This is a genomic window from Rhodanobacter fulvus Jip2 (assembly GCF_000264315.1).
Lineage (GTDB): Bacteria > Pseudomonadota > Gammaproteobacteria > Xanthomonadales > Rhodanobacteraceae > Rhodanobacter > Rhodanobacter fulvus.
In genome coordinates this window covers 57,672-100,242 of sequence record NZ_AJXU01000059.1, presented here as the reverse complement: position 1 = coordinate 100,242, position 42,571 = coordinate 57,672, and the positions used below count along the sequence as shown (strand labels likewise).

The 42,571-nt window shown below is 65.3% G+C and carries 41 protein-coding genes; 19 read left to right on the top strand and 22 right to left on the bottom strand.

Annotated elements, in window-relative coordinates:
* Window positions 1-253 precede the first annotated feature (253 nt).
* The 3 genes from kduD (at window position 254) to UU9_RS13860 (ending at window position 2,969) form a co-directional block, all read left to right on the top strand.
* Complete coding sequence (gene kduD / locus UU9_RS13870) at window positions 254-1,009, top strand: 2-dehydro-3-deoxy-D-gluconate 5-dehydrogenase KduD (protein ID WP_007082392.1); 756 nt, start codon at window positions 254-256, stop codon at window positions 1,007-1,009.
* Window positions 1,010-1,214: 205 nt separating this feature from the next.
* Window positions 1,215-1,853: an RpiB/LacA/LacB family sugar-phosphate isomerase gene (locus UU9_RS13865; RefSeq protein WP_007082391.1), complete on the top strand. Its 639-nt coding sequence runs from the start codon at window positions 1,215-1,217 to the stop codon at window positions 1,851-1,853.
* A 96-nt stretch (window positions 1,854-1,949) separates the two neighbouring features.
* Entirely contained in the window at window positions 1,950-2,969 is a 1,020-nt protein-coding gene (locus UU9_RS13860) for a D-hexose-6-phosphate mutarotase (protein ID WP_007082390.1), read from the top strand.
* A 174-nt stretch (window positions 2,970-3,143) separates the two neighbouring features.
* Here UU9_RS13860 and UU9_RS13855 read toward each other — a convergent pair whose 3' ends face one another.
* Complete coding sequence (locus UU9_RS13855; protein WP_007082389.1) at window positions 3,144-6,950, bottom strand: LamG-like jellyroll fold domain-containing protein; 3,807 nt, start codon at window positions 6,948-6,950, stop codon at window positions 3,144-3,146.
* A gap of 130 nt (window positions 6,951-7,080) precedes the next feature.
* On the bottom strand, window positions 7,081-9,897 hold the full coding sequence (locus UU9_RS13850) for a TonB-dependent receptor (RefSeq protein WP_007082388.1): 2,817 nt from the start codon (window positions 9,895-9,897) through the stop codon (window positions 7,081-7,083).
* Window positions 9,898-10,179: 282 nt separating this feature from the next.
* Between UU9_RS13850 and UU9_RS13845 the strand changes: the two genes are divergently transcribed.
* The gene (locus UU9_RS13845; RefSeq protein ID WP_007082387.1) at window positions 10,180-11,199 is read left to right on the top strand and encodes a sugar kinase; all 1,020 of its coding nucleotides are present in this window, start codon (window positions 10,180-10,182) and stop codon (window positions 11,197-11,199) included.
* A 97-nt stretch (window positions 11,200-11,296) separates the two neighbouring features.
* Here UU9_RS13845 and UU9_RS13840 read toward each other — a convergent pair whose 3' ends face one another.
* Window positions 11,297-11,794 (bottom strand): GNAT family N-acetyltransferase, encoded by a 498-nt coding sequence (locus UU9_RS13840; RefSeq protein ID WP_007082386.1) that lies wholly within the window; start codon window positions 11,792-11,794, stop codon window positions 11,297-11,299.
* 329 nt (window positions 11,795-12,123) lie between these two features.
* Here UU9_RS13840 and UU9_RS13835 point away from each other — a divergent pair, with 329 nt between their 5' ends.
* Window positions 12,124-13,608 carry a RimK family alpha-L-glutamate ligase gene (locus UU9_RS13835; protein WP_007082385.1) on the top strand — a complete coding sequence of 495 codons (1,485 nt, stop codon included), beginning with the start codon at window positions 12,124-12,126 and terminating at the stop codon, window positions 13,606-13,608.
* Between the two features lie 24 nt (window positions 13,609-13,632).
* Here UU9_RS13835 and UU9_RS13830 read toward each other — a convergent pair whose 3' ends face one another.
* Window positions 13,633-13,878 carry a hypothetical protein gene (locus UU9_RS13830; protein ID WP_007082384.1) on the bottom strand — a complete coding sequence of 82 codons (246 nt, stop codon included), beginning with the start codon at window positions 13,876-13,878 and terminating at the stop codon, window positions 13,633-13,635.
* A 193-nt stretch (window positions 13,879-14,071) separates the two neighbouring features.
* On the opposite strand from UU9_RS13830, the gene aroE reads away from it, so the two are divergent.
* From aroE to UU9_RS13815, 3 genes are all read left to right on the top strand, one after another.
* The gene (gene aroE / locus UU9_RS13825) at window positions 14,072-14,902 is read left to right on the top strand and encodes a shikimate dehydrogenase (protein ID WP_007082383.1); all 831 of its coding nucleotides are present in this window, start codon (window positions 14,072-14,074) and stop codon (window positions 14,900-14,902) included.
* On the top strand, window positions 14,902-15,168 hold the full coding sequence (locus UU9_RS13820; protein WP_007082382.1) for a YkgJ family cysteine cluster protein: 267 nt from the start codon (window positions 14,902-14,904) through the stop codon (window positions 15,166-15,168). The genes aroE and UU9_RS13820 overlap by 1 nt, the downstream gene beginning before the upstream one ends.
* 199 nt (window positions 15,169-15,367) lie before the next feature.
* Window positions 15,368-15,910, top strand: a complete 543-nt coding sequence (locus UU9_RS13815) for a hypothetical protein (protein WP_007082381.1) — start codon at window positions 15,368-15,370, stop codon at window positions 15,908-15,910.
* 104 nt (window positions 15,911-16,014) lie between these two features.
* Here the strand turns inward: UU9_RS13815 and UU9_RS13810 are convergent, their stop codons facing one another.
* On the bottom strand, window positions 16,015-16,548 hold the full coding sequence (locus tag UU9_RS13810) for a gamma carbonic anhydrase family protein (protein WP_007082380.1): 534 nt from the start codon (window positions 16,546-16,548) through the stop codon (window positions 16,015-16,017).
* Between the two features lie 102 nt (window positions 16,549-16,650).
* Between UU9_RS13810 and UU9_RS13805 the strand changes: the two genes are divergently transcribed.
* Complete coding sequence (locus tag UU9_RS13805) at window positions 16,651-18,708, top strand: M3 family metallopeptidase (RefSeq protein WP_007082379.1); 2,058 nt, start codon at window positions 16,651-16,653, stop codon at window positions 18,706-18,708.
* 49 nt (window positions 18,709-18,757) lie between these two features.
* Here the strand turns inward: UU9_RS13805 and UU9_RS13800 are convergent, their stop codons facing one another.
* Window positions 18,758-19,381 carry an NAD(P)-dependent oxidoreductase gene (locus tag UU9_RS13800; protein ID WP_007082378.1) on the bottom strand — a complete coding sequence of 208 codons (624 nt, stop codon included), beginning with the start codon at window positions 19,379-19,381 and terminating at the stop codon, window positions 18,758-18,760.
* Between the two features lie 101 nt (window positions 19,382-19,482).
* On the opposite strand from UU9_RS13800, the gene UU9_RS13795 reads away from it, so the two are divergent.
* Window positions 19,483-19,854 (top strand): winged helix-turn-helix transcriptional regulator, encoded by a 372-nt coding sequence (locus UU9_RS13795; RefSeq protein ID WP_007082377.1) that lies wholly within the window; start codon window positions 19,483-19,485, stop codon window positions 19,852-19,854.
* 77 nt (window positions 19,855-19,931) lie between these two features.
* On the opposite strand, the gene UU9_RS13790 is transcribed toward UU9_RS13795, so the two are convergent.
* Entirely contained in the window at window positions 19,932-20,141 is a 210-nt protein-coding gene (locus UU9_RS13790) for a cold-shock protein (RefSeq protein ID WP_007082376.1), read from the bottom strand.
* Window positions 20,142-20,436: 295 nt separating this feature from the next.
* Between UU9_RS13790 and xth the strand changes: the two genes are divergently transcribed.
* The 4 genes from xth (at window position 20,437) to UU9_RS13770 (ending at window position 23,844) form a co-directional block, all read left to right on the top strand.
* Entirely contained in the window at window positions 20,437-21,216 is a 780-nt protein-coding gene (gene xth / locus UU9_RS13785; RefSeq protein WP_007082375.1) for an exodeoxyribonuclease III, read from the top strand.
* Between the two features lie 113 nt (window positions 21,217-21,329).
* The gene (locus tag UU9_RS13780; RefSeq protein ID WP_007082374.1) at window positions 21,330-22,010 is read left to right on the top strand and encodes a YecA/YgfB family protein; all 681 of its coding nucleotides are present in this window, start codon (window positions 21,330-21,332) and stop codon (window positions 22,008-22,010) included.
* A gap of 61 nt (window positions 22,011-22,071) precedes the next feature.
* Window positions 22,072-22,818 (top strand): DUF4336 domain-containing protein, encoded by a 747-nt coding sequence (locus UU9_RS13775; RefSeq protein WP_007082373.1) that lies wholly within the window; start codon window positions 22,072-22,074, stop codon window positions 22,816-22,818.
* 192 nt (window positions 22,819-23,010) lie between these two features.
* On the top strand, window positions 23,011-23,844 hold the full coding sequence (locus UU9_RS13770) for a pirin family protein (protein ID WP_007082372.1): 834 nt from the start codon (window positions 23,011-23,013) through the stop codon (window positions 23,842-23,844).
* A gap of 55 nt (window positions 23,845-23,899) precedes the next feature.
* On the opposite strand, the gene UU9_RS13765 is transcribed toward UU9_RS13770, so the two are convergent.
* Window positions 23,900-24,460, bottom strand: coding sequence for a gluconokinase (locus UU9_RS13765; RefSeq protein WP_237710290.1), 561 nt, complete (start codon window positions 24,458-24,460; stop codon window positions 23,900-23,902).
* Between the two features lie 391 nt (window positions 24,461-24,851).
* Here UU9_RS13765 and UU9_RS13760 point away from each other — a divergent pair, with 391 nt between their 5' ends.
* The 4 genes from UU9_RS13760 to UU9_RS13745 all read left to right on the top strand — a co-directional run bounded on the left by UU9_RS13760 (window position 24,852) and on the right by UU9_RS13745 (window position 27,932).
* Window positions 24,852-25,319 carry an SPFH domain-containing protein gene (locus UU9_RS13760; protein WP_040671060.1) on the top strand — a complete coding sequence of 156 codons (468 nt, stop codon included), beginning with the start codon at window positions 24,852-24,854 and terminating at the stop codon, window positions 25,317-25,319.
* 183 nt (window positions 25,320-25,502) lie between these two features.
* A complete protein-coding gene (gene rsmG / locus UU9_RS13755; protein WP_007082369.1) occupies window positions 25,503-26,177 on the top strand; it encodes a 16S rRNA (guanine(527)-N(7))-methyltransferase RsmG in 675 nt (224 codons plus the stop codon).
* A 28-nt stretch (window positions 26,178-26,205) separates the two neighbouring features.
* Window positions 26,206-27,060: a ParA family protein gene (locus UU9_RS13750; RefSeq protein ID WP_007082368.1), complete on the top strand. Its 855-nt coding sequence runs from the start codon at window positions 26,206-26,208 to the stop codon at window positions 27,058-27,060.
* Window positions 27,061-27,062: 2 nt separating this feature from the next.
* On the top strand, window positions 27,063-27,932 hold the full coding sequence (locus UU9_RS13745) for a ParB/RepB/Spo0J family partition protein (protein WP_007082367.1): 870 nt from the start codon (window positions 27,063-27,065) through the stop codon (window positions 27,930-27,932).
* Between the two features lie 120 nt (window positions 27,933-28,052).
* Here the strand turns inward: UU9_RS13745 and UU9_RS13740 are convergent, their stop codons facing one another.
* The 13 genes from UU9_RS13740 to UU9_RS13680 all read right to left on the bottom strand — a co-directional run bounded on the left by UU9_RS13740 (window position 28,053) and on the right by UU9_RS13680 (window position 40,508).
* Window positions 28,053-28,586, bottom strand: a complete 534-nt coding sequence (locus tag UU9_RS13740) for a hypothetical protein (protein ID WP_237710289.1) — start codon at window positions 28,584-28,586, stop codon at window positions 28,053-28,055.
* Window positions 28,587-28,683: 97 nt separating this feature from the next.
* Window positions 28,684-29,109 carry a F0F1 ATP synthase subunit epsilon gene (locus tag UU9_RS13735; protein ID WP_007082365.1) on the bottom strand — a complete coding sequence of 142 codons (426 nt, stop codon included), beginning with the start codon at window positions 29,107-29,109 and terminating at the stop codon, window positions 28,684-28,686.
* Window positions 29,110-29,232: 123 nt separating this feature from the next.
* A complete protein-coding gene (gene atpD, locus UU9_RS13730; protein WP_007082364.1) occupies window positions 29,233-30,666 on the bottom strand; it encodes a F0F1 ATP synthase subunit beta in 1,434 nt (477 codons plus the stop codon).
* A 126-nt stretch (window positions 30,667-30,792) separates the two neighbouring features.
* Window positions 30,793-31,710, bottom strand: a complete 918-nt coding sequence (gene atpG, locus UU9_RS13725) for a F0F1 ATP synthase subunit gamma (protein WP_007082363.1) — start codon at window positions 31,708-31,710, stop codon at window positions 30,793-30,795.
* Between the two features lie 118 nt (window positions 31,711-31,828).
* Window positions 31,829-33,379, bottom strand: a complete 1,551-nt coding sequence (gene atpA, locus UU9_RS13720; RefSeq protein ID WP_007082362.1) for a F0F1 ATP synthase subunit alpha — start codon at window positions 33,377-33,379, stop codon at window positions 31,829-31,831.
* 151 nt (window positions 33,380-33,530) lie between these two features.
* The gene (locus UU9_RS13715) at window positions 33,531-34,061 is read right to left on the bottom strand and encodes a F0F1 ATP synthase subunit delta (RefSeq protein WP_007082361.1); all 531 of its coding nucleotides are present in this window, start codon (window positions 34,059-34,061) and stop codon (window positions 33,531-33,533) included.
* A 2-nt stretch (window positions 34,062-34,063) separates the two neighbouring features.
* On the bottom strand, window positions 34,064-34,534 hold the full coding sequence (locus tag UU9_RS13710) for a F0F1 ATP synthase subunit B (RefSeq protein WP_007082360.1): 471 nt from the start codon (window positions 34,532-34,534) through the stop codon (window positions 34,064-34,066).
* Between the two features lie 101 nt (window positions 34,535-34,635).
* A complete protein-coding gene (gene atpE, locus UU9_RS13705) occupies window positions 34,636-34,929 on the bottom strand; it encodes a F0F1 ATP synthase subunit C (protein WP_007082359.1) in 294 nt (97 codons plus the stop codon).
* A gap of 67 nt (window positions 34,930-34,996) precedes the next feature.
* Entirely contained in the window at window positions 34,997-35,815 is an 819-nt protein-coding gene (gene atpB, locus UU9_RS13700; RefSeq protein WP_007082358.1) for a F0F1 ATP synthase subunit A, read from the bottom strand.
* A 3-nt stretch (window positions 35,816-35,818) separates the two neighbouring features.
* Window positions 35,819-36,184 (bottom strand): hypothetical protein, encoded by a 366-nt coding sequence (locus UU9_RS13695; protein ID WP_040671059.1) that lies wholly within the window; start codon window positions 36,182-36,184, stop codon window positions 35,819-35,821.
* Window positions 36,185-36,427: 243 nt separating this feature from the next.
* The gene (locus UU9_RS13690; RefSeq protein WP_007082356.1) at window positions 36,428-36,805 is read right to left on the bottom strand and encodes a phasin family protein; all 378 of its coding nucleotides are present in this window, start codon (window positions 36,803-36,805) and stop codon (window positions 36,428-36,430) included.
* Window positions 36,806-37,044: 239 nt separating this feature from the next.
* Window positions 37,045-37,413, bottom strand: coding sequence for a 6-carboxytetrahydropterin synthase QueD (gene queD, locus UU9_RS13685; protein ID WP_040671057.1), 369 nt, complete (start codon window positions 37,411-37,413; stop codon window positions 37,045-37,047).
* Window positions 37,414-37,655: 242 nt separating this feature from the next.
* Window positions 37,656-40,508 (bottom strand): TonB-dependent receptor, encoded by a 2,853-nt coding sequence (locus UU9_RS13680; RefSeq protein ID WP_007082354.1) that lies wholly within the window; start codon window positions 40,506-40,508, stop codon window positions 37,656-37,658.
* Window positions 40,509-40,645: 137 nt separating this feature from the next.
* Between UU9_RS13680 and UU9_RS13675 the strand changes: the two genes are divergently transcribed.
* Window positions 40,646-41,425, top strand: a complete 780-nt coding sequence (locus UU9_RS13675; protein WP_007082353.1) for a DeoR/GlpR family DNA-binding transcription regulator — start codon at window positions 40,646-40,648, stop codon at window positions 41,423-41,425.
* Window positions 41,426-41,441: 16 nt separating this feature from the next.
* Here UU9_RS13675 and UU9_RS13670 read toward each other — a convergent pair whose 3' ends face one another.
* On the bottom strand, window positions 41,442-42,563 hold the full coding sequence (locus tag UU9_RS13670; protein ID WP_007082352.1) for an amidohydrolase family protein: 1,122 nt from the start codon (window positions 42,561-42,563) through the stop codon (window positions 41,442-41,444).
* Window positions 42,564-42,571: the final 8 nt, after the last annotated feature.

The following is a 42,571-nucleotide window of genomic DNA, read 5'->3' as shown; positions in this document are numbered from 1 at the left end:
CCGCAGGCGGGGGAAGGAAGCAGCCCGCGCTTTCATTCTTGGTCTGGATGGTTCACAGGCACTGGCTTTCCGCACCCAGAGCACCCGAATGACCGGCCTTTTCCATTAAAATGACACCGGTTACCAAAATAGGCATAATGATGCCCAGCCGCCTCATGACGGAAGCCAAACCGTCGCGTGCGCACCCGGCCGCGTCAACCACGAATACGGCCGTCTTCCCAACCCACGTACACCGTTCGGAGAGAAGAACACCATGACGAATCCATTCAGTCTCGAAGGCAAGGTCGCCTTGGTAACCGGTGCCAATACCGGCCTGGGCCAGGGTATCGCGGTGGCGCTCGCTGCCGCTGGCGCCGATATTGCCGGCGCCGGCATCGTGCCGGCCGACGAGACCGCCGAGAAGGTGCGGGCGCTGGGCCGCCGCTTCGTCAACATCGACGCCAACCTGATCAGCGTGGAACCGGTGGCACGAGTGGTTGCCGAAGCCATCGAGGGCCTGGGCCGGCTGGACATTCTGGTCAACAACGCCGGCCTGATCCGCCGCGCCGACGCGGTGGACTTCAGCGAGAAGGACTGGGACGACGTGATGAACGTCAACATCAAGTCCGCCTTCTTCATGAGCCAGGCCGCGGGCAAGCACTTCATCGCCCAGGGCTACGGCAAGATCATCAACATCGCCTCGATGCTGTCGTTCCAGGGCGGCGTGCGGGTGCCGTCCTATACCGCCTCCAAGAGCGGCATCGCGGGCATCACCCGCCTGTTGGCCAATGAATGGGCCGACAAGGGCGTCAACATCAACGCCATCGCGCCGGGTTACATGGCCACCGACAACACCGCCCAGTTGCGCGCCGACGAGGACCGCAGCAAGGCCATCCTCGATCGCATCCCCGCCGCACGCTGGGGCAAGCCGGAGGATCTGGGCGGCACCGCCGTGTTCCTGGCCTCCCGCGCGGCCGACTACGTCAACGGCGCGGTGATCCCGGTCGATGGCGGCTGGCTCGCGCGCTGAGACAGCGCTGAAGGCTCGCTTTTGCCGTCGTTCCCGCGAGGCGCTTTTTAACGGCCGAAGGGCCGGTCAAGCGGGAACCCAGTGTCTTTTCGGCCCAACGGCACTGGATCCCCGCTTTCGCGGGGATGACGACATTTCAGCGCTAGTCCTGAACGTCATTTCCCGCGTCACCACACATCCCCTTTTCGAACCAAAGGAGTCACCCATGAAAATCGCCTTGATGATGGAGTTCAGCCAGGCTCCCAAGAACCCGATCGTGCTCGAGCAGTTGCAGGGTGTGGCTGCGGCCCAGGGCCATGAGGTGTTCAACGTGGGCATGGATGGCGAGAACGACCATCGCCTCACCTACATCCACCTGGGCATCTGCGGCGCGCTGATGCTGAACTCCGGCGCCGCCGATTTCGTGGTCAGCGGCTGCGGCACCGGCCAGGGCGCGATGATGTCGCTCAATGCCTGGCCGGGCGTGTACTGCGGCTACTGCATCGAGCCCACCGACGCGTTCCTTTTTGCCCAGGTCAACAACGGCAACGCGCTGGCCCTGCCCTACGCCAAGGGCTTTGGCTGGGGCGGCGAGATCAACGTGCGCTACATCTTCGAGAAGGCGTTCGACGGCGAGCGCGGCCAGGGCTATCCGGCCTCGGGACGCCAGTCGCAGCAGACCAATGCCGGCATCCTGGCGGCGGTGAAGCGCGGCGCGGCGAAGGATCTGGTCGAAGGACTGAAGTCGATCGATCCGGAGCTGGTGAAACACGCGGTCAGCGGCGAGCGTTTCCAGAAGGCGTTCTTCGACAACGCCAAGGACGAGAAGCTGCGCGCCTACGTCAGCAGCGTGCTGGGCAAGTAAACGCGAGCTTTCCGCCGCAGGGAGCACAGCGGCTCTCACGTCCGATCAGGCGTGGGGGCCGTTTTCTTTTCATCGGCGTCATCGGAGGTGGCTTGCATGAAACTGCTTTGTGTCTGGGTCGCGCTAGGTTTGGCGTTTGCCTCGCCCGCGATCGCCTTGCCGGCTGCCGAAACCCCAACCACGCCGCTGACCGCGTTCCACCTGCCCGATGACTACGCCAAGCTGACCGACGCCCCGTTGCAGGCAAGTCTCGATCCGGGAGTTCGGATGGCCGGCCTGAGCAGCGGCGAATTTCACGGCTTCCCCGCGTGGTTGGTGGAAACGCCCTACGCCACGGCGGCCATCAGCGTGTTCGGTGGCCAGTTGCTCTCGTTCGTGCCCAAAGGCGGTCAGGACGTGCTGTGGCTGTCGCCGCTGACCAAGCGGCAGCCGGAGCCGATCCGTGGCGGCACGCCGGTGTGCTGGCCGTATTTCGGCAAGATGGGCCAGGCCAAAGGCATGCCGTCACACGGCTTGGTGCGCACCCTGCCGTGGCATTTGCGCGAGGCACGCCGCGAGGCCGATGGCAGCGTGGTGCTGCAGCTGGCGCCGCCAACCCTTGCCGGGCTGCCCTTGCGCCTCGGCATGATGCTGCGCATTGGCCGCACCCTGACGCAGACGCTGGTGACCGAAAACACCGGCAGCCAGCCGGTGGTATTCACCGAGGCGCTGCACAACTATTTTCGCGTCGGCGACGTGCGCCAGGTCAGCGTGTCGGGGCTGGATGGCCTGACTTACCTGGACAAGAAGGACGAAGGTCGCGCCCATCGACAGCACGGCGACTGGCAGCTGCTGCCGGACGGCCACAGCGACCGCATCTACACCCACGCCACCGGACCCTACGTGCTGCACGACCCCGGCCTTGGCCGCCACATCCGCATCACCACCCGCGGCAGTCGCTCGGCCGTGGTGTGGAATGCCGGCGAAAAGGCGGCGCGCGGGATAGACGATATCGGCGCCGGCTGGAGCCATTACCTCGCCGTGGAAACCGCCAACGTGGCTCCCGATGCAATTGAGCTGCAACCGGGTGAGCGGCATGAGCTTCAGCAGTTGATCGAGGTTGGTGGCCTCAAGTAAGCCACGCGAACCACCCTGCAGCACCGTCATCCCAGCGAAAGCTGGGATCCAGCGCCTTTGGCGCCTCGGACAAATCGAGGCGCTGGATTCCAGCTTTCGCTGGAATGACGGGGTTGGGATCCGCGGCTGGTTGGCGCGAGGCGCGGCTACTGCTCGATCACCGCGCCCGGACAACTACTCCAGCGACAGGCGGTTGTTGAGCCGGGTGACTTCCGCCGCATCGCCTTGTTGCGACACCTGCACGCTGGCGCCGTCACGCTTGAAACCCTGCGGCAGATTCAATTCGAGTTGCACGGTCTTTGGCAGCAGATCCAGCGGCGGCGGCAGGGCCGGAATGGCCACGCGCGCGACCTCGCGCCCGCTGGCGTCCGTGACCACCGCCTGGCCCGGCAAGGTCGCGATGTGGCCCAGGCTGTGTACGGTCAGTTTCAGCGTTTGGCCGTCCATCCGCAGGTCACCGCGGCCAATACCCAGGTCGGCGCGCGTTTCCACGGGCGTACCAGCCTTGATCCGCTCGAACGCGAACACCTGCGTTTGCCGTGGCGGGAAGCGCAGCGTGGTGCTGGCGCTGGTTTCCAGTGGCACGTCGTGCTGCGCGGGTTTGCCGTCGATCTTGCCGTCGCCGTCGCGATCGATGCCGCTGCGGATGCGCCAGGTGCCCGGGTCGATGTTCCAGCCGGTCATTTGCGCATCCAGCGGCTGCTTGCCGAGGTTGTAGGCGGTCACCGTGAAACGGTCGCGCGACGGTGCGTTGACCAGCAGCGCCACCTGCTCGGCGGCGTGGGGCTGGTCGAAGCGCCAGCTCACCGTGTTGCCGGGGTAGCTCTGGTTGCGCTTCAGCGCGATGCCGCCCAGACGCACGCGCTGCAGCAATTCGCTGGGCGCCTCGACGCGGTCGCTCCACCAGTGGCCCTCGGTCATCATGTATTCGTGCTGGGCCTTGTCCTGGATACCCTGGCCAAACAGCTGCTCCAGGTAGCGCTTGTCGCCAGTGAGCTGCCACGCCACCACACTGGGGAAACCGATCTTGCCGGCCTGCGCCTCATCGACGAGACGCTTGCCCCAGTCGCCCTGGCGAGCCAGCACGTCGATGAAGTTTTCGCCCAGGTTGGCGATGGCGTCCGGGCCACCGCGCGCCACGCGATAGTCCAGTGCCTTGAGGTAGTTGGCGTCACCGCTCCAGCGCCACGCCGCCCAGAACAGATGCATGAGGTCGCCTGCGCCCGAGCCTTTGTTGAGCTCGCCACCACGGGTCTTGTCGGTGGACCACTGGATCTCGTTGGGTAGCGCCCAGCGGCCCTGGTCGTCGGTATAGGCGTGAGCCAGATAGCCGTCCGCCAGCCCGGTGACCAACCCGCGCCCGGTGGGATCGGCGTTGTACACGCCCAGCAGGAAGGCCGGGTGCAGGATCGGGAACGAGTACGGTTTCTGCCACTGCCAGTTCGGATCGCGGTAGATCTTGTTGCCGCCGAACCAGTCGCTGGAGAAATGCAGGTGACCTTGCGGATTGCGCAGAATGATGCGCTCGTTGAGCGCCTTCACCGTGGCCATCAGCCGTTCGACGGTCAGCGGATCGCCCCAGTTGAGGTAGAGCATTTCCGAGTCGGCGTTGATGCCTTCCTCGTAGGAGTGCAGCTCGTCGGTCTCGATGGTGCTGAGGCCGTTGGCGAACATGCCGTTCTTGTAGACCGCATCGGACAACGCGGTCAGCGAGGCGTTGAGGCGATCGGGTTGCACGCCCATCAGGGCGAGCCCGGGCCACTGCTGGGTGAGGTCAGTATCGTCGGAGATGCCGCCGCCGAAGTCGCCATAGGCGATCTGGCGGTGGTCAATCCACCAGTCGACGAAGCGGCGCACGTATTTCAGATCCTCCACCTGGCGGAACGCCCACAGCGGCACGCCGGCCGGCGCCTGCGGCTGCACGAACGGCGGCAGGCCCTGGCTGTTGTAGCTGATGTCGTTCCAGTACATGCGGCCCTGCTCATGCTCCGGGTCCACCCGCAGCAGGTCGCTGATGTCAGCGTACAAGCGGTCGTACAGGCGCTGGCGGCGCGAGGTGGTGTGCTCCTCGACCATGAAGCCCCAGTTGTCGCGCACCTGGTTGAAGCGGTCGGCAACGTGCTCCTTGATCGCTTGTTGGCGATCCTTGAACACCAGCCGGATCTCCGCGCCATCAAGCGACTTCGCGTTGAAGCCGGGCGCGGCCGAGGCAATGGAAATCCACAGGCTGTCGGCGGTGAGGATGCGGTCGCGCAGATCCAGCCACAGCGTGCGCTTCTGGCCCGGCTTCACCGACACCGATACATCGATCATGTCGCGGCCCGGCCAGATCGGGTCCTTGATGCGGATGTCGAGCGGGATCACCTTGCCGTCGGGGCCGGTGTGCGTGGCCGGCAGGTTCAGCGCGGGAATATCGATGGCGACGCCGTCGAGCCCGTCATGCATGTTTTCCCAGCTGTAGGCCCAACTGCGGATCAGCGGCTGCGCGGCCGGCGCGCTGCCGATGCCCGAGGGAATCAGCACCTGCACGATCGGCAGCGGATGCGCGGGCAAGCTGTCGGCGCCGCGCGGACGCGAGCCGGCACCCTTGGGCAGCGCCATCACCGTGCTGCGCTCGTCCGGCGCGAAACGGCCGTCGATGTAATGACGCAGGCGGTCGAGGTTGGTGTAATCCGGCAGCGCGTTGCTGTCGATGAGGTAGCGCTGCTTGACCGTACCCGCCGGCTCGGCCGCATTGCTGACGTCGTAGCCCCAGATCTCCTGGATCGGGGTTTCCTGGGCGACGTTGGTGAAGCGCAACTTGCCGCCGGTTTGCGCGGGGAAGGCATTGACGCTGCGTACCACGCCCTCGGGCCGGGTGAACAAGGTGCCGGCGTTGCCCGACAGCGTGCCGTAGGCGGCGCCGCGGATATCGATGCGGTTGATGGCTTCGCCGGCGGGCACGGTGAGGTCCAGCGTCTTGCCGCCGTCGACGTAGGTGTTCCAGTCCGGCAGGGTGAAGTAGTCGTGGCGACCGGCCAGGCGCGAGCGGTTGTACACGCCGGGCCAGGTGGTTTCGGCGATGCCGTCGGTGCCCTTCCACATCCACTGCTTGTGGTCGCGCACGTCGGCGAACTCGACTTTGCGGATGCTGGTTGTCGGCGCGGTCAACGCGGGTGGCGGCGTGCCCTCCCAGCCGTAGCGATGCCACCAGGCGTGTGGCGAGGTGGTGGCGTCAGCCGTGGTTTTCGGCTCGCCGTGATGGGCCAGCGCGGAAACATCGCGGGCGTCGAGCATGCGGTCATACACGCGGATGTCGTCGACATCGCTGCCGCGCAGGAAGTTGTAGCGGCTCTGCACCTGGTAGGGCGCCATCACCCGTCCGGCCAGGCCGAGCTGGTCCAGCGCCGCGTCGTAGTCGCCCGTGGTGTCGGCGCGCGCCACCTGCTTGCCGTCGACGAACAGGGTGACGCCCTTGTCCTCATCCCAGCCGAAGGCTAGGTGCATCCACTGTTTCGGGTCGGGGTTCTTGTCCAGCTTGAACGAGACGCGGGTGCGCGCCAGGTTGGCATCGGTAACGAAGGCGTCGAAGCCGTGGCCGTTCCAGTCGATGCGCAGCCAGACCATGTCCCAGCTGCTGTGGTCGGCATAGCCGACGCGGAAGATCACGAACGGCGCTTCGCCTACCGGATAGCGCGAGCGCCAGAAGAAGGAAAGTGTGCCGCGCTCGGCGCGGATGTTGCCCGGCGCATTCCATGCCAGCACGCCGTCGTCCTGCCACTGGATCGCCTTGCCCATGGCGCCATCGGCGACCAGGCTGACCTTGTCCTTGAAATTGGGGACGGCATCGCCTTCGGCATGATCGGCGGTGAAACCGTGGTCGGCCGAAACGTGGAACAGCAGTTGCGGCGAGGTGCCCTGCGCGGCGGCAGGGAGGGCGGCGGCGAAGGCGCCGGCCAGTGTGAGGAGGTAACGCGAACAGCGGTTGAAACGTGGTGACATCGTGCATCCCCCGGCAACATGCGCGGAATGCCGTCTCGCACACGGTGGAAAGTGAGCGACACCCGCGCGGTACGCGGGTGCCGCTCCTTGCGACAACGTCCCGGCCTTGCGACCGGGACGTCAGACGGCGTCAGAGCTTGTAACGGAAGCCCACAAGATACACGCGACCCGTTTCGCTGTAGTCCAGCGGCAGCTGCGAGCCGGCGCCGACCCAGGTCTGCGACGGTTCGTTGGTCAGGTTGGTGCCTTCCAGGCTCAACTCCATCTTGTCGTTGAGCTTGTAGCGCAGCGAGGCATCCACGAAGGTGTTGCCGCTCTGGCCATGGACATCGTCGGTGAAGCCCTGCTCGGTGCCCGGCACCTGGATCAGGTAATCGTCGCGGTTGGTGGCCGAGACGCGGCCGGAGAAGCGGTCGCCCTGGTAGAACAGGGTGGCGCTCCAGGAGTGCCGCGACAGGCCGGTCAGATCCGTTTTCAGCGAGTTGTCGCCCTTGCTGGTCATGTACTGGATCTTCGAATCGACGAAGGTGTAGTTCAGCTGCGCGCCGAAGTTGCTGAACTTGCCGGGCAGGAAGGTGAACGTCTGCACGTAGTTCGCTTCCGCGCCCTTGAGTGCGCCTCCGGGCGTGTTGATCGGCACCGAGAACGAGAAATCGTCATCGGGGCTGGCGCCCAGATCGATGGCCACACTGTCGGGCAGGCCGCTGGTGTTGAACGCGCGGCGCTCGTTGGTGTTCTGCGCGAAGCTGTCGATGTCCTTGTAGAACAGGCCGACGCTGAGCAGCGACGCTTCGTTGAAGTACCACTCGGCAGCGAAGTCGTAGGTCTTGGCGCGGATCGGGTCGAGGTTCGGGTTCCCGCCCTTGACCGTGCGCGCACCGCCGCTGACGCTGACCGTCACGCCCGGGGTGAGGCTGCCCAGGCCTGGACGCGCCATCACCTTGGCGGCGCCGAAGCGCAGCAGGAAGTCCGGCGTCAGCTCGGCCACGAGGTTCAACGACGGCAGCGTGTCGTTGTAGTCGCGCTTGGCTTCGACCGGGGTGTTTTCGCCATTGATGACGGCGACGCCGTGCGAGCTCTGGCTGGTCTTGACGTAACGCACGCCGAGGTTGCCCGACACGGGAATCGAGCCGACGTTGAAGCTGAATTCACCCATCAGCCAGCCGCCGCGGTCCTTCTCGGTAACGCTGCGCTCGCTGGCCGCGTACGGGCTCAGCGCGAAAGTGCCCTGGCCGTTGAAGATGTTGAACTGGTCGGCGATGCCGCCGAAGTCCGGCACCACCCAGGTGCCCGGCGAGCCGGACACGCCTTTCAGGCCGACCTGGTCGATCAGGTCGGTGGGAACCACCGTGGTGCCATCGGCAAAGTCGGGCACGATTGACTCGTTGGCGGTGCGGCGCGCTTCCGTCGATGCGAACTTGTAGTTCTTGGCCAGCACGCCACCACGCAAGGTGAAGCTGTTCGCCAGACGCCAGTTGAAGTTGAGCTCGCCGGTGTGGAAGTCGTTGTCCACGCTGGACTGGCGCATGCGGATGGTGGAGAGATTCCAGCCGGTCGGGTCGGTCGGGCTGATGCCGTAGTCGATCACCGGCGCCCACTTGTTGCCGCGGTAGTCGTAGCTGTAGTTGTCGACGTTGCGCTTGTCCATCATCACCGTGGTCTGCACCGGGTTGTCATGATTGGACGCGGAGGTGCCGACCTTGCCGTCGATCGAGAAGTCGTCGGAGAAGCTGTGCTTGCCGGTCAGGGAGAGCTGCTTGAACACCGTGGACCATTCGTCGTGGCGGTTTTCCGCGCGCACGTCCACGTTGTCGAAGCTGCCGTACAGCAGGCCGCCGGAGGCGGGATCGACGTAGCCGTCCTTGACGATGGTCTCGGGCTTGCCGGTGAAGGAGCTGCCATCGGGCAGCTTGGTCACGTTGCGGCTGAAGGAGATGGCTTCGATGTAGTGCTCGTCGCGCTGGGCGTCGATCTTGGAATACATCGCATCCAGGGTGAACAAGGTGTCGGCGCTGGGCTTCCACTGCAGCGAACCGGTGACGCCCAGGCGCTTCTGGTCATGCAGCATCTGCGTGTAGCGCGGGAAGCGCGGCGTGTAGACGTCCTCGCCCAGCGCCTCGGTGAACGGCGAACTCTCGTCGAACCCGCCATTGCTGGGGCCATTGGCCCAGCGACCGCTGCCGGTGCCTTCTTCCAGCGTGTGCTTCTCGGAATAAGCCACCGAGAGCAAGGCGCCAAAGGTGCCGTCGGCCCAGGTGTTGGCGATCAGGCCGGACACGCGGGGGTCGGTCTTGTTGGACATGCTGCCGTAGCTGGCCTCGGTGTTGGCCGCCAGGGTGAAGCCGTCATAGTCGAACGGGTGCGCGGTGTTCAGATCCACCGTGGCGCCCAGCGAGCCCTCTTCCACGTCGGCCGACGCGGTCTTGTGCACGATCATGCTGGAGAACAGGTCGGCGGCGAAAACGTTGAAGTCGAAACCGCGGCTGCGGTTGGTGCCGCCGCTCTGGTCGCTGCTGCCGACGGTGGTCAGCGCCTCCATGCCGTTGATGCGCACGCGGGTGAAGTCCGGACCCAGGCCGCGCACCGTGATGTTGCGGCCCTCGCCAGCGTCGCGGGTGATGACCACGCCGGGAATGCGCTGCAGCGATTCGGCCAGGTTCAAGTCCGGAAACTTGCCCACGTCCTCGGCCATGATCGCGTCGACCATGCCCAGCTCGCCGCGCTTCACGTCCAGCGCCTTGGCGACGCTGGCGCGATAGCCGGTCACGGTCACCGAGGTGAGCGAGGTCACGTCCTTGTCTGCGGCGGCGGCGCTCGGCGCCACGCTGCTGTCCTGGCTGGACGCGTTGGTGTTCTGCGCCATGACCGCGCCCGTTTGCAAGGCCAGACCGATCGCCAGCGCAAGCGCGGTAACCGGTGTCTTTTTCTGGCTGTTGAGTAGATGCATGTTGTTCCCCTCCCGAAGGTTTGCCCGTTATCTGGTCACGCGACCTGGCCACGCGACATGTGAACAGCAAATGACACCGCTAGTCATACGGAAACGTAACAGCTACCTCCGAGCATCGCATCTTGCACCGCAGCAGAGCGACGAAATCCATAATAAACCCATCAAAAATAGTGTGTTATGTGTCAAAGCAATGGTAGCGGTAACACCGCAATCCCATGCATGACACCGGTACCCATCCATCTGTGCCAACATTCTCCATCGTCGTTCGAACGGGAAACCTCCATGAGTTCAAGTGTGCTTTGTTTTGGCGAACTGTTGCTGCGCCTCGGCGCCCCCAGCCAGCAGTTGCTGCTGCAGACGCCCTCCCTCGACGTGCATGTCGGCGGCGCGGAGGCCAACGTGGGCGTGGCACTGGCGTGCCTCGGCCACGACGTGGCGATGGCCGGCGTGGTGGCCGACAACGCGCTGGGCAGCGCCGCGCTGGGCGAGTTGCGCCGGCACGGCGTGGACACCCGCCACGTACGACGCAGCGCCGGGCGCATGGGCCTCTACTTCATGACCGCCGGCGCCGGCCTGCGTCCGGGCGAAGTGGTGTATGACCGCGCCGAATCCGCTTTTGCCGCGGCGCCGGCCGACAGCTACGAGTGGCCGACGTTGCTGCGGGGTGCGCAGTGGCTGCACCTTTCCGGCATCAGCCCGGCGCTGGGCCCGCAGGCGGCGCAGGCGACTCTTGCCGCCGCGCGGGCCGCCTGCGACATGGGCATCAAGGTGTCGTTCGACGGCAATTTCCGCCCCCGCCTGTGGGAACGCTGGGGTGGCGATGCGCAGGCGATCCTGCGCGACTTGTTCGCCTGCGCGCACATCGTGTTTGCCGACCATCGCGACATCGGCGTGGTGCTGGGCGGCGAGTTCAGCCAGGGCGACGCGCAGGCTCGCGTGGACGCGGCCGCAGCCATGGCGTTCGCAGCCTTCCCGCAACTGCAGTACATGGCCTGCACCCAGCGCACGACACACAACGCCAGCCGCCATGCGCTGGGCGCGATGCTGCTTGGCCGTGACGGCACCCGCGCGCTGGCATCGGTGCGCGAACTGGACGGTATCGTCGACCGCATCGGCGGCGGCGACGCGTTCGCCGCCGGCGTGCTGCACGGCCTGATGGAAGGTTTCGACAGCGCCACCACCATCCGCTTCGGCTTGGCCGCCGGCTGCCTGAAACACTCCATCCCCGGCGATTTCTGCCCGGTCGGCGTGGCCGACGTCATGGCTCTGATGGACGAGGAAACGTTCGACGTCCGACGCTGACGCTGCGCCCTCCGTGGAAGCGACTTCAGTCGCGGCGCCCTGCTGTGGGGCTCCAAAGAAGGAGCATCGCGACTGAAGTCGCTCCCACCAAACCGGCTCAAGGACGCTTCTCCCGCTCCGCCCGGCTTACCAGCGGCCCCTCATAGCGCCAGCCATCGGCGCCATCGTCGTAGTAGGCCGCCAGCTGCCCGATGCGGTGGTAGCCGTGTCGCTCGTAAAGGCGGATGGCGGCGGGATTGTCGGCACGCACTTCCAGCCGCAAGAGGCGGCAACCCCGATCGCGGGCGGCTGCCTCGACCGCTTCCATCAACGCCGAAGCCACGCCTTTGCCGCGTGCCTCGGCGGCCGTGGCCAGCGAATACAGACGCGCCACCGCACTGCCCTTGCGGAAGAACACCACGGCGGCTCCGGCCAGGGATGGGCCGGCACCATCGACCACCAGCACCCGCGCCGAATCGCTGGCCAGATGCCGCCGGTATTGCGTGCGGCTGAGCTGGTCGCTGTCGAAGGTGTGTTGCTCCAATGCGACCAGGGCGTCGAGGTCGGCGAGGCTGGCATGGCGAACTTCGATGCGGGGAGAGGATGCGGGTTGCACGTTTGGGAGCAGTGGCGGGGAGAGTTGCAGTTTAGAGGGGAAAGCAAGAGCAGCCCCCTTCCGCCCTGTCGGGCACCTTCCCCCGCGAGCGGGGGAAGGAAGCGATGGGAATCCTCGAAACAGCCAGTTCCCTTCCCCCGTGCAACGGGGGAAGGTGCCCGACAGGGCGGAAGGGGGCGCTCTTAAAAACACCCCACCGCCCCATTTACCAGCCCTTCAGCGCCCGCCCTTGTACCCCATCACCGCTGTGCCAAACTGCGCGCTTTGTGCCAGCCGGCCGCCTTCCACCAGGCGCGCCGCCGAAAGTCGAATATCGCCCGAGTGGTGTCATGGCCCGTTTGGTCATCGTTGTGGAAAAGGCCTCCGACTGGGGCTCGTACTACCCGTCCGTCGATGTCATGAGTGCGATGGATTACCTGCGCCAGCCGGTAGCCGCCGACGACGAGCGTACCCATGTGATCAACCTCTGCCGCAGCTACAAATACCTGGGCACGGGTTATTACGTGTCGCTGCTGGCCGAGGCACGCGGGCACAAGGTAATGCCCTCGGTGCGCACGGTGAACGACCTTCGCCGGCGCTCGCTGTACGGCCTGGACATCGTCGACCTCAACCACAAGCTCACCCACTTCCTGCCCGCCGGCGGGCGCGACACCACCGACTTCGGCATCCTGGTGTACTTCGGCGAGACCGCGTATCCGGCGCTGCAGGATCTGGCGCGGCAGCTGTTCGAGATGTTTCCCTGCCCGCTGCTGCGGATCGAGTTCGAGCGCGATCGCGTGTGGCAGGTCAGTTCGATCAAGCCGGTGGGTTTGCACACGCTGGATGACGCGCAGGAGGATGCCTTCGCGCAGGAGCTGGACCGCTTCTCCAGGAAGCTGTGGCGCAAGCCGCGGGCGCGCAAGCTGTATCGCTACGACATCGCGATGCTGGTGGACCCGAACGAGGCGATGCCGCCGTCGAACAAGCGCGCGCTGAAATCGTTCATCGCCGCCGGCCGCGAGCTGGGCATCGAGGTCGACCCGATCGACAAGAACGACTACCAGCGCCTGGCCGAATACGACGGCCTGTTCATCCGCGAAACCACCGCCTCGGACAACCACACCTACCGCTTCGCCCACCGCGCGGAGAAGGAAGGCATGGTGGTGATCGACGATCCCACCTCGATCCTCCGCTGCACCAACAAGATCTTCCTCAACGACCTGATGGTGTCGCGCAAACTTGCCGTCCCTCGCACGGAAATTCTCTACCGCGACGACGCCAAGGGCACGCATGAAGTGGTGGAGCGGCTGGGTTTTCCGCTGGTGCTGAAAATCCCCGACGGCTCGTTTTCGCGCGGCGTGGTGAAGGTGGAAAACGAACAGGCGCTGGCCGAGGCGGCGGGCCGGCTGTTCCAGCACAGCGCGCTGGTGCTGGCGCAGGAATATGTCTACACCGAGTTCGACTGGCGCATCGGCGTGCTCAATCGCGAGCCGCTGTACGCCTGCAAATACTTCATGTCGCGCGGCCACTGGCAGATCTACAACCACGGCGCCAAGGGCACGGCCAAGAGCGGCGGCTTCGAGACGATTGCGGTGGCCGATGCGCCGCCCGAGGTGGTGAAGCTGGCCCTGAAGGCCACCCATCCGATCGGCAACGGCCTTTACGGCGTCGACCTGAAACAGGTCGGCAGCAAGCCGGTGGTGATCGAGGTGAACGACAATCCGTCGATCGACGCCGGGGTGGAAGATGCCCACCTGGGCGACGAACTCTACCTGCGGATCATGCGCGAATTCCTGCGCCGGATGGAGCACAAGCGCCAGGGTGGCAGCCACTGACCGGCACCTGGCTCAACCCCGCTTTCAATGCCACACGGCACCGTGGCCGACCCGTCGGCGCCGGCGCGCCAGCGACGGCAGCAGCGCCGGTTCCAGCCCCAGCAACGCAATGACCGGTGCGCCGACCAGCCAGAACAACGGCGTCCAGCCCAGCAACTCGGTATGCGCCGGCACCAGCGTGGTCAGCAGCATCGCGGCACCGGCCACCAGCCACAGCAGGGCAACGGCGACCAGGCGCGGGTGGTGCGGTGAGGGCGGCGGGATACGCATGGCAATCTCCGTTCGATGAGGGGAACCGCAGCTTGCGACCCGCCCATCTCAAGGATTGCGACCCCGCCACCACGCGCGCGGCCTTTACTCGTCGTGCAGGCTCTCCCTGGGCTCTTGCGATTCCCGATTCCCGATTCCCGATTCCCGATTCCCGCGCCAGTAGAATGGCGCCAGTCACCTTCAGGGAATCCGCATGCCAACCGCCCAGTTCGCCGTGTTCGGCCACCCCATCAGCCACAGCCTGTCGCCGCAGATCCACCATGCCTTCGGGCAACAGTTCGGCATCGAGCTGGAGTACCGCGCCATCGACGCTGCGCCCGAGGCATTTGCCGAAGCCGTGCGGCGCTTTTTCCTCGATGGCGGCCACGGCGCGAACGTTACCTTGCCGCACAAGGCCGCCGCGTTTGCGCTGGCGAACCAGCGCAGCGAATCGGCCATCCGCGTGGGCAGCGCCAATGTGTTGACCCTGCAGGGCGACGGCACGCTGGCCGCGCACAACACCGATGGCGACGGCATGGTGCGCGACATCACCGAGCGCCACAGCACCGACTTGCGCGGTCACACCGCCCTGCTGCTGGGCGCCGGCGGCGCGGCGCGCGGCGTGGCGTGGCATCTGCTGGACGCGGGCGTGGCCACGCTGACCATCGTCAACCGCTCGCCCGAGCCAGCCGACGCGCTGGCCGACGCCATCGGCGATCCCGCGCGGGCGCATACCCGCTACTGGCACGACCTGGCCGACATCGGCAGCTTCGACCTGATCATCAACGCCACCTCCGCCGGCGTGCTCGGCACCGCGCTGCAACTGCCGTTTTCGCTCGTCGGCGCGCGGGCGCTGTGCTACGACCTGTCCTACGGTGCGGCGGCCGGCAGCTTCCTGGCCTGGGCAAAAACCGCCGGTGCCCGTTACGCGTTCGACGGCCTGGGCATGCTGGTGGAAACTGCCGCCGACGCGTTCGAACTGTGGCATGGCAAGCGGCCGGACACCGACCCGGTCTACCACGCGTTGCGCCAACAGTTCGGCTGATGGAGGCACTGGCCTGCCGCAGCGGTTGCGGCGCCTGCTGCATCGCCCCTTCGATCAGCTCGCCGATCCCCGGCATGCCGCACGGCAAACCCGCCGGCGTGCGCTGCGTGCAACTGACCGCCGACAACCGCTGCGCGATTTTCGGCCGCGCCGACCGCCCCGCCGTATGCGCCAGCCTGCGCGCGGAGCCGGCGATGTGCGGCAGCGACCGCCGTCATGCGCTGGCCTGGCTGGCGCAACTGGAAGCGGCAACCGCCGGCGGCTGAGACCAATTCCATCCCCACTGCAAGGCAGCTCTTGATCCGATCTCCCAGGATCAAAAACGCCCCTCCCGCATGGCCGGGGAGGACCGTAGCTGCAACGCACCGCCACAGGACTGAAACACATCGCGGCTACCGTGGCGCCCACCGCCGGGGTGCGCCGCAGGCGCCGGCCCCGCGAGCGGTCGTCCATGCAGCAGGTGCCATGTTCCGTTCCCTTCTGGCCACGTCGCGTCGCCACGCCCTCGTACTCATTCCGCTGGCGCTTCTGCTGGTGTCGGCCTGCGGCATCGTCTGGTACAGCCGCGTCGGCGTCGCGGCATCGATAGCCCATATCGGCACGCCCACGGCCACCGTGGCGGATGCCACCGACGATGCCGACAGCGGGATCACCATCCTGCTGGACCTTGCCCGCGATGCGATGCGCGACGGGCGCCTGGTGGCGCCGCAAGGCAGCAATGCGTTCGAGTTCTATCTCAGCGTGCTGCAACTCGACCCGTCGAACCTCACCGCGCAGGAGGCGTTGCGCGAAACCTTTCCGCGCGCTGCGGTGGAGATCGAAGGCACCATCAACGGCGGTGAACTGGAAGAAGCCCGACGCGAGATCGACCTGTTGCGCGAATTCGACCGCGACAACTTCACGCTCGCCCTGCTCGGCGGCAAGCTTTCCGCCGCGCGCAACATCCTGACCCGGCAGCACGAGATGGAGGCCGCGCGTATCCAGGCAACCGTTGGACGCGCCATGTAGCGCGGGGCGGTAGACAACCTGTGGGAGCGGCTTCAGCCGCGATGCTCTTTGCTTCAGCTTTCAAAACAGGAGCATCGCGGCTGAAGCCGCTCCCACAGACAGCATCAACCGGCGGACAGATAGTCGTCTTTCAGCCGCACGTAATGGTCGGCCGAATAGTGCAGCTGCTCGACCTGCGCATCGCTCAGCAGGCGCACGAATTTCGCCGGGTTGCCCAGCCACAGCTCGCGCTCGCCCACCACCTTGCCGGGCGGCACCAGCGCGCCGGCGCCCACGAAACCGTACTTCTTCACCACGGCGCCATCCATCACGCTGGCGTGCATGCCGATCAGGCAGTAGTCGCCGATGGTGCAGGCGTGCACCACGGCCGCATGACCGATGGTGACGCCTTCGCCGATCAGGCACGGAAAGCCGGGGCCGTACGGGCCGGCGTGGGCGACGTGCACGATGCTGCCGTCCTGGATGCTGGTGCGCGCGCCCACGCGGATGTGGTTGACGTCACCGCGCAGCACCGCGCCGGGCCAGATCGACACGTCATCGCCCAGCACCACGTCGCCGATCACGCTGGCGGCGGGGTCGACGTACACGCGATCACCGAGGACGGGCGCGATGCCCTTGAAGCTGCGCAGGGAATTCATCGGCCCATTCTAGCGGTGTCCGCCGATGCGGCCTTCGTCACGTCGCCACGCTTGATTTCACTCCGCGCGGTCGCCACGCTGGGTGCCTGAAAAGGAGCGTTCATGAGCCACGACAACCCCCTGCTTGCCGACGACACCCTGCCGGCGTTCTCGCAGATTCGTCCCGAACACGTGGAGCCGGCGATCGACGCGATCCTGGCCGATTACCGCGCCGGCATCGACGCCCTCGTCGCCCCCGACGCGCCGCGCGATTTCGCCACCGTGATGCTGACCCAGGAGCGGCTGGAACAGCGCCTGGCGCGCGCCTGGGCGCCGGTTTCCCACCTGCATTCGGTGGCCGACAGCGAGGCCTTGCGCGAGGTGTACGGACCGGCCGAGGAGAAGCTCACCGACTACGCGATGGAGCTGGGCCAGAACCGCCCGTTGTTCACCGCGGTGCAGGCGCTGGCCGACGCGCCGGATTTCGCCACGCTGCCGCGCCCGCAGCGCGCCCTGGTGGAACACGCGCTGCGCGACTTCAAGCTTTGCGGCATCGCGCTGGAAGAGCCGGCGCGTTCGCGCTTTCGCGAGATCGGGGTGGAGTTGAGCAAGCTGTCCACCGAATTCTCCAATGCGGTGCTGGACGCCAGCGAGGCTTGGCACGAACAGATCACCGACGAGCGCGACCTGGCCGGCGTCCCCGAGTCCGGCCGCGCGGTGTTGCGCCAGTACGCGCAGGATCGGGATCTGGACGGCTATCTGGTAACGCTGAAACAGCCCAGCGTGCAGGCCGTCCTGAGCTACGCCGACAACCGCGCGCTGCGCGAAAAGGTGTACTGGGCCTATCAGACCCGCGCCTCCGACCAGGGCCCGAACGCGGGCAAGTTCGACAACAGCGCACGCATCGAGAAGATCATGGCGCTGCGCCACGAAGCGGCGCAATTGTTGGGTTTTGCCAATGCGGCGGAAGAATCGCTGGCGACCAAGATGGCCGATTCGCCCACCGAGGTGATGGAATTCCTGCACGACCTGGCCACCCGCGCCAAGCCCGTGGCCCAGCAGGAACTGGCCACGCTGCGCGCGTTCGCCCATGACGAGTTGGAGTTGGACAACCTCGAACCGTGGGACGTGGGCTACGCCTCCGAGAAGCTGCGTCAGCAGCAATACGCGCTGGACGAGGAGCAACTGAAGCCCTACTTCCCGCTGCCGGCCGTCATCGACGGCCTGTTCGCGCTCACCGGCAAGCTCTACGGCATCACGCTGGCACCGCGCGACGACGTCGATGTGTGGCATCCCGAGGTGCGCTATTACGACGTGCGCGACGCGGCCGGCCGCATTTTCGCCGGCGCCTACGTCGACCTGTACGCGCGCAACGGCAAGCGCGGCGGCGCCTGGATGGACGTGTGCCGCGCCCGCTTCGACGATGGCGAACACAACCAGTTGCCGGTGGCTTTCCTCACCTGCAACTTCGCCCCGCCCACCGGCGACAAACCGGCGCTGCTCACCCATGACGACGTGCTCACGCTGTTCCACGAATTCGGCCACGGCTTGCACCATCTGCTGACCGAGATCACGCTGCCGTCGATCGGCGGCATCGATGGCGTGGAGTGGGACGCGGTCGAACTGCCCAGCCAGTTCATGGAGAACTTCGGCTGGAACCGGCAGGCGCTGGACCTGTTCGCGAAGCACTACCAGACCGGCGAAAAGTTGCCGCACGAATTGTTCGAACGCATGTTGGCCGCCCGCCATTTCCACGCCGGCCTGTTCCTGGTGCGGCAGCTGGAATTCGCGCTGTTCGACTTCCTGCTGCACTTGGAATACGACCCCGGCGCGGGCGCCCGGCCGCTGGCCGTGCTGGAGCAGGTGCGCAAGGAAGTGGCCGTGCTGCATCCACCGGCGTGGCAGCGCTTCCCGCACGGCTTCAGCCACATCTTCGCCGGCGGCTACGCGGCCGGTTACTACAGCTACCTGTGGGCCGAACTGTTGAGCGCCGATGCGTTTGGCGAGTTCGAGGAACGCGCAGGCGAGAGTGGCGAGGTGATCGACCGCGCCACCGGCGAACGTTTCCGCAAGGAGTTCCTGGCGGTCGGCGCCAGCCGCCCGGCGCTGGAAAGCTTCATCGCGTTCCGCGGCCGCAAGCCCGAACCCGAGGCCTTGCTACGCAGTCACGGGCTGGCCTGATCCTGCTTTCTGCCGGCTTGCCCGGCATCCGGGCAAGCTGCGCGGATGCTCAGTAGCCGACCGTGAAGCGTGCGCGCGAGTGCGCAGGCTTTTCCAGTTCGTCCACGAGGGCGATGGCGAAATCCTCGAAGGAAATGCTGCTGCCGTTCTCGTTCGACAGCAGCAGGTCGGTGCCGAGCCGGAAGGTGCCGGTCCGCTCCCCGGGTATGAACATCGCCGAGGGCGACAGGAACGTCCAGTCCAGTTGTTTCTCCGCGCGCAGCAGATCGAGGAATACGCTTCCCGCGCCCGCCTCCTGCTTGTAGGCCTCCGGAAAATTCGGCGCGTCGATCAGGGTCAAGCCCAGCGGGAAATTGCCCAGCGCCACCTCAAGGCTGCCCGCACCACCCACCACGAGGTAACGCGGCACGCCGGCGGCACGCACGGTCGCGATCAGCCTGGCCGCATCGGTGGTGGCAAAAGGGACGGCGCTGACGACCGCATCGTGGCCCGCCAGGAGTGCCGCAAGCCCCGCCTCATCGGCGACGTCCCCCGCCTTGGCTTCGACGCCGGACAACACCGGCACCCGGGCCGGGTTGCGCACGATGGCGGTGACCGTGTGCCCGCGCTGGACGAGTTCGGCAAGAATGCGTGATCCGGCATTGCCGGAGGCACCGATAAGCGCGACGTGCATGTTGATTTCCTCGATGGTTTCTTTTGGTAATTAGGCTCCAGAACATATACTGGTGTAAATAAGGAACCTGCCCCTTACTTGGTTACCTCAAGGAAACCCCCATGAATATCGCCAACCCGTATTCGTCCAACTGTCCCACGCGCAAGGTGCTCGATCGCGTTGCCGACAAATGGGCGGTGCTGGTGCTGGGGCTGTTGATCGAGGGCCCCATTCGCTTCAACCGGTTGCGCCGGGCGGTTGAAGGCATTTCCCAGAAGATGCTCTCGCAGACGCTCAAGAGCCTGGAGCGCGATGGACTGGTCAGCCGCAAGGCCTTCGCGACCGTGCCGGTCACGGTTGAATACGCCATCACGCCCCTGGGCCAGACGCTTGCCACCACGCTGGATGCCCTGCGGGTCTGGGCCGAGACCCACATGGAGGAAGTGACCGCCAACCAGCAGCGGTACGACGCGGGCGCCAAGTCCGGCGCGTGAGCCTCCGCGCCGTGCGACAGCCATAAAAAAAGCCCGCCGAAGCGGGCTTTTCAAAGATCGCTCAAGTCCTGTTGGACTCAGGCAACCTGGACTTCCTCAGCCTGCAGGCCTTTCTGGCCCTTGGTGACGATGAACGTGACGCGCTGGCCTTCCTGCAGGGACTTGAAGCCCGTGCCCTGGATCGCGCGGAAATGCACGAACAGGTCGTCACCGCTTTCCGGGGTGATGAAGCCAAAACCTTTGGCGTCGTTGAACCACTTGACTGTACCGCTCTGACGATCCGACATGTAACATTACCTTTGAAGCATTGATGGTTTGCGGCTTGGAGCGAAATGCACTTGACCGCAATAGAAGCAGGCACTCTGGGTTGCCCCAAACCCCTGCCTCGCCAGCATACACTGGAATGCAAGCTTGTGGTGAATATAGTTTCCAGTGGCTTTTGCGCCCCAACGGCGCCACTGGAACACCCCGCCCGACAAGCCTGCCAAACCGCCTGACGGCGCGGTTCCTCCGGTTTTCCCCGTTCATCGCCTCCCTGCGGCATGCGGCCGGCCGCACCCGCGCATCCCCTACAATGGCGGGATGAAAATTGCCTCGTGGAACGTCAACTCACTGAAGGTGCGGTTGCCGCATCTGACCCAGTGGCTGGCCGATGCGCAGCCCGATGTGGTGGCGCTGCAGGAAACCAAGCTGGAAGACGCGAAATTTCCGGTCGACGAGCTGGCGGCTGCCGGGTATCGCGCGGTCTTTTCTGGCCAGAAAACCTACAACGGCGTGGCCATCCTGGCCCGCGACGAACCGCGCGACATCGTCACCGACATCCCCGGCCTGGACGACCCGCAGCGGCGCATCCTGGCTGCCAGCGTGGGCGGGCTGCGCGTGGTGAACCTGTACGTCGTCAACGGCAAGGCGGTGGGCGATCCGAAGTACGCGTACAAACTGGACTGGCTGGCGCGGGTGCGGGACTTCCTGGCGGATGAACTGGCCCGCCATCCACGGCTGGTCGTGCTGGGCGACTTCAACATCTGCCCGGACGATCGGGACGTCTACGACGCGACGGCGTGGGGCGAGGACATTTTGTGTTCGCCGCCGGAGCGGGCGGGTCTGAAGGCGATCACCGATCTGGGCCTGCACGACAGCTTTCGCCTGTTCGAAGCCGAAGGGGGCCACTACAGCTGGTGGGATTACCGCCAGGCCGCGTTCCGCCGCAACATGGGCCTGCGCATCGACTTGATCCTGATCGGCGAAGCCCTCAAATCCATCGCCCGCGCCGCCACCATCGACCGGGAACCGCGGCGCTGGGAGCGGCCCTCCGACCACACCCCGGTGATGCTCGAACTCGACCTGGGAACAAGCCCGTGAACCGGTCGGCGTTGCGCCATCATCCGTCGATCATCCCGCGCCGACGTACACTCTTTTCCTTGCCACCTGTGCCGCTCGCGACGGTGGCGATGCGACCATGAACAGGTTTTGAGATGACTGCAAAAAGTGAATGGCCCAGCTCGCTGGACGACAGCGAACTGGATGAACTGGACCGCTACCTGCGCGCGCACACGGGCGAGGACGACCTGCTGCTCGATGGCGTGCACGGCCTGCTCAGCGCACTGGCGGTCGGCCCCCTGGTGGTGCTGCCGGAGGAATGGCTGCCCGAAGTGCTGCACGAACCCTTCGCCGACGAGAACGAAGGCAACCGCGTGCTGGCGTTGCTGGCCAAGCTCAACGACTCGATCAGCGCCGAGCTCGACGTGGATGCCTACGAGCCGATCCTGGGTGAAGTGGAGCTGGAAACCGGCATGATGCTGTCCGCCGCAGGCTGGTGCGAAGGCTTCAGTCGCGGCATCGACCTGCGCGCCAGCCTGTGGGAAAGCCGCCTCAGCGAGGACCCGCAGCTGATGGAACTGCTCGGTCCGGTGATGGCGCTGGCGGTCGACGAGGGCGTGCTCAGCGCCGATGCCGAGTTCGAGAAACTCAGCGACGAGGAGTACGACAGCTGCCTGGCGCAGGTGGCGACCGTGCTGGTGTCGGTCAACCAGTATTGGCAGGCCAGGCCGGCCACCGAGGCCGAGGTGGAAGCGATGGTGCTGCAACTCCCCGGCGACAAGAACAACGACGACAGCAACCCGCCGCGCCAGCGCAGCGGCCATTGGGTGCACTGAAAGGCCGCATCCAACAGCACAAGCGCGGCGCCCATCGACCAGCCGATCAACGGAGCTCGCGATGCCGCCGACCGGCCTGTACACGCCGATCAATGTCCTGAAGCCGGTAGCGCCGGATATCTGGATCGTCGACGGCCCGATCGAATGCATGGCCGTGCCCGGCGGCAGCATGCCGTTTTCCACCCGCATGACGCTGGTGCGGCTGCCCGACGGCGCGCTGTGGTGCCACTCGCCGATCGCTCCGGACGCCACACTGCTCGCCGCCATCGACGCGCTGGGGCCGGTTCGCCACCTGGTGTCGCCAAACCTGTTGCATTACGCCCATATCGCCGCCTGGAAAAAACACTATCCCGAAGCGCTGGCCTGGGCCTCGCCCGGAGTGCGCAAGCGGGCGGCGAGCCAGCATATCGAGGCGCCTTTCGACGCCGATCTCGGCGACGACGCGCCTCCCGCCTGGGCCGCCGCGATAGACCAGCTGTGCTTTCGCGGCAGCCGTGTCATGCAGGAGTTCGTCTTCCTGCATCGCGCCAGCGCCACCCTGATCCTGGCCGATCTGATCGAGAATTTCGAAGCGGAAAAGCTCTCCCGCACCATGCGCTGGATGGCCCGGCTCGGCGGCGTGCTGCATCCCGACGGCAAGGCCCCGCTGGACATGCGCCTGACCTATGTCGGCCGCAAACGCCAGGCACGCGCATGCCTGGCGCGGATGCTGGCGTGGCAGCCACAGCGGGTCATTCTCGCCCACGGCCGCTGCTACCTGGACGATGCCCAAGCCGAGCTGGCCCGGGCGTTTCGCTGGCTGGATTGAGCCGTTTCGTGCGATGGCCGGTGGGCCCCATCGCCACGCCGCCAGACGTGCGATGTGCCGGTCGTAACGCAAGGGAAACGATCCGTTCGCACCCCGCCGCTTGGCGGTGGGCCGCGAGGGGACCATCTTGATGGCCATCATCGATGACCTGATACGTCCGGACATCGCCTTCATCGCTTACGGGAGCACGCCATGAAAAATCGCCACATCACCCGCCGCATCCGCGGCACGGATACCTCCGACGGCGCCGGCGTGAAGTTGAAGCGCGTCATCGGCCAGCCCGGGCTGGACATGCTCGATCCGTTCCTGCTGCTGGACGAATTCCGTTCCGACAGCGCCGACGATTACATCGCCGGCTTTCCCGAGCATCCGCATCGCGGCTTCGAAACCGTCACCTACATGCTGGCCGGCCGCATGCAGCACCACGACAACCACGGCAACCGGGGCGACCTCACGCCCGGCAGCGTGCAGTGGATGACCGCCGGCCGCGGCATCCTGCATTCGGAAATGCCGCAGCAGGAAGACGGTTTGATGTGGGGTTTCCAGTTGTGGGTGAACCTGCCGGCCCGCGACAAGATGACCGCCCCGCGCTACCAGGACATCGGCCCCGATCGGATTCCGGTGGTGCGGCCGGCGGCGGGCGTCGAAGTCAAAGTCATCGCTGGCGAACTAGCCGGTGCCATCGGCCCGGTCGAAGGCATCGCCACCGCACCGGTGTACCTTGATGTGAGCCTGCAGCCGGGCGCAGAGCTGACCCTGGACCTGCCGGCCGGCCACCACGGCTTTGCCTATGTGTTCGAGGGCGAATCGGCCACGGTGGGCGGCGAACAACTGCAACGCAGCGAACTGGGCGTGCTGTCCGACGGTGAAACACTGCAACTGACCGGCGGCGACAAGTCATCGCGCCTGCTGGTGGTGGCCGGCAAACCGTTGAACGAGCGCGTGGCCCGCTACGGCCCGTTCGTGATGAACACACCCGAGCAGATCCAGGAAGCCATCGCCGACTTCCGCGCCGGCAAGTTCTGAGGCGAATCCTGCCGGCGCCATCACCTCGTATCGAGGGATGCGCCGGCAAACCGGTTTACCGTTCATCCGCCGGTGCGCTCGCATCGACGGAGGGGCGGCAGGCCCAGTCGACAATGGCGGCCAGGCTGGCTTCCACGCCGTGCTCCTCGGTGACCCGCAGCGCATCTTCATCCGGGCCCGGCTCTTCCAGCGTCGCCAACTGGCTGTCCAGCAGCGACGGCGGCATGAAGTGGTCGCGGCTGCGCATGCGCCGGGCCAATTCGTCGTGGGGTACGTGCAGGTAGGCGAAGCGCACGCCGGCGCCGGCCTGGCGCAAGTGGTCGCGGTAGATGCGACGCAAGGCCGAACACGCCACGACGGCGCTTTCGCCGCGTTGCAGCCGTTGCGACATCCACTTCACGATCGCCTCCAGCCATGGCCAGCGATCGTCGTCGTTCAGCGGCGTGCCGGCGCTCATCTTGGCGACGTTTGCCGGCGGATGCACGCTGTCGCCTTCCAGGAATTCCCAGTTCAGCTGCTGCGCCAGCTCCCGGGCCACCGTGGTCTTGCCCGAACCGGATACGCCCATGACCACGACGATCGTGGCTTGATCACCCTTCTGCCTCTCGTCTGTCACGTGCTCGCTGCCTCTGGGTCGCGGGCCGTTACCTTACTTCACCTTCCTCACGTCGGCCATGTGGGCACTTTTCTTGCTTTGAACGGGTGACGGCGGCGCGGCGCGCCCGTGGCGAACAAAATCCGATGCGCTGTTGACGTGCGGCGGCACAAACGATCACCGGACGTCAAGCATCGGCTAAAGATCCCCGGGCGTCGGCCGAAGCGTTAAGTAAGCGTTTCTACGGAAGACGAGCCGGACGAGGGATGAAAACGGGCACCGTTGGCCACAGACCTTGTTTCGGGCTGGCTCGCGGGTTAAATGTCCGTTAATATTTCACACCAGGTCCGCCTGTACCCTTGAGTTGTTGTACTGGACGAGGAAATAACAGCCAAGTGGCTGTTTTGAAAAGATGAACACTCTCATTTCGGTCATGATTCTGGGGTCCGCACTGGCGTTGCTCGCCAGCGCGATCAAGCATGTGCCTGCCGGACAGGTCTACAGCCTGCATCGGCTGGGCAAGCCGGCACGGCTGCTGCAACCGGGTGTGCACATGGTGATGCCGCTGCTGGAGCGCGTGGCACACAAGATCAATCTGGCCGGCCAGGTGCTGCGGCTGGAAGAATCGATGGCCGACGACGCCCATGATGTTCGCGGCACGGTCTACTGGCAGGTACTGGAGCCCGAGCGTGCCGATGCGGTGATCGACCAGGTCGATCAGCTGATCCGCCGCGGCGCCATCGCCGCCATGCACGACGAGCCGCAGGCAGGCGAGGCCGCCGATCGGCGCGTACTGGGCACGCGGATGAAGCTGGCGCTGAACAGCGCCCTGCGCGAGCGCGGCATGATGGTCACGCGGGTCGATCTCGACCTGGCTTGAACGGGCCACGGCAACGCCACAAGCGCAAACCGACCCGCCGCCTGGCGGGTTTTTGTTGCGCGACGCGCTGGCATCCGTGCCGCGCGAACGGGATACTGCCGCGGCACCGCCGCGACTCGACCGTCACCATCGTGTGCGATCACGACTGAAGTCGCCCCTACAACCGATGTTTCAGGAATCACCATGGCAGCGCGCGACGCCTTGCAGGCACGGCTCGAACAGGGCATCGATCAACTGGGTTTGCGCCTGCCGGCCGATGCCGTTCCGCGGCTGCTCGATTACCAGATGTTGCTGGAGCGCTGGAACGCCACCTACAACCTCACCGCCGTGCGCGATCCGGCGGAGATGATCACCCGCCATCTGCTCGATTCGCTGGCGATCCTGCCCTACGTGCAAGGCGCCACCCTGGCGGACCTGGGCACCGGCCCGGGGTTGCCGGGCATCGTGCTGGCGATCGCCGCGCCGGGGCGCGAGATCCTGCTGGTGGACTCCAACGGCAAGAAGGTGCGTTTCCTGCGCGAGGCGATCCGCTCGCTCAAGCTCGAGGGCGTGCGTGCGCTGCAGTCGCGGGTGGAAGACGTCGAGGGCCAGTACGACTGCGTGACCGCGCGCGCCTTCGCCAGCCTCGCCGACATGCTGGGCTGGGGCGGCCAGTTGCTGGCGCCGGACGGCATCTGGCTGGCGATGAAGGGCAAACGGCCGGACGACGAGTTGCCCGGCATCCCGCCTGGCTTCGCCGTTCGCGGCACGCATGAACTGGCCGTGCCGGGCCTGCCGGCCGAACGCCACCTGCTGGTGATCGGGCGCACATCCGCCAAGCTGGTGGACGGCGCGGGCCCGGGCGACGCATTACACTAGGGACTCCCGCGCACGGTAGCTACCATCCATGGCCCGCATCATCGCTGTCGCCAACCAGAAGGGCGGCGTCGGCAAGACCACCACGGCAGTCAACCTCGCCGCGGCACTGGCCGCCGCGAAACGCAAGGTATTGCTGGTGGACCTGGATCCGCAGGGCAACGCCACGATGGCGTCGGGGATCAGCAAACGCGACCACCGCCCCAACGGCTGCGACGTCCTGCTGGAAGAGGCGACCGTGGCCGAGGCGATCGTGACCACCGAGGCGCATTACGACCTGCTGCCCGGCAACGGCGACCTCACCGCCGCCGAGTTGAAGCTGATGGACGCGTTGGCGCGCGAACACCGGTTGAAGGAACAACTGGCGAAGGTGACCGGCGACTACGACACCATCCTGATCGACTGCCCGCCCTCGCTGAACCTGCTGACGCTGAATGCGCTGACCGCCGCCGATGGCGTGCTGATTCCGGTGCAATGCGAATATTTCGCGCTGGAGGGCCTGTCCAGCCTGCTCGAAACGATCAAGGCGGTGCGCCAGCGCCTGAACCCCACGCTGGAAGTGGAAGGCCTGCTGCGCACCATGTACGACGTGCGCAACAACCTGGGCAACGAGGTCTCGGCCCAGCTCACCCAGCATTTCGGCGACAAGGTGCTGCGCTCGATCATCCCGCGCAACGTGCGGTTGGCCGAAGCGCCCAGCCATGGCCAGCCCATCCATCTGTACGACCGCAGTTCGCGTGGCGCGATCGCCTATGTGGGCCTGGCCGGCGAAATGATCCGGCGCGAACGCAACCAGGCTACCGCCAGCGCGACGGCCGATGCCGCCTCGCATGATCACGAACACCCGGCAACGCATGACGCCGTCGCCGGCATTCACCAGGAATAAGCATGGCCGCTGCAAAAAAACGTGGGCTTGGCCGCGGGCTCGATGCCTTGCTCGGCGGCGACGGCCCGGACACCCCGCCGCTGACCGAACAGGAAGGTGAACTGCGCATGCTGCCGATCCAGCAGATCCAGCCGGGCAAATACCAGCCGCGGCGGCACTGGAACGGCGAGGCGCTGGAAGAGCTGGCCGCCTCGATCAAGGCGCAGGGCCTGATCCAGCCGGTGGTGGTGCGCGCGCTGGGCAAGAACAGCTACGAGCTGATCGCCGGCGAACGGCGCTGGCGCGCGGCGCAAAAAGCGCAACTGGCCGAACTGCCCGCGCTGGTCAAGCGCGTGCCGGAGGAATCCGTGCCGGCGATGGCGTTGATCGAGAACATCCAGCGCGAGGATCTCACCCCGCTGGAGGAAGCGGACGCGCTGAAGCGGCTGATCGACGATTTCGACCTCACCCATCAGCAGGCGGCCGATGCCGTGGGCCGCTCGCGCGCCGCGGTCTCCAACCTGCTGCGGCTCACCGAGCTGCCCGCCTCGATCAAGAAACTGCTGGACGAGGGCAAGCTGGAAATGGGCCATGCCCGCTGCCTGCTGACCCTGCCCGAGCGCGATGCCGAGGCGCTGGCGCTGGAGGCCTCGCGCAACGGCTGGACCGTGCGCGAACTGGAGGAAGCCGCCCGCCGCGCGCAGACCGAACCGAAGGGCAAGGCGAAGAACAGCCCGTCCCGCGACCCCAACGTCGCCGACCTGGAACGCGAACTGGGTGAACGCCTGGCCGCGCGGGTGGAACTGGCGCAAGGCCGCGGCGGCCGCGGCAAGCTGGTGATCCACTACCACAGCAACGACGAGCTCGAAGGCATCCTGGGCAGGATTCGCTGAGGCCAAAGCGGAGCGCGATGCTCCACGTATCTGTGTGGGAGCGACTTCAGTCGCGATGCTTCTGCTTCGGAGTCCCAGAGAAAGAGCATCGCGACTGAAGTCGCTCCCACAGAAGCAGAGTCAGCGCTTCGTCGGCACCGTCGACACCGCCGCCTTGCCGGCGTGGCATGCGAAGTGGAATACGTAGTCGAGGCTGAACGGTTTCGTCTCGCTATCGACCACATGGCTGTTGCCGTCACCGTCGGCAGTCCAGTGATCGATGGTCAGCGGATTGAACTCCCATTGCAGCGCGGCGGCGCGCACCGCCGCGATGAACGCACGACGGCCCGCATCGGCCTGCGCCTCGTCTGCCACGCGCACCTCGCTCACCGCTCCCTTGTCGTCCACGATCAACATCGCCTGCACGTCCTGCGGCGGCGGACAGGCGGTGAGCAGGCTGGTCGGGTAGGTGGGAGTTACCCGCTTGAAGGGCGTGGCGCCGCTGGACACTTCGCCCATCGCCAGCTGGTAGTGCTTCGTGCCGGGCTCGGCCACTTCATGCCAGGAGGCTTCGCCGGTGGCCGGCGGCGGCGGTAGCGGCCGGGTGGCCACGCAACCGGCCAGCAGGACCAGCAGGCTGCCGACACCGATGCGCGCCATGGTTGCCCGTTTCATCATCGGCTCCCTCCCTGCGGCCAAAACTGCATGGTGCCGACACGAAAACGCCGGCACAAGGCCGGCGCTTCCATGACTTTCCGTTGAGACCCGGAAGTCAGTGCTTGAGGTTCTTGCGCAGACGCTCAAGCGCCTGCAGCTGGGCCATCGCCTCGGCCAGCTTGACCTGCGCCTCGGCGACGTCCAGCGCCTCGGTGCGATTGGCCAGGGCGGCTTCGGCTTCCTGCTTGGCACGCAAGGCGGACGCTTCATCCAGGTCGCTGGCGCGCGCGGCCGTATCGGCCAGCACGGTGACGACCTGTGGCTGTACTTCCAGCATGCCGCCCGACACGTAGAACTGCTGCCGCTCGCCACCGGCCAGCAGCACATCGACGTGACCGGGCTTGAGGCGGGTGATCAGCGGCGCATGACGCGGCGTGATGCCCAGCTCGCCCAGTTCGCCGGTGGCCACGACCATCGTCGCGTCGCCAGAGAAAATCTCGGCTTCGGCACTGACGATGTCGACGCGGATGGTTTGACTCATTGCTTTTTCTCGCTGCGCTCGAAGGGAATGGGGAATAGGAAATGGGGAATGGTCAGGAGCAGAGCCGGCGCTGTTGTTGCTTTACCGACTCCCTATTCTCCATTCCCGATTCCCGAAAGCCGCTTACGCGGCTTTCTTGGCGCCCATTTCCTCGGCTTTCTTGATCGCGTCGTCGATGCCGCCGACCATGTAGAACGCCTGCTCGGGGATGTGGTCGACGTCGCCGTCGACGATCATCTTGAAGCCGCGGATGGTCTCGGCCAGCGACACGTACTTGCCCGGCGAGCCGGTGAACACTTCGGCCACGTGGAACGGCTGCGAGAAGAAGCGCTCGCATTTGCGCGCACGCGACACGGCCTGCTTGTCTTCCTCGGAGAGCTCGTCCATGCCCAGGATCGCGATGATGTCCTTCAGCTCCTTGTAGCGCTGCAGCGTGCCCTGCACGCGGCGGGCGACGTCGTAATGCTCCTGGCCGATCACCAGCGGATCGAGCTGGCGACTGGTCGAAGCCAGCGGATCCACCGCCGGGTAGATGCCCAGGCTGGCGATGTCGCGCGACAGCGCCACGGTCGAGTCCAGATGCGCGAAGGTGGTGGCCGGCGACGGATCGGTGTAGTCATCCGCGGGCACGTACACGGCCTGGATCGAGGTGATCGAGCCGGTCTTGGTCGAGGTGATGCGCTCCTGCAACACGCCCATCTCGTCGGCCAGGGTCGGCTGGTAGCCCACCGCGGACGGCATGCGGCCGAGCAACGCGGACACTTCGGTACCGGCCAGGGTGTAGCGGTAGATGTTGTCCACGAAGAACAGCACGTCCTTGCCCTTGCCGTTCTCGTCCTTCTCGTCGCGGAAGTACTCGGCCATGGTCAGGCCGGTCAGCGCCACGCGCAGGCGGTTGCCCGGCGGCTCGTTCATCTGGCCGTAGACCATCGCCACTTTCGACTCGGGCAGGTTGTCGATTTTCACGACGCCCGCTTCCTGCATCTCGTGGTAGAAGTCGTTGCCTTCGCGGGTGCGCTCACCCACGCCGGCAAACACGGACAGGCCGGCGTGCTGGGTGGCGATGTTGTTGATCAGCTCCAGCATGTTCACCGTCTTGCCCACGCCGGCGCCGCCGAACAGGCCGACCTTGCCGCCCTTGGCGAACGGGCAAACCAGATCGATCACCTTGATGCCGGTTTCCAGCAAGTCATTGGCGGCGGCCTGCTCGTCGTAGCTGGGCGCTTCGCGGTGGATGACCCAGTGATCCTCGGCATTGATCGGACCGACTTCGTCGATCGGGTTGCCGAGCACGTCCATGATGCGGCCCAGCGTGGCCTTGCCGACCGGCACCTTGATGCCTTCGCCGGTGTTGCGCGCCTGCAGGCCGCGCTTCAGGCCTTCCGTGGAGCCCAGCGCGATGGTACGCACGATGCCGTCACCGAGCTGCTGCTGCACTTCCAGCGTGATGTCGGTGCCGTCGATTTTCAGTGCGTCGTACACCTGCGGCACCTGGTCACGCGGGAATTCCACGTCGACGACCGCGCCGATGATCTGAACAACTTTGCCCTGGCTCATTGGGATAACTCCACCTGATAACTTTGATGTATTGGGATTTGGGATTCGGGATTCGGGATTTGGAAGAGCCGGAGCGCGTGAGCGCTTCTACGAATCCCGAATCCCGAATCTCCAATCCCTCTTGAATCAAACTGCCGCGGCGCCGCCGACGATTTCCGAGATTTCCTGCGTGATCGCGGCCTGGCGCGCCTTGTTGTAGACCAGCGTCAGTTCGTCGATCACCTTGTTCGCGTTGTCCGACGCGGCCTTCATGGCCACCATGCGCGCGGCGTGCTCGCTGGCCAGGTTCTCCAGCGCCGACTGGTACACCACCGACTCGATGTAGCGTCCCAGCACGTGCTCAAGCACCGTCTGCGCGTCGGGCTCGTACAGGTAGTCCCAGTCGTTGGTCGCTTCCAGCTTCACGCCGGCGTAGGCCGATTCACCGGCTTCCTGGTGCGCCTCCATCTCCGCGGCCACCAGCGGCAGCGGCAACAGCGCATCGATCGTCGGCTTCTGCACCATCGTGTTGACGAAGTCGTTGTAGGCGAGGAACACGCGGTCCAGCCCGTTGGCCTGGTACGCGTCCATCATCACCTTGATCACGCCCACCAGCTGTTCCAGCTTCGGCTTCTCGCCCAGATGGGTCACGCTGCCGATCAGGTTGACGCCCTTGAGGCGACGGAAGAACGCCACCGCCTTCTGCCCGACCGCCACCACGTCCACCTGCACGCCCTGCTTCTGCCACTCGGCGATCGCCGGCAACAGGCGGCGGAACAGGTTGGAGTTGAGGCCGCCGCACAGGCCGCGATCGGTCGACACCACGATGTAACCGACCCGCGCCACGTTGTTGCGCTCGGTCAGGAACGGATGGCTGAAATCCGTGCTGGCCTGGGCCACGTGCGCGATCACCTTGCGCATGGCGCGGGCATACGGGCGCGAGGCCTTCATCAGATCCTGCGCACGGCGGATCTTGGCAGCCGAGACCATTTCGAGCGCGCGCGTCACCTTGCGCATGTTCTGCGTGCTCTTGATCTTGGTTTTGATTTCGCGTCCGCTGGCCATGCTTTACTCGCTCACTCTGTTCGCTCGTGGGATTCGGGAATCGGGATGGGGGATTCGTTCAAGCCTCGACCTGCTGCTTTTTCGAATCCCGGATCCCGAATGCAGAATCCCGGCTCTCTCACCAACTACCGGTTTTCTTGTACTCGTCCAGCGAGGCCTTGAAGGTGGCTTCGATGTCCTTGTCCCAGTTGCCGGTGGCGACGATGGTCTTCATCAGGTCGGCGTGGTTCTGGTGCATGAAGGCGTGCAGGCCCTTCTCGAACGGCAGCACCTTGGCGACCGGCAGGTCGTCCAGGTAGCCCTTCTCGGCCGCGTACACCGACAAGGCCAGCTCGGCGATCGACAGCGGCGCGTACTGGCCCTGCTTCATCAGTTCGACCACGCGCTGGCCACGGTCCAGCTGGGCGCGGGTGGCCGGGTCCAGATCCGAGGCGAACTGCGCGAACGCGGCCAGCTCGCGGTACTGCGCCAGCGCCAGCTTCACGCCGCCGGACAGCTTCTTCACGATCTTGGTCTGCGCGGCGCCGCCGACGCGGGACACCGAGATACCGGCGTTCACGGCGGGACGGATGCCGGCGTTGAACAGGTCGGTTTCCAGGAAGATCTGGCCGTCGGTGATCGAGATCACGTTGGTCGGCACGAACGCCGAAACGTCGCCGCCCTGGGTCTCGATGATCGGCAGCGCGGTCAGCGAACCGGTCTTGCCCTTCACTTCGCCGTTGGTGAACTTCTCGACGTAGGCCTCGGACACGCGCGATGCGCGCTCCAGCAGACGCGAGTGGAGATAGAACACGTCGCCCGGATATGCCTCGCGGCCCGGCGGGCGCTTCAGCAGCAGCGAGATCTGGCGATACGCCACGGCCTGCTTGGACAGATCGTCGTACACGATCAGCGCGTCTTCGCCACGATCGCGGAAATATTCGCCCATCGCGCAACCGGAATACGGCGCCACGTACTGCAGCGCAGCCGATTCGGAGGCCGAGGCGACCACGATGATGGTGTGCGCCAGCGCGCCGTGCGCTTCCAGCTTGCGCACCACGTTGGCGATCGACGAACGCTTCTGGCCGATGGCCACGTAGATGCACTTAACGCCCGAACCCTTCTGCGCGATGATCGCATCGATCGCCACCGCGGTCTTGCCGGTCTGGCGGTCGCCGATGATCAGCTCGCGCTGGCCACGGCCGACCGGGATCATGGCGTCGATCGACTTGTAGCCGGTCTGCAGCGGCTGGTCGACCGATTTGCGCCAGATCACGCCGGGCGCGACCTTCTCGACTTCGGCGGTGAGCTTGGCGTTGAGCGGGCCCTTGCCGTCGATCGGGTTGCCCAGCGCGTCGACGACGCGGCCGAGCAGCTCCGGGCCCACCGGCACCTCGAGAATGCGGCCGGTGGTCTTGGCGATGTCGCCTTCGCGCAGGTGCTGGTATTCGCCCAGCACCACGGCGCCGACCGAGTCGCGCTCCAGATTCAGCGCCAGCGCGAACGCGTTGCCCGGCAGCTCGATCATTTCGCCCTGCATCGCATCGGCCAGGCCGTGGATGCGCACGATGCCGTCGGACACGCTGATGATCGTGCCCTCGTTGCGTGCTTCCGCGCCGAGCTTGAACTGCTCGATACGGCTCTTGATCAGTTCGCTGATCTCGGACGGATTCAGGGTGGTACTGGACATGGTCATCTATCCCGGGAATTGAATTTTCTTTACTTGAAGAGTCCGGCCATGGATGGCCGGCTTTTGCTCTTCGCGAAACGGACTTCGCGTTAAATGACAGTCCGGCCCGGACGGCCGGTTTTGCTCTTCGCGAAACGGATTTCGCGTCAAATCAGCTCAGCGCGCCGGCCAGCTGCGCGAGACGTCCGCGCGCCGAGCCGTCGATCACTTCCGTGCCGGTGTCGATGATCGCGCCAGCCAGCAGCGTGGCATCGACCGAGGTTTCCAGTTCGATCTCGCGGTGGAAGCGGCGCTTCAGCGACGCCTTCAACTGCTCGGCCTGCGCCGCGTCCAGTGCCATCGCGCTGGTCACCTTGACCAGCAGCTGCGACTCGGATTCGCGCTTGAGCGTCTCGAACAATTCAGCCACCTCAGGCAGCAAGCCCAGGCGACGCTGTTCGGCCATCTCGGTCAGGAACTGGCCAAACGGCGCATCGACCGCCACGCCAGCGGGCAGATGCAGCGCCACCAGTTGCGACGGCAGTACCCGTGGATCGTTGCCGAGGCCGCTCACGCGCGCGTCACCCGCCACCGCAGCGGCAAACGCCAGCGATTGCGACCACGCGTTCAGCGAGCCAGCCGCGCGCGCCACTTCGAAAGCGGCGCGCGCGTAAGGACGGGCGAGAGTGACGGATTGCGCCATGGTCAGATCTCGGCCGCGAGCTGGTCGAGCAGGGCCTTGTGCGTCGAGGCATCAACCTCGCGCTGCACGATCTTGCTGGCACCCTGCACCGCCAACGCACCCACCTGCTCGCGCAGCTGGTCGCGGGCGCGCTGCGCCATCGAGGCGATGTCGTCCTGCGCGGTGGCCTTCAGCCGGTTGATCTCGGCAACCGCATCACCGCGGGCCTTGTCGATGATCTGATTGGCCTGCTGCTGGGCTTTGTCGATGATCTCGGAAGCCTGCTGACGCGCCACCTTGATCTCGGCCTGCACTTTCACGTCGGCGCTTTTCAGCTCGGCGTGCGCACGCTCGGCCGCACTCAGACCTTCGGCGATCTTTACCTGCCGGTCTTCAATGGCCTTGGTGATATGCGGCCAGATGAAGTGGACGCAGAACCAGATCAGGATGGCGAACGAAAGCATTTCGCCAATCAAGGTCGCGTTGAAATTCATCGCTGCGTTACCTGTAAATACGGAGTGGAACGGACCCGGGCTTCATGCAGCCGGGCCGAAAACACGGTGGCACCGCAACGGTGCCACCGGAAGAGCGTTGCTTACTGGCCCGCGCCAGCAGCCGACAGCACCGAACCCAGCAGCGGGTTGGCCACGGCGAAGTACATCGCCAGCGCCACACCGATCAGGAACGCCGCGTCGATCAGGCCGGCCAGCAGGAACATGCGGCCCTGCAGCAGCGGCACCAGCTCAGGCTGACGGGCGGCGGCTTCGAGGAACTTCGAACCCATGATGCCGATACCGATACAGGCACCGAGCGCGCCGAAGCCGATGATCAGGCCGAGCGCGATAGCGGTGAAGCCCTGGATTTGTGCAAACTGAACGAGATGTTCCACGGTGATCTCCTGAGAAATACAAGCTGAAGTCAAAAACGGATGAAGCGAAGAATTCGAGGTGCGCGGATCAGTGGTGATCGTGTGCCATCGAGATGTAGACGATCGTCAGCACCATGAAGATGAATGCCTGAATCGAGATGATCAGGATGTGGAAAATGCCCCACACCGTGTAGCCGATGATGCCCGCGCCATACAAGGCCCAGCCCGCCAGGCCGGCACCGGCGCTGAACAGGCCGGCGATCAGCATGAACACCAGCTCGCCCGCGTACATGTTGCCGAACAGTCGCATCGCCAGGCTGACCGGCTTGGACGCCAGCTCCACCAGGTTCAGTGCGAAGTTGGGCAGCCACAGCAGCGGATGCTTGCCAAACGGCGCGGTGAACAGCTCGCGCATGTAACCGCCGGCACCCTTGGCCTTGAAGCTGTAGAAGATGATCAGCACGAACACCGTCAGCGACATCGCGAAGGTCATGTTGATATCGGCGGTGGGCACGGCGCGGAAATGGCCGATGCCGAACATCTCGGTGATCCACGGCAGCAGATCCACCGGCAGCAGATCCATCGCGTTCATCAGAAACACCCAGATGAACACGGTCAGCGCCAGCGGGCCCAGCACGCGACGATCGCCATGGAACACGTCCTTGACCTGGCCGTCGACGAACTCCAGCACGATCTCCACGAACGCCTGGCCCTTGCCCGGCACGCCGGCCGTCGCCTTGCGCGCCTTCAGCCAGAACCACAGGCAGAACAGCACGCCCAGCGCCAGCGAGATCGTGACCGAATCGAGATGCACCGCCCAAAACCCCTCGGGACTCGAATGCGGCACGAGGTGGGTCAGATGGTGCTGGATGTATTCGGTGAGGCCGCCAGTCGGCTCGCTTGCCATGTCTCAACCCTTGAATCTGAACGCCAGCAGATAAACCGCGAAGGCAGCCACCAGCCCGGTAATGGCGGCCGGTGGCGGCAACTTGAATTGGAACAGGATCACGACCAGCCCCCCGACGATCACGATCCACTTCAGGAGCATGCCCGTCAGCAAGCGGCTCAACGCCATGCGCGCACCGTGCAAGCCACTGAAAAACCGCACCGAGAACAGCGCGGTACCCAGCGCCACCATCGTTGCAGCTGCAGCGGCCGCTATCGCCTCGCGAGGTCCCTGTGCCAGAAATGCCACTCCGGCCAAAACTGCCACAGCAAGCTGCAGCAGCGAGGTACGCAATGCGAGACGGCGACCGGTGGCAAGACTGTTGAGCACGCAAGGCCTCCGCGCGGTTTACACCAGGCGGCACCGATAGCTACGGGCCACGATCCGATCCGGCGAAGTATATCAGTGGGTGCATTCCACCGACAAGCCGCCGGGGTGCGACATTTTGTTCTTCGCCCCTGCCGCGCAGCGGTCCGCGAACCGTTTGCAAGCGGGGAATCGATGGCAAAGAAAAGGCCGGACAGCGGGGAACTGTCCGGCCCAAGACTCGCACACGGGGGGAGTTTTTACAGATTACTTGGCGGCAGCCTTGCGACCGACCGGCGCAGCGGCGTCATTCGCGGCCTGGCGCTGTTCCTGCACCAGGGCGCCCAGCGACTGGGCGGTCTTCTGCGAGATGGCGATCACTTCCTGCGACACGGCAACGGCCTGCTCGGCGTTCTCGCGGCTCACGCTGGCGCCCTTTTCCCACAGGCTGCGCAGGCCGTCGATGTCACGGGTTTCCTGCACGGCCGCAACGAAATCGGCGGTCGCGCCAGCCTGGCGCTGCAATTCCTTGAACTGGAGTTCGGCGACCGTCTGCAGGCCCTTCAGGGCGAGCGTCTGCGCCTTGAAGGCGTTGTCGGAGAACTGTTTGGCGTAGTCGAAAAACTGATTGATCTGCTGCGTCATGATCTAAGTCCTCGTTGAGGATGGGGTAGTGAGGCAAAGATTAGCGGCAATCTTTGTGCATTGCAACATATTTCTTCAGCCACCCCAGCCTCAGTTGGAAAATATTCAGTTAACGCATGTACTTATCCATGGAAACCCGCTCTTTCGCATCGCGTCACAAATGGGTCGACGAGGCGGCGAGGGAAATCGAAGTGACGCGGCAAACCGCAGGCGGCGTGGCGCCCTGCCGGCGCGAAACCTCAACGCGCGACGGATGGCCCGCGGTAGCGGCATCCCGAGGTGCAGGTTTCATGCACCACGACTTCGGACAACAGCGGCAGCGCCGGCTTGAGTCGATCCCATATCCAGATCGACAGGCGCTCGCTGGTGGGGTTGTCCAGCCCCTCGATGTCGTTGAGGTAGTAATGGTCGAGCTGGTCGTGGATCGGCGCGAACGCGGCCTTGACGTCGGCGAAGTCCATCACCCAGCCGGTATCGACACCCGGCTCGCCACTGACGTGGATTTCCACCCGGAACGAGTGACCGTGCAGGCGCGAACATTTGTGGCCGGCCGGAACATGCGGCAGGCGATGCGCGGCTTCGACATTGAAGACTTTGAAGATATCCATGCGGCATTGTACCGCCGGCATCGCCGGACCTGGTTTCCGGAGGAACGCCGCGACGGCGCGTCCTTGCGCAATCACGCGCCCCATGCCGTCGCCGCGACCGGGGGAGGATCGGCCGCGGCGGGAGCATGGTGCCCTTGTGGGAGCGGCTTCAGCCGCGATGCTCTTGTCTTCACAGCCGGCAAGACGCAGGCAGCAAAACCGAAAAGCATCGCGACTGAAGTCGCTCCCACAGGAGCAGGCACCTAGAACCGGAAGCTCACGCCCAGCGTGTAGGAGCGGCCGTAGCGGTAGTAGCTCTGGGTCAGCAGTGGGTTGCCGTTGATACTGGTGGTCTGCGCCTCGTCCAGCAGGTTGTTGCCGTCGAGGGAAACGCTGAACATGTCGTTGATGTTGTACGACACGTGCGCGGTCACCCAGGTGAGCGGGTCGGCCTGTTCGTTGTAGCCGGTGCCCAGGACGTTGATCGCGGAGACGAAGCCGTCAGTACGGTCGGCGTTGACGCCCAGCGACCACTTGCCCTTTTCGTACATCACGCCCAGCGAGTAGGTGGCCGGGGCGATGCCTTCGAGCGGACGCTTCTCGCCATCCACCCAACTGCTCGACAGGTTGCGGGTGTACTGGCCACGCACGCCGAAGCCATTGTCCCAGAAGTGCTGCAGGCCCAGCTCCAGTCCTTTGACCTTGGCGAAGTCGCCATTGATCGGGCGCATCACGTTGAACAGGTAGCCCGGTACGCCGATGTCCTGGCCCGGCTCCCAGCTGGTGGTGATCTGGTTCTTGATGCGCTTGTAGAACACGGCCACGTTGGCGATGGAGTGGTCCGAGAAATACCATTCCAGCGACAGATCACCCTGCGTCGCCGTGTAGGGCTTCAGATCCACGTTGCCGCCGTAGATCTGGGTGAACTCGCCCCAGGAGACGCTTTCGGTGGTGTTGGTCGGCGCCAGCGTGTCGACCGACGGGCGCGCCATGGTCTTGGCCACGCCCGCGCGCAATTGCAGGTCGTCGGTGAAGTGCCAGGTGAAGTTCGCCGACGGCAGCAGATAGGTGTAATCCGCGTCCTCGCTGATCGGCGTCGGCGCCGCGTAGGTCGCGGTGTAGTTGAACGCTCCGTTCTCGACGATGCCGAGGATCTTGGCGTCCCACGCCTGGGCAGTGGTGTTCGTCTTGACCAGGCGTACGCCCACGTCGCCATCCCAGTGATCGCCCGACATGTCGGCCTCCACGAAGAAGGCATTGGTCTTCTCGCTGACCCGGTAGCTCTGCAGCGGGTTCCACGCCGGCGCCGCCATGGAGAAGTCGTAGGTGCCGCCACCCGGACGCGGCTGGCCATCGTACGCCCGCAAATGCGCCAGGTAATTGGGTACGTCGAAGGCAAGGAAACTGCGCGGGAAACTGCTGTGCACGCCGTCCATGAAATGCGGGACGTTGAACGTGCCCGAGATCACATCACCGCCCAGATCGCCCACATTGATGGCGTAGTTGTCGGCGTAGTAATCGGCGCCGCCGTTGAGCGTGTTGTTGACCAGGTCGCGCGATTTCTCGCGCTCGGTGCGGGTCACGCCAAAGCGCAGCTGGTCCACGCCGAATTTGCCGATGAACAGCTTGCCGGACACGGTGCCGCCGGTGATCTTGTCGTCAATGTTGTCGCCTCGCAGCTCCATGTAATGGCTGTTGAGGTCGGACTCGGTGAACTGACTGTTGGCAAGACCGGTGGCAAGATCGCGACCGTCGTCGAACTGTATATCGACATTGGGCACCGCATTGGGTCCCAGGCTGATGTGCGCCGTGTTCGGCTTGTTCATGCGCAGGACGACGTAGGTGTCCTGGCCGCCCGAATGACGCTTCGAGGTGGAGCGGTAGACGTCACCGGTCAGGGTCAGGTCGGGGGTGACCTTCCACTCGCCGTTGAGGCCGTAGAGCTCGGTGTCGACCACGCGATATTCGGTCTGGTTCAGCAGCTCCGGGTTGAGCCGCTGATCCGGGTCCGGGTTGTTCATGGTGAAGTCGGTGACGATGCCATTCTTCACCGTCATGTCCGACCAGCGGCCCGGCGCGAACAGCGTGTAATACGACTGCTGGTAGGACACCTGCGGCGAATCCAGGCGGGTCTTCAGGCCATCCACCACGATGCGCACCGTGTCGCTCGGGTGCCACTCGAACTTGCCGGAATAGGCACTGCGCTTTTTGTCTTCCAGGATCGACCCGACGCGGAACTGGCCCGGGGCGATGAGGCCGTACTCGTTCGGGTCCAGCTCGTCGTTGCCATTGAGGTCGATGTTGCCGCCCCAGGCATTGCCGCCCCAGTTCGGGTCGCTGGGATCGGGGTTGCGGGTCCAGCCGCCGTCGTTGCCGGCGACGTCGGTGCGGTCCTTGCGCTTGGCTTCGACCACGCCAAGCAGCACACCCATGGTGTCGTTGGCGAAGGTGGTGCTGAAGGTGGCCGAGAGCTTGCGGCCGTTGAGCTCGGACATCTGGTTGCGATCGCCTTCCAGCCGCACGATGCCGTGCGTGCCCTTCTGGTCGAACGGGCTGGCCGAACGCAGATTGATCAGGCCGCCGATCGCGCCTTCGGTCAACGAAGCTTGCGCGCCCTTGATCACGTCGGCGCCGCTGATCACGTCAGCGGGCAGCACGTCGAACGCGAAATCACGACCGGCACCGTCGGTGGCGAGGATGCGGTTGTTGAAGGTGGTCAGCGTGTACTCCGGCCCCAGGCCGCGCACGCTCACCCGCTGCCCTTCGCCGCCGGCGGTGCGCGTAATGGCCACGCCGGTGATGTGGCTGAGCGAATCAGCCACGTTGTTGTCGGGGAACTTGCCCAGTTCCAGGGCGCTGATGGAATCCTGCACCGTGCCCGCGTAGCGCTTGAGGTCGGCCGAGCGTGCCAGGCTGGCCTGGACGCCCGTCACCGTGATGGAGCCCAGGGCGACGGCGTCATCGCTTGTCGCAGCCGTCGACTCGGGCTGCGTCTGCGAATCCGGTGCCCCGTTTGTGTTTCCCGGCACAGTCTGGGATAGAGCCACCGTCGGCGCCAACAGGGCAAGCGCTACGGCATAAAACAACATGTTCTGGCGGAAGGATGCGGCATTCACGGGGTTCTCTCCTCGGAAGCGGGTGTTTGGGCCTAACGTCTAAACAACGAAATCGAGCCTAAAGCATGTTTCGTTTTGTATCAATAGCGAAATATATCGAAATGCGGCATACTTTCCCCCACCCGTCGGAACACTCCATGGCCGCGACCCGCGACACCAGTCAACGACGCCTCCAGATCAGCGAACTCGTCCGCCAGCAAGGAAGCGTCCAGGTCTCCACCCTCGTCGATCGCTTCGGCGTGAGTGCGCAGACCGTGCGCAAGGACTTGCGTTATCTGGCCGAACGCGGGGTGATGTCGCGCGCTTATGGCGGCGCGATCGACAGCGGCGTCATCAACGGCACGCTGACCGAGCCCAACTACGAAGCGAAAAGCACCACCCATCTGGACGAAAAGCGCCGCATCGGCCTCTGCGCCGCGGCTCTGGTCAATGTGGGCGACACCATCGCCATCGACTCCGGCACCACCGCCATCGAGCTGGCCAAGGCCTTGCCGGATGCGGAAATCACGGTGGTCACCAACGACTTCGGCGTGCTGACGGCGCTGGCGCCGAAGCACAACATCAACATCGTGATGCTCGGCGGCGAACTGCGCCGCCGCAACATGGCGTTCTACGGCGGGCTGACCATCGAGGCGCTGGACGCCCTGCACGTGGACAAGCTTTTCCTGGGCGTGGACGGCTTCGACCTGGAGCGCGGCATCACCACCCATTACGAGCCCGAGGCGCTGCTCAACCGCAAGATGGTGGAAGCCGCGGGCCTGGTGGTTTCCATCACCGACAGCTCGAAATTCGGCCGGGTCTGCCTGCATCGCATCGTCCCGGTCACCGCGCTGGACATGCTGATCACGGACACCAACGCGCCGGAAGATATCGTCCAGGCCAGCCATCAGCTCGGCTTCAAGCTGCAGCTGGCGTAAGGGCCGGCGGGCGCGCTCAATCAGCCGGCCGGGACACGGCAAAAACCCGCACCGCATTGGCGTAGTAGATCTTGTCGATCACCGCGCGCGGCAACGCCAGGCCGGCCACGTCGGCGTGGATCATGTCGATCCGCTGGGTTTCGCCGGTGGCCAGATAGCGCCAGTCGGACGTCCACGCACTGTGCGCTTCGCGCTTGAACTCCTCGGCCTTGGCGTCCGGGCCGAAGGTCAGGTCGGTGCCGTACAGCAGCCGATCCTGGTAGCGGATGAAGAAGTTGCGCACTTTCTCGCGGTCGCGCACCGACTGGTACTGCACCTGGCTCATGCGTGCGGCCAGGTCGACGGTTGCGTTGGGGAAACGGTCGAGAAACGCCCCCAGCCGGTCGACGTCGTATTCCAGGCTGGCCATGTGGGCGCCCACGAAACGCAACTTCGGGTTGGCGGCGACGAAGCGGTCACGCGCAGCCATCAGATCCTCGTAGCCGGGCATCTCCGGATGCAGGTACATGTAGTAATCGGGGTGATTGCTGAAGTACTCGCGATCGTTGTCGGTGGTCATCTGATCCAGCGGCAGCCAGCAATTGCGCGGCTCGCCCTGGTGGTCGATCAAGGCCACGCCCAGCGCACGCACCTGCTCGATCACCGGCGCCAGGCCCGGGTCGTCCAGCATGATCAGCTTGCCGGCGGCGTTCTTTTCCACCAGCCCCACGTTCTTCCAGATCTTCACTGCGAGCGCGCCGCTGGCCACATCCTGCGCCAGTTTCGCGTCGACCTTGTCGGCCCAACCCGGCGTGCCGAAGCCTTTCATGGAGAACGTGGCAGCCCAATGGAAATGCGCCGGATCCTTCGCCGCCAGCGCCAGCGCGATCGTGTGTTGCTGCGCGATGCTGGGGAAATCCGGGTAGTCGACGTTGATCGACAACACCTGGAAACCGTCCTCGCGCAGCAGCTCCAGCAGCGCCGGGTCGGCATTGTTGGCATGGAAATGGGCGTCGTACTTGCGTACCTGCGCAAAGTCGGCCATCGAATAGGTGTCCGCAACACCGGCACCCGCCACCTGGTTCGGGGCTGCCGCGATCGACAAAGGAATCACTGCCGCAAGCACGCCGGCGATCAGATGGCGGAAAATTCGATTCATCACATCCT

Bases quoted from the DNA above. Each gene is read 5' to 3' on its own strand.
- kduD (WP_007082392.1), top strand. From the start codon at position 254: ATGACGAATCCATTCAGTCTCGAAGGCAAGGTCGCCTTGGTAACCGGT.
- UU9_RS13865 (WP_007082391.1), top strand. From the start codon at position 1,215: ATGAAAATCGCCTTGATGATGGAGTTCAGCCAGGCTCCCAAGAACCCG.
- UU9_RS13860 (WP_007082390.1), top strand. From the start codon at position 1,950: ATGAAACTGCTTTGTGTCTGGGTCGCGCTAGGTTTGGCGTTTGCCTCG.
- UU9_RS13855 (WP_007082389.1), bottom strand. From the start codon at position 6,950: ATGTCACCACGTTTCAACCGCTGTTCGCGTTACCTCCTCACACTGGCC.
- UU9_RS13850 (WP_007082388.1), bottom strand. From the start codon at position 9,897: ATGCATCTACTCAACAGCCAGAAAAAGACACCGGTTACCGCGCTTGCG.
- UU9_RS13845 (WP_007082387.1), top strand. From the start codon at position 10,180: ATGAGTTCAAGTGTGCTTTGTTTTGGCGAACTGTTGCTGCGCCTCGGC.
- UU9_RS13835 (WP_007082385.1), top strand. From the start codon at position 12,124: ATGGCCCGTTTGGTCATCGTTGTGGAAAAGGCCTCCGACTGGGGCTCG.
- UU9_RS13830 (WP_007082384.1), bottom strand. From the start codon at position 13,878: ATGCGTATCCCGCCGCCCTCACCGCACCACCCGCGCCTGGTCGCCGTT.
- aroE (WP_007082383.1), top strand. From the start codon at position 14,072: ATGCCAACCGCCCAGTTCGCCGTGTTCGGCCACCCCATCAGCCACAGC.
- UU9_RS13820 (WP_007082382.1), top strand. From the start codon at position 14,902: ATGGAGGCACTGGCCTGCCGCAGCGGTTGCGGCGCCTGCTGCATCGCC.
- UU9_RS13815 (WP_007082381.1), top strand. From the start codon at position 15,368: ATGTTCCGTTCCCTTCTGGCCACGTCGCGTCGCCACGCCCTCGTACTC.
- UU9_RS13810 (WP_007082380.1), bottom strand. From the start codon at position 16,548: ATGAATTCCCTGCGCAGCTTCAAGGGCATCGCGCCCGTCCTCGGTGAT.
- UU9_RS13805 (WP_007082379.1), top strand. From the start codon at position 16,651: ATGAGCCACGACAACCCCCTGCTTGCCGACGACACCCTGCCGGCGTTC.
- UU9_RS13800 (WP_007082378.1), bottom strand. From the start codon at position 19,381: ATGCACGTCGCGCTTATCGGTGCCTCCGGCAATGCCGGATCACGCATT.
- UU9_RS13795 (WP_007082377.1), top strand. From the start codon at position 19,483: ATGAATATCGCCAACCCGTATTCGTCCAACTGTCCCACGCGCAAGGTG.
- UU9_RS13790 (WP_007082376.1), bottom strand. From the start codon at position 20,141: ATGTCGGATCGTCAGAGCGGTACAGTCAAGTGGTTCAACGACGCCAAA.
- xth (WP_007082375.1), top strand. From the start codon at position 20,437: ATGAAAATTGCCTCGTGGAACGTCAACTCACTGAAGGTGCGGTTGCCG.
- UU9_RS13780 (WP_007082374.1), top strand. From the start codon at position 21,330: ATGACTGCAAAAAGTGAATGGCCCAGCTCGCTGGACGACAGCGAACTG.
- UU9_RS13775 (WP_007082373.1), top strand. From the start codon at position 22,072: ATGCCGCCGACCGGCCTGTACACGCCGATCAATGTCCTGAAGCCGGTA.
- UU9_RS13770 (WP_007082372.1), top strand. From the start codon at position 23,011: ATGAAAAATCGCCACATCACCCGCCGCATCCGCGGCACGGATACCTCC.
- UU9_RS13760 (WP_040671060.1), top strand. From the start codon at position 24,852: ATGAACACTCTCATTTCGGTCATGATTCTGGGGTCCGCACTGGCGTTG.
- rsmG (WP_007082369.1), top strand. From the start codon at position 25,503: ATGGCAGCGCGCGACGCCTTGCAGGCACGGCTCGAACAGGGCATCGAT.
- UU9_RS13750 (WP_007082368.1), top strand. From the start codon at position 26,206: ATGGCCCGCATCATCGCTGTCGCCAACCAGAAGGGCGGCGTCGGCAAG.
- UU9_RS13745 (WP_007082367.1), top strand. From the start codon at position 27,063: ATGGCCGCTGCAAAAAAACGTGGGCTTGGCCGCGGGCTCGATGCCTTG.
- UU9_RS13740 (WP_237710289.1), bottom strand. From the start codon at position 28,586: ATGAAACGGGCAACCATGGCGCGCATCGGTGTCGGCAGCCTGCTGGTC.
- UU9_RS13735 (WP_007082365.1), bottom strand. From the start codon at position 29,109: ATGAGTCAAACCATCCGCGTCGACATCGTCAGTGCCGAAGCCGAGATT.
- atpD (WP_007082364.1), bottom strand. From the start codon at position 30,666: ATGAGCCAGGGCAAAGTTGTTCAGATCATCGGCGCGGTCGTCGACGTG.
- atpG (WP_007082363.1), bottom strand. From the start codon at position 31,710: ATGGCCAGCGGACGCGAAATCAAAACCAAGATCAAGAGCACGCAGAAC.
- atpA (WP_007082362.1), bottom strand. From the start codon at position 33,379: ATGTCCAGTACCACCCTGAATCCGTCCGAGATCAGCGAACTGATCAAG.
- UU9_RS13715 (WP_007082361.1), bottom strand. From the start codon at position 34,061: ATGGCGCAATCCGTCACTCTCGCCCGTCCTTACGCGCGCGCCGCTTTC.
- UU9_RS13710 (WP_007082360.1), bottom strand. From the start codon at position 34,534: ATGAATTTCAACGCGACCTTGATTGGCGAAATGCTTTCGTTCGCCATC.
- atpB (WP_007082358.1), bottom strand. From the start codon at position 35,815: ATGGCAAGCGAGCCGACTGGCGGCCTCACCGAATACATCCAGCACCAT.
- UU9_RS13690 (WP_007082356.1), bottom strand. From the start codon at position 36,805: ATGACGCAGCAGATCAATCAGTTTTTCGACTACGCCAAACAGTTCTCC.
- queD (WP_040671057.1), bottom strand. From the start codon at position 37,413: ATGGATATCTTCAAAGTCTTCAATGTCGAAGCCGCGCATCGCCTGCCG.
- UU9_RS13675 (WP_007082353.1), top strand. From the start codon at position 40,646: ATGGCCGCGACCCGCGACACCAGTCAACGACGCCTCCAGATCAGCGAA.
- UU9_RS13670 (WP_007082352.1), bottom strand. From the start codon at position 42,563: ATGAATCGAATTTTCCGCCATCTGATCGCCGGCGTGCTTGCGGCAGTG.